The following is a 48,144-nucleotide window of genomic DNA, read 5'->3' on the forward strand; positions in this document are numbered from 1 at the left end:
ACATTATAAAACGTCATTAACATCTCCCGAAGGTTAAAAAAATACAAATTAAAATTTTAATGAAAAATTTTTCATTATTGACCATAAAAAAACTCCACCATTTAGGCGGAGTAGAAATATAAGAATTTATTTATCCTAAAATAATGACTGCAATTCCAACGACAAAACAATAAATTGAAAAGTAACCGAGTTTTCCCTTTTGCATAACATTAATGAACCACTTTAATGAAAAATAGGAAGCAACTAAAGATGCAATAAAGGCTAGTGTATAGGGAAGAAAGAGCTCTCCCATTCTTGGATCGTGAATTAAATCGGAAAGCGACAATATCATCCCTCTACACTAACAGGTATATAGAGAAAAAAGGAAAACTTAAGTGCTGTCTCACGTTTAGTTCCGAGGCCCATAGAAGATACGATGGTTGCACCTGATTAATAAAGTTAGCAGAAATACAATAAAATCAACATAAGACGTTTGATAATGAGCGTTAATTCATAAATAAGCGTTAATCCTTCCTGGATCAACGCAATCACCATTTAGCTATTTAGTTTGGCATTAATACTTACCTTCGTTAAGTTCACTAAGTACCTTATTTAGAAATTCCCTGGCTACTTTTTTTGTTTTAAAACCTCCTCGTACTAAGTAATTGAGTATGTTTATAAAAAATTATCCCCCCCTTCTCATAAAGCTTTTTATCTATGTTTTTTTGAAGCCGCCATAGTATGGTGGCTTCATAGATAAACAATTATCATTTCACATAGTATACAAGCGTTTCGAAGGCCCTTAAAGTGATAGAGGATTCAGCTTTAACCTCTTTATAATTGTGAACAATTAATTTACCGGTAGTGATTACTGACAATATTTCGTTATTATCAATTACAATTTCGTCTCTACTAAAGTTACACAACACAACAACCTTTTCATTCTCACTTCTTCGCTCATATGCAAAAATCTTTGGATGATCCTCAAATAATAGATTGAAGTCACCGGTTGTGATGACATCTAATTTCTTTCTAAGAGCGATTAAATGTTTATAATGATAAAAAATAGATTCTTTATCTTCTAAGGCTGCTTCTGCATTAATTTCTTTATAGCGTGGATTTACTTCAATCCATGGGGTTCCTTTCGTGAACCCGCTATGAACTTGTTCGCTCCACTGCATAGGAGTCCTGGCGTTGTCCCTTCCTTTTACATAAATTGATTTCATGATATCTTCCGTCGGAACTCCAAGAGAATGTTTTTCTCTGAACATATTTAATGTCTCGACGTCTTGATATTGTTCGATCGATTCAAACTCCACATTTGTCATCCCGATCTCTTCACCCTGATAAATATAAGGTGTCCCCTGCATCATGTGAAGGCAAGTCGCAAACATTTTGGCAGATTCCACTCGGTACTCTTGGTCATCACCAAACCGGGAAACAACCCTTGGCTGATCGTGGTTATTCCAATACAAGCTATTCCAACCTGTGCCATGTAATTCAGTCTGCCATTTTGTCAGATTCTTCTTTAAATGAACCAGATTCAAAGGTTTGAGATCCCATTTTTCAGTAGGACCACTATCTAAACCCATGTGTTCAAAGGTGAAAATCATGTTAATTTCCTTATTTTGAGGCTTTGTGTACATGACCGCATCTGCGGTACTCGCTCCCGGCATCTCCCCAACAGTCAAAATATCGTATTGAGATAGAACTTTTTCATTCATCTCTCTCAAGTATTTATGAATCTTTGGTCCATTTACGAAGTATGGACCTCCATCCCCATATATAGCACCTTCTTTAACCTCCCCATCTGGAAGACTAGGGACCTTAGAAATAAAGTTAATGACGTCCATACGAAAACCGTCTATGCCTTTATCAAGCCAAAATTTCATCATGGTGTAAATTTCATTCCTTAGAGCTGGATTTTCCCAGTTCAAATCAGGCTGTTTTTTTGAAAAAAGATGCAGATAATATTCATTTGTGTTTTCGTCATAATTCCAGGCCGGCCCACTAAAAATCGATCCCCAATTGTTCGGCTCTTTTCCGTTTCTTCCTGGCTTCCAAACATAATAGTCTCGATACGGATTATCCAGGCCTTTCTTCGATTCTACAAACCAGGAGTGTTCGTCAGAAGTATGATTCACTACTAAATCCATGATGATTTTCAATCCTCGCTGATGAGCAGCATCAAGAAGATGATCCAAATCCTCCATCGTTCCAAATTCCTTCATGATTTGGTAATAATCCCTTATGTCATAACCGTTATCGTCATTTGGAGAGTCATAGATAGGACTTAGCCAGATCACATCCACGCCAAGCTCCTTTAAGTAATCTAACTTTTGGATAATCCCCTGCAAATCCCCAATACCATCCCCATTGGAATCATAAAAACTTCTAGGATAGATTTGATATACAATACTTTTTTTCCACCATTGTTGGTCATTCTTTACCTTTTCCACTACAGTATCTCGACTTTCCATTTCTCCGGCTCCCTTACTTCAGATAAATTCTCAATCCTAACGTCTCCCGAGTAGCCATAAACCTTCATCCCTTTTACTTGGCTTTTCCATTGCTTATCTCCGCTTATATTTACATTAACACCCAAATAACCGTCATTCATTTCAGTTTGGAAATCTGTGATGGAATAATGACCATCTTTATAGCCAAGGGAACTTCCATCATCTTCATACAAACTGAACTTCCCTTTATCACCAGCATAAACTTCCATCTCAAGGATTTGATTTTCAGTTGTATTTTGAACATCTGATCCAATAGGAAGAATGGTTCCCTCTTTTATAAAGATTGGGAGCTTATCTAACGCTGCTTCTATTAGGACATACTTTCCACCTTGATAGGATTCTTTCGTCCAGTAATCATACCAAACTCCCCCAGGAAGATAGATGGACCGATGGGTCATGCCTGGTCGTAAAATAGGCGCGATCATGACATTGCTTCCCAAGAGGAACTGATCACTGATATTAAATGTAGTTTCATCCTCTGGATATTCCATCACAAGAGGACGAACGATTGGGACTCCCGTTTGGGATGACTCATGGAAAAGGGAATAGAGATAAGGGAGCCACTTATATCTCAGCTTGATGTATTTTTTTACTATTTCAGTTGTTTCTTCACCAAAAACCCATGGCTCCTGTCGAATACTGTCCTGTACACTATGATTTCTGAAATAAGGCATGAAAGTTCCGACCTGTGTCCACCTAATCAACAATTCGGGTGTACAGTCAGAAGAGAAACCGCCAACATCTGCTCCAGTAAAAGCAACCCCTGACATGCCAAGATTCATGATCATCGGCAGTGACATTTCAAGATGCTCCCAGTGGCTTCGGTTATCTCCCGTCCAGACGGTGGCATATCTTTGAATACCAGCATAACCAGCACGGGTCAAAACGAAAGGACGTTTATCGGGAAGTATCTCCGAAAGTCCTTCGACAGTTGCTTTGCTCATGTAGAGTCCGTAGGTGTTGTGCATCTCCAAATGCGGTTTCAGTTCTCCATCCACATCATGCATCACATCGAGATCCATGGTCTTACTTTCATTGAAGACAGACGGTTCGTTCATATCATTCCAAATTCCTTCAATGCCGAGATCGGTATAAAATTTATGCAAACTTCCCCACCATTTCCTAGCATCAGAATTCATGAAGTCAGGAAAAGCACTCGTTCCAGGCCAGACATCCCCATGATAAATCTGCCCATCAAGATACTTACAAAATAAGCCCTTCTTTACCCCTTCTGCGTACACAGGATACTGAACATCCTTTTTCACTCCTGGATCTACAATTGGCACAACCTTGATCCCGTTATTTAATAATGTAGAGATCAGGTTATCAGGTTGCGGAAAATGATCCTTATCAAAGGTAAATACTCGATAATCCCTCATATAATGGATGTCGAAAAATATACAATCCAATGGGATTCCTTCTTCTTTGAAACGATTAGCGACTGCCAGGACCTCTTCTTCTGATCGATAGCTATAGCGGGACTGGTGATATCCAATCGCCCATTTGGGAGGCAGACTCATCTTTCCTGTCAACTCGGTGTAAAGGGTGGTGATTTCCTTTAAATCCCCACCAATAAAAAGGTAGAAGTCGCTTTGGCCACCATTGGCACTCATCCTGAATTTATTTGAGTAGGTCTGGGTATCAAATTCTGTTTTAAATGTATTATCAAAGAAAAGTCCATAAGATCTCTGCTTGTTATGAACAGCAAAATATGGGATGGATTGATACAACTCAACCGTGTCCTTATTGTGCGGTGCATAAACGTCCGTATTCCACATTGACAGTTTCGAACCTCTCTTATTGAGGAAGCCAGTTTTTTCCCCAAATCCATAAAAGACATCATCAGTCTCCATCAGTGCATCAAAAAAGACTTCTCCACTGTTTTTATAAAAAGCTGACGGATTACCCGATTGGAAGATTGTTCTTTGGTTATTTGATATCTTTATTGTGAAAGGATCTTTGGTTACCTCAACTTTTACCGAATCACAGGTGATCATTAATTGGTCATTCGTTTCCTCAAACAATGCCTCATGAGGCACTTGCTTAAGTGACACAGCAATACTCGATGCCGACTCTACTTTTCCAAATGGATTTATTAAGATCCTAGGAATCTTTTTTTCTACAAAATAAATCAAAAACTCACCATGCTCATTAGTGCCTGTTAGCATATAATCTTTCCACGAGAAGGACTTGACTGAACCAACATGTAATTTAGGTTCGCTTTCGATTTTTTCCTGGGTTGGAAGGATAGCAAAACTAGTTGTATCTAACACATTCATACCTCCATGTACTCAAGCTTTTTTCTTTCCGTTTATAAAAACAGTTTTCCCTTCTGAGTTAGCTTCATCAGGAAGATAAACATCAAATTCTTCTGTTGGTCCACTTACTGAAATCTTCCACCTATCCGATTCTTCTATGACGTCAACACCCCATTGATTATTCAGGTGGTCATTGATTCTTTCGGATAATCCATCCTTTAAATAAATCCTTAATAAAGGTCTGACATAACTAGTAATATCATTGGAAACCCAAGAACCTAACTGAAGCGTTTGATCCACATTTGTTAAAATTACAGCCCCTTCTTTAACGTAAACAGGAATATGGTCAAGTGGTGAATCAATCAATTCATAGGCAGGACCGATAATTCTTTTTCCGCTCCAGAAATCAAACCAAGTTCCTTCAGGGAAATAAACTTTTCTTGAAGTTGCACCTTCTTCTGTTACAGGAGCAACCAATAAAGAAGATCCAAAGTAATATTGGTCGAATACTCCTTCACCTCGTTGATCTTCGGGGTTCTCCATAAATAAGGAGCGCATTAATGGAATACCTGTTTCACTAGTTTTTCTTGCTTCGTTCCAAATGTAAGGGAGCAAGTTCATTCGGACATTGGCATAAAATCTATATCCCTCAATTGCAATTTTTTGATTGGTCCTCTCCGCAATATTCCATGGAGTGCGATCCTGATTAAACTCGCCTTTGCTTTCAGCGTGATACTGCATAATTGGACAAAAGGCCGCCATAGCCGCAGATCGGACATACAATTCGGCAGTTGGAATATCACCATTGAATCCCGCTAAGTCCCAGCCCCAAAATGGAATTCCTGACATTCCGGAAGTGATACCTGCGGCCAAAGACCGCTTAAAAGCGTCAAAAGTCGATCTTTCATCCCCTGCCCAATGTGCTGGGAAGTTTTGAGCTCCCATATATCCGGCTCGACTAAAGGTCATTGCATTTCCACATTTAAAGTCATTAGCGAATTGGTAGTACGCCTCTATATAATCATTTGGATACAAATTACGCATTTCGTCGCCGGTTTTCCCATCAGCAAACAGTAATTCGTCTCCGAACACGAACTCCCCACCATCTGTTTTGAAGCCATCCACTCCAATTTCAAGTAAATACTTCCGTTTTTTAAACCACCATTCTTTGGCTTCTTGATTGGAAAAGTCCATCAACAGACTTTCCTTAAACCAGCCTTCAGGCATCCTATATGGAGATTCGTCTTCCTTTTTGACAACATATCCATTTTCCAGCATATATTTTTCATCCGCATCTTTTTGCGGATGTGTTTGCCTGTTCAAGTATTTTTTTATCGGAATTTGCCATAGCAACACTTTCAACCCATTATCATGCAGGTATTCAAATAATCCCTTCGGATCCGGCCATCGTCCCCATTCAGGAAACTCCATTTCGTTGTAAGTATGACTTTCTCCATTACCCTTCACCTCATATTGGGCATCATTGAACATGTAATAAGTGGCTTCATCACTCCACTGTTCGAGGACTAGAACAGTCGCTGGTATCTGATATGCGTTTGTTTTCTCAACTTCTGAACGGGTTAAACTGTCCCTGTCCCAGTTATTGCTCGACATCCAGGGTCCAAACGCCCAAACAGGTGGTAATACTGGTTTGCCAGTTTTCAAAGTGTAGGATTCAATCACTTCTTTTGGTTTTCCTAAGAATGCGGCAATCGAGGTGCTTTGTTCTTGTTCTGACATCCTTATTTTTATAGACATGGCATCCTTCAATGAGTGAGCGATGTCAAAATGGGTGTACCTGTTGGTATTAACCACCAAGCCATATCCCAGTGAACTGATGTAAAAAGGAACAGGCATATAAGTCCTTGTACCTTGGTCTCGATACTGATTATAAACATAGCAATCTAGGACATTCCCGCGCTGTTCAACAGCGTTATATCTCTCACCGAATCCATAAAAGCTTTCGTTCAACGGTGTATGCAAATTTAGCTTTAAGTCTCTGATAAACTTTTTTTCATCAGTCGTACATTCAATAAAAGAAAGGAAATCATGTGACTTTAAAAGTGTTTTGTTGGCATCTTTTATGCAAATAAAAAATGGATCTAACTGCAGGTCAACAGTAAATTCTTGGTTCATGGATCTAAGGATAAGAGCTTCACATTCTTCCTGAAGGGATTCTTGATTAATATTAGAACCAATATTGATATAAAAATGGTCTTCATTGAAGCCCAAATTGATCTGTAACGAAAAACCATCCTCCTCTTTCGCTAACAAGACTACTTCACTCTCAGCCTTTTCAAATAAGCGGAATTCATTTAGTACCCGACGTTTTAGAGGTGTGATTGGAAATCGCTCTGATTGCACCTTAAGGCCCTCGCCTTTATAAGCAGAGAAATGATAACTGAATTCCTCCTGCTTGGTCAGAGCCTCTATAGTTCCAGTCCATATGTACACTTTTTTATCATCAACATATTTCCTGGTTAACTCATTTGTCTTTACGATATCACCGCTTGCTGACTCTAGAGTTAATAAAACCGTATCTACTTCTCCTTCAGGCCATACTTGGCATGCTACTGTTATTGGCTCTTCGGTGGTCGGATAATGTGGACTTCGTTCTGTAAGTTGCGGTTCGTAAATGTTATGATTGCCAAAGGGCGTATGTACTATTTTGTACTCTTCTATTGAATCAACCTTATAGTGTTCTATCATTTCAATAATCACTTTTCCAAGCTCGGATTCCTCTGTCGACTCTTTTCCAATCAAGCTTTGTGCCAAATTTAAATAGGTATTCGCTTTTTCATAGTTGCCTTTTTCTAGAAAATATAATGACAAAAGCGCAGTTGCTGAAGAAGATTCTTTCTTACCTTCAATCGTTTTTAGTGCCCCTGTATTATTCACTAACTTCCTTTCGATTTGGCCAACTGCTTCTACCACAATTAAGTCCTCAGGAGAAAATAATCCATATGGCATAACTGCAGTAAGCATATCCAATGAAATTTGCCGTTCATTCACGGCATTGAGCAACATACCCCCAGAAAGTAGAGAGTCAAAGACAAAATCCCTGATTTCTGTGATTGTTTTTTGGAGTTCATATTGCTGGAGATTATTTTTAGATTGAATCAATGCCGCATATACCATTGCTATGTTCGAAATATGAATATCTTTTTTGCCGTCTCCCCAGATACGTTCAAAAGGTTTTTTCCAGTTATCCTGGAGAAACGTTAAGTAAGGTTGAACATTAACTTCTTTCAAGTTCTCACTATTTGTCTCTTTTAAATAGTTTTGCACATTCCATAGCCAGGTAGCAATAAGGTGTAAACTGTCCTTATCAAGTTGAGGTTTATGATTAAGAAGAATTCTTTCCGAGGATGGATAATCATTATTTAACTGGTATACATGAGCTTTAAGCAGCTTGCTGTACATTTCTTTTGAATCCATGTGTCTCTCCCCTTATGTTAGAAGAGAAGGATAGGAGGATGCCCCAATATCCTTCTCCAGATTTGATTACTTCAACTTCTCTAATTCTCCCTGCATTACTTTCAATGCTTCTTCAGGGCTTTTTTTACCATTCACCACATTTTCTAGTTCCTTTGTGATCAGGTCACTCATTTTACTCCAATCTTCAATTACTGGAGGTAAAACAAGCGTATCCAGTGCTTCAAAAATAACTTCCCTGCTTTCTGGAGGAGTTTGTTCCAGATAAGGCTTTAAGATTTCTTCATTCGTGATTGCTGGAAGTTCCCATGAACTTGCAATTCGAATTTCTGCGGCTTCGTCACTAGCGCTCATGAAGCGTGCAAATTTATAAGCAGCATTTTGAGCATCTGAGTCCTTTGAAACTGCTAATCCATTTGCGAAGAAGTGGTGTGCCTTTTGAGTATTACCTGCTTCAAGTGCAATATCCCATTTGAATGGTGCATCTTTAAAAGCGGATAGCATCCAGATTCCAGTGTGCAGGATCCCGATTTGACCGTTCTTAAACAAATCTTCTGGTGACTGGCCAGATAAATCTCCTACGGAAGGAGTAACTTTATATTTGTTTACCTTATCAACCATATATTGAAGAGCTTCTGCATTTTCAGGGCTATCGATGGTTACTTTTGATTTGTCTTCATTGAAGACAGATCCGCCATTTTGAGCAATCACCTTATAAAATTCATGGAACTGAATCGGTGCATAAGTTCCCCAAACCTTTTCATCCTTGTTCGTGATTTTCTGAGCTGCTGCCAATTCATCTTCCCATGTCCATTCAGCAGTTGGATAATCAACTTCCGCTTTATCAAACAAGTCTTTATTGTAGAAAGTAACAACGTTTGAGAAGCTTTCCACCATTCCATATTGTTTTCCTTCGTATTGATAAGCTTTATATGCTTCTTGATTTAATTTAGATGGATCAAAGTCTTTATCTTCTTCAATGTATTTAGACAAGTCCGCTAACGCTCCCTTTGAAGCATAACTAACGAAGTTTTCATAGTTAAGTTCGAATGCATCCGGTGCTTTTCCTCCTGCAATCATGGTTTGCAGCTTTGTGAAATAATCATCATAAGCAGCAATCTCATAATCTACTTTTACATTTGGATTTTGCTTTTCAAATGCACTGATCATATCCTGTAGGTCTTTTTCATGGTCAGTACCTGGTGAAAAGGTAAAGTAATTGATTGTTACCGTTTCATCTTGTTTGTTATCTCCAGAGCTTTTTTCCGAATCAGAACATCCTGCCAATACAGTAAAAGTAAGCATAAATAGTAGTACGATAGCCGAAACAAGCTTTTTCTGTGTCATCTCAATTCCCCCTTATTATTCTTTCATTCCACTCATTGTCATTCCTTGAATAAAGTACTTCTGCGCAAATAAATAGACTGCAAGTATTGGCAAAACACTAATGACTACGCCTGCCATCATCATGTTCCAATTCGTTTCCCACCTCCCTTGCAGAAGAGATAATCCTAGAGGCAAGGTAGCAAAACTTTTATCATTAATTACAATAAGTGGCCATAAGTAATTGTTCCAAGATTGCATGAATGAAAAAATGCCTAACGTCGCGAGTGTTGGTTTAGATAATGGCATGATTACTCGCCAGAATATTGAAAAATGGTTGGCACCATCCATGAATGCAGCCTCTTCAAGTTCTTTCGGAATCGACAAGAATGCCTGACGTAACAGAAAAGTTCCAAAAACACCAAACAATCCAGGAACGATCAATGCCTGATACGTATCAAGCCAGCCAAAGTTTTTCATTAAAATAAACTGTGGTATCATGGTGACCTGCGCTGGAACCATCATTGTTGCCAGGTAAAAAAGGAAGAGTTTATCCCTGCCCCAAAATTGCATCCTAGCAAACGCATATGCTGCCATAGAACTTAATAACAGCTGGCCAAAAGTTGTCAGAATCGCTACTAACAGTGAATTCCCCAAAAAGTGAAGCATAGGGAATGCTCCAGTCACATCCTTATAATTTTGGAAAGTTGCATGATCAGGGAAAAACTGTGGCGGAAAGACCATTGTGGCCCCCTGATTCTTTAATGAAGTAGAGATCATCCATAAAAAAGGCAGCAGCATCGCTATTGCACCTAAGATCAAAACGATGTACAGTAAACCTTTTTTAAATATCCTAAAGCTTGTAAGTTGATAATCTTTTTGAAGGACAGTTGAATGCTTTGTAACCGTATTCATTCCCATGTTCAATCCGCCCACCTTTTCTGTAGTTTCATCTGGATTAAAGTAATCACAAATATGACGATGAATAAAATCCATGACATTGCAGAAGCGTAGCCCATTTCGAAATACCGGAAAGCATGATTGTATATGTTTTGAACTAGAACATTTGTAGCTCCGCCAGGGCCTCCTTCAGTCATGATCATGACCTGGTCAAAAACCTGGAATGAGTTAATCAAAGAAATGATGGTTACAAAAAATGTCGTAGGTGTCAAAAGCGGAAGTGTGATATTCCAGAATTTCTTCCAGGAATTTGCCCCATCAATATCTGCTGCTTCGTAGTAGGAGGTTGAAATATTTTGCAAGCCGCCCAAGAAGAGTACCATAACAAATCCAATGTCTTTCCAGACACTTGTGATGATGATAGCTGGCATAGCTAAACTTTCATCTTGGAGCCAATTCAGCCCCTCAATACCAACAAATGATAAGAAATAATTTATTAATCCGTAACTCGGGTTAAACAGCCATTTCCAGACCAGAGATACGGCAACCCAGGAAGTCACTACTGGTAAAAAATATGCTGCTCTGAAGAATGTTCTTAATTTTACTTTTCGATTAAGCAGCAAAGCACATGCTAATCCGAAAATCATCACTAAGGGTAAATATCCAACAATAAAAGTTACCGTGTGGGTGAACGCTGCCCAAAATTCTTTGTCCACCATTAACTGTTTGTAATTATCAATACCCACAAATTCCATAGTGGATATTAGGTCCCAGTTCGTAAAGCTGATGGCTAATGATGACAAAAGTGGGAAAACGATAAAAGTAAAGAAACCGATTAAATTGGGCAAAAGGAACACAGCTACCCAAAAGGCTGTCTTTTTCTTTGTCATTCCAACCATGTTCTCACCTCAATTTAATATAGATTTAGATTCTTCATAGATTGGAGCCTGGAACAAATGAGTGATTGCAAGTAAGGCTGCCCCTTTTAGCCATGAATCATCTCCTAGTTCTGTTGGCCTGATTTCTGTTTGGATCTTTGCTGCAGAGAAAAAGTTCTTCCTTGCAATATCTACAGCGGTATCCAGGAATAAGTGTTTGTATTTCATCCCTTCTCCAATAAGCAAAATTGTATGGGGATTAAGTGCGTTAATTGCATTTAGTATTCCATACCCAAGATTCTCACCAAATGATTTCATCAGCTCGATTGCGAGAGCATCCCCATTTTCCGCCCCCTTGGAAACTTCTTCAAATGAAAAGTCTTCAATAATTGTTTCTGGATAGCTTTCTTTGATTTCACTGCCACGGTTTAATAGATAGAACTCAGACGCATACATTTCAAGACAACCCTTTTGTCCGCAATGACAAGGATATCCGCCAATCTTCATTACAGTATGGCCGAACTCACCAGCTCCCCCGGATTCTCCGTAATAAATTTTCTTATTGACCACGAGGGACATACCCAATCCGGCACCAACAGAGATACACAGGAAGTTTGACAGGTCTTTTCCTTCTCCGTACCATAATTCAGCCATTGTGTAAGCGTTGACATTTTTATCAATGAATACTGGAATATTGTTCAACTGCTCGCTTAACAATTGACATAAAGGTACGTTTTCCCAACCAAGCATTGATGATCTAACAATCGTCCCTTCTTGGCGGTTAATTAATCCAGAAGCAGCGATTCCTATACCCATTAGTTGCTCCATTGGCTTATCAGCATTTTGTAAAAGTTCCTTAATTTCACCAGCAATCATCGCTACAACATCCTGGATATTATCAAATCTGTTAAATTTCTTTTCTACTAAATTCAAAATGTCGGCATTTAAATTCGTTAAAGCAAATAATACTCTTTTTTCCTCGATCTTTACTCCAACTGTATACCCGTAATCCGCATTAAACTCCAGGAGTACTGGCCTTCTACCTCCAGTTGATGTAGCAACACCAACTTCCCTTACCAAATCAACAGACATTAGCCCATCAACAATATAAGTAATTGTCGATAAACTCATCTTCGTGATTTTAGAAACATCAGACCTACTGATTCTGCCTGATTTCCTTATTAAGTTAATTACTATGAAACGGTTCATTTCCTTGATTAGATCCTTACTTCCTTTTCTAAGTCCATTCATTTACTCCAACTCCAAAATTTATTAACTAAAGATTAACTTACTTTCTTCAATAAAGCAAGTAAGTTTTTTCGATATTTTTCGACAATTTAACTCATCTTTTAAAGTCATTAAAATAATTATTTCCGTCCATGGATATAAGTCCACCCAATTTTTCTCCAATGGAATATACTACATAAATTAAAGAACCAGGAAGGGGAATGACTAGTTGGAACAACTTATTGCACCATGGGATTTAGATGGCAGCTTAGGCGATTTATATGTTCCGCCATATATAGAAGAAATGGCTCAACAAGTCATCAATAAATACGATTTTAAAGTAAATAATATGGAAGTTATTACGACAAAGGCGGATAAGGGCGGGCTAATATGGAAAATCAATACCACCAAGGGGCCTAAAAGTTTAAAAATACTCCACCGAAGGCCTACTAGGAGTTTATTCAGCATAGGAGCTCAAGAGTATTTAGTAAATGTAAAAAAGGCAAGAATTCCGGTAATTGTAAAGACAAAGACAGGTGCAAACACGGTGGAAATGGGAGGGAAAATCTGGTTTGTCGCCGATTGGATTGAACCGCTTACTCCAGTATCTGCCGACCTGGAAGGAGCGAAGTTACTGAGTCATGCGATTGGAGAGTTCAACGAGCTTTCCAAAGGCTATGTTCCTCCTAGAGGGGCAGAAACTTCTTCCCGGTTATATCGTTGGCCTAAAGCTTATAAAAAAATTAGTAAAAAAATCAACTGGTTTAAACATGTTGCCAATTTATATTCCGAGCTGCCAGCCAGCAAAACCATTTTAAATTCGGCGGATATGTTTGATGAGCAAGCTAGAAAAGCATGGACCATGCTCGAGAAATCAAATTATCAATCCCTAGTTGCCAAAGGAAATAAAGAATGGGGATTAGTTCACCAGGATTACGGATGGTCAAATGGACAAATGGGCCCAGGTGGGATGTGGATTATCGACTTGGATGGGGTGGCATATGACTTGTCCATTCGGGATTTACGCAAACTCATTGGCGGCAGCATGGATGATTTAGGAAGATGGGATATTAATTGGGTTGTAGGAATGCTTGATGCATACAATGAAGCAAATCCGATTTCTGACGACTTACTTGAAATTTTATTAATCGATTTGTCGCTGCCTAATTTATATTATAAAAACGTAAAGGAGATATTGATTGATCCTGTCCTGTCTTTAAACAGCGAATTTGATTCTGTTGTTCAAAGGATTATTGAAATGGATCAAACAAAATGGCCGGTAATTGAACAAGTGCGTAAAGAATGGAGAGGGGGAAAACGGAAATGGAAGTCTTAATAGTTAGTACGGAAAAACTTCCAGTTCCGCCGGTAAAAGGAGGAGCAATTCAAACATATATCCATGGAACTTTGCCAGTTTTAAGAAAAAACCATTCGATCACCATAATTGGACGGGATGATGAAACATTACCTGATAAGGAAATAAAGGACGGGATTAAATATATAAGAGTTACAGGAGGATTACTAGAAACATACCAAGAAGGCGTAGTGAATTTTCTTAAAAACAATAAGTTTGACTTGATTCATATTTTCAATCGTCCTCGCCTTGTTTTACCAATACGGGAAGTGGCACCTCGTTCACGACTCGTTTTAAGTATGCACAATGATATGTTTAAGAGAGAAAAAATAGATCCTGAAGAAGCTCAGAAAGCAATCGATCAATTAGATAAGATCATAACCATCAGCAATTATATAGGAAAAGAAATAACAGACCTTTATCCTGATGCTAAACCTAAAATAAAAACAATTTATTCTGGTGTGGACTTGGATCGATTTGTTCCTGTTTATTCTGATAAAGGCAAGAAAATAAGGGCTTCCATGCGACGAGAACACAAGTTAGAATCAAAAAAGGTTATTTTATTTGCTGGGAGGCTTTCTGCAAACAAAGGGGCAGATATACTTCTGAGGGCTATGGAGCTCTTGGTTAAAAGGCACCCAAATGTGGCGTTGGTTCTTATGGGAGGCAAAGGTTTTAGTGATAACGGTATGAGTGATTACATTGCTTATATGAAAGCTATCGCGGACCGCCTAACCATTCCAGTCATAACAACTGGCTTTGTTCAGCCTGATCAAATTCAAAACTGGTTCATCGCTTCAGATATATTTGTTTGCCCTTCTCAATGGGAGGAACCGTTGGCACGAGTTCATTATGAGGCTATGGCAGCAGGATTGCCGATTGTTACTACTAACCGGGGAGGAAACTCTGAAGTCATAGAGGTTGGCAAAAACGGACTGATTGTCCAAAACCCAGAAGATCCTCAAGAATTTGCAAACCATTTATCAAAATTACTTTCAAATCCTGCTCTATGTAAAGAGATGGGACAATACGGAAGACGGATTGCAGAAAAAAATCATCACTGGGATCGAGTCATCAATGATATATCACAAGTTTGGAGTGAGATCGAGCATAAAATCAAGAATCACCTCGAAATAGGAAATCAATCGATAGTTAAAGTGGAAGATGAATATTCATCGCTGAGTGAGTTGGTAAGGTATTTATTAGGGGAAGAGTCCACTGAGAACGAGCCATCGATACCACGGATTGCTGATAAAGTTTCACAAGTTAAGAAAAAGCCAGTTCGAAAAAAACTACCATCAAAACCATGGTATAGCAGTGAAAAAGCAGCTATAAAGGCAAACAAAATTTCATTTTAACCTAAATGAAAACCACCCGTTGAGACGGGTGGTTTTCTCTGTATGGACACTCTGATTAGAAAAAACGGAATAGCTGCTGCCTAAATCCTTTTTCGTTATTAGGTAACAAGTCAGAGTAAACATGGATCAATCGGCTTGCCGTCTGCTTGAATTGAAAATTTGATTCGACTAATTTTCTTGCTTCCTTTGTAATTATTTCCACACTATCGGGATTCATCAAATAAAAATGGATTCCCTTTGCAAATTCGCTAACTTGATCGTACTTGTCAATTAAATAGCCTGTTTTTTTATGGGAAACCACCTCTGCATTTCCTCCCCTATTTGTAGTGATGACAGGTATTCCTGCTGCAAATGCTTCATAGTGAACTCTCGCTAATGGTTCTTGCCACTGTGAGGAGCAGACGAAAATATCACTCATCAAAAAAATGTTTGGGATTTCACTTGCTGCGATAAACTTTGTGAAAATAATTTTGTTGCCTAATGGTTCTGCTAATTTCTTTAAGTAGCGAATATAATGATTGATCCCATCATCGCTAAACCATTTCCCCCCAGCAATTACAAGAACCGCATCAGGATATTTTTTGGCGATAGCTTTAAATGCCGCTATGAGAAGATGAGGGCCTTTATTTTTGGTTAGCCTCCCAACAAATAAAATGACCTTCTTATCCTCGATATTATATTTTTTTCGATATTCCGTTCTGATCTCCTTGCCTTTCGAAGACCAAACAGGAGGATATTCCATTAAATTCACTCCAGAGTAGACTACTTTCACTTTGGATTCCGCTTCAGGAAAACGCTCCAAAACTGTTCGTTTTACATACTCGCTTACGGTAACAATCCTATCTACCAAGCTTATAATTTCTTTTCCTTGTTCCAAGGTTACTTTTTTTTCGGAAAGCATTTCGTTATGAAGTCCTAAAACGAATCGGCTTGTTGGAGTGGCTTTTTTATAAAGAGGGATGGTTAATGGCCGATTAAAAACATGAATAATGGGAAACTTCTTTTCAGCAAGTATTTTAGCAATATTCCTTTCGTAGTGCTGGGGAGGTACACGGATGTATTGCACACCGTTACGTGTTTCATTATCAGGGAGGGATGGATCAGAGACTGAAATAATCGTTAATTCATAGTTATCCTTGAGATACGGGGTGACACCATCGATCATCATTTGGATAGCTCCACCCTTTACAGCAGGTGAAGGAAGCTTTTCTGTGCAAATAAAAGCGAGCCTCATTCCCCCACCTCCTTATAGAGTGCTTGTATATCCTTTACTTCATTAATTAATCCTTCTTTTAAAGATACTTTTGGCTGGTAATGCAGAAGCTTCTCTGCTTTTGTGATATCAGCCCAAGTATGTCGCGGTTCCCCTCGAGTTTTCCCAATAAAGTCCATGGCCACTTTTTTGCCAGTCAGCTCTTCTAATACCTTGATCACTTCTAAAATGGATTTTCGTTCTTTTCCTCCTATATTAATTGTTTCACCGATGACATGGTCCCCATAAATAGCAGCAACCGTTCCTTCCACACAATCCCCAATATACGTAAAATCACGCGTTTGTTTGCCATCACCGTATATAGGGATGGGCTTACTCTTTAACATGTATTCAATGAACCGATGAAAAGCCATATCTGGCCGCTGTCTAGGTCCATAAACAGTAAAATACCGAAGGATCGTGATTGGAATGCCGTCGTTTTCACTGTAGACATTACATAAGTATTCTCCCGTTAGCTTTGTTACTCCATAAGGCGAAAGAGGAGAAAGAAAACTATTTTCCGAAACCATCCCACTCTTTTCTCCATAGACGGAAGAAGTAGAAGCATAGACTAGCTTCTTTATAGAAACATCCTTACAAGCTTCCAACAGCCGTTGGGTGACGAGAATATTAGATTCTGCATACAATGGAAAATTATTACCCCAGCTAGAGCGCACTCCTGGCATTCCGGCCAAATGACAAATCACATCATCTTTCGACATTACTTTTCCCCAGTCAATTTCCAATAAATTTTTATCAAGAAACGTAAAACGAGGATGATGCAGCAAATTTTTAAGATTTCTTCGTTTTACTTGTTTTAGAGCAGGGTCGATAAAACCGTCGATGCCGATCACCATATTCTGCTCATCCTTTAATAGCCTCTCACATAAATGGGATCCAATGAATCCAGCTGCTCCTGTAACGATAATCCTCATTATCTGGCCACCCCAATATAATGAAATTGATAACCGGCTACGTGATTTCGGTCAATAATATTCCGTCCATCCACTAAAATATTTCCCTTCATGAAGTCCTTTACCTTCTTCCAATCTACGCTTTTAAACTGGCTCCACTCGGTAGCGATGATTAAGGCGTCTGACTCTTTGACCGCTTCATACATATCTTCGTATACAGTAATCGCAGGATCGGATAACTGGACAATAGGATCAAATGCGTGAATCTCAGCCCCTTTTTCGAGTAATTTTTTGATCAATAGCAATGATCTTGATTCCCGAGTATCATCTGTTTCAGGCTTAAAAGCTAACCCCCAAACAGAAATCTTCTTCCCGTTGAGGTTCGTCAATTTATTCGTTAATTTTTCAAGGTACAAATTAATTTGAGAATCGTTTACATTTTGAACCGCCATTACTATTTCGGGAATAATGTCCTTTTGTTTCGCGGCATATTCTAAAGCACGGACATCTTTTGGAAAACAAGATCCACCGTATCCTAACCCTGCATGGAGGAAATAAGGACCAATTCTTTTATCTCTTCCTAATGCACTTGCAATATGGGAAATTTCCACATCATAGGCATCACAAATACGGGCCATTTCGTTCATAAATGATATCTTTGTTGCTAAAAAAGCGTTCGAGGCATATTTAATCATTTCAGCTCCCGTTAAAGAAGTAATAATATAAGGCGCATGTATTTTCGCATACAATTTTTTTATTGTTTCAATCGGCTTTTGCCTCTTTACCCCGACGACGATTTTGTCAGGATTCAACATATCAGCCAAAGCATTTCCTTCTCTTAGAAACTCTGGATTCGATACAATATCAAACATATTGGAGTCGATTCCTTTTTCCATTAAGGTTTGATGGATCCATTCATTTGTTCCTGGTATTACAGTACTTTTCGTGATAATTGTTTTATGAGAGTGAATCGACTGTCCGATTGAATCAATGACATCGTTAATCGCAGTCAGGTTTTGGCTTCCGTCTTCATTAGTAGGAGTGCCTACAGTGATATAAATGATTGGACATTCTTTAATCCCATAATGAATATCAGATAGGAAATGCAACCTACCTCTCTTTTTATTTCGATCGATTAGTGCCGATAAACCTGGTTCGTAAATGGGAACTTTCCCCTCGTTTAACTTCTCTATTTTTGTTCTGTCGTTATCAACACAGTAAACATCGTGACCCAAGTCCGATAAAACGGTACCTGTAGTTAATCCCACATATCCTGTACCAATGACACAAATTTTCATCCTTATCATCCTCTTGCCCTACATTCATTTCTTACTATCTTATTTACATTAGTACGAAACGTGAAGGTTGAATAAGGATGAAAGCAGAAAAAGTGTGGGGAACCTCCATCTTCACCCTTCATATTAGTTCATCAAGATGGTCCCTAAGATAATGATTGCGGTTTAAGATAAACTGCAAAATGAATTCTGGTTCTCTCTCAAATAATTCAATATCAGTCATTTTGTATGGATCGAATGCTATATGAGGTCGTAACTTGTTATAAAGATTTGTAATCATTGGTTCTATTTTTTTGACTGTGAAATACTCCTCTACTATTTCTTCGAGCAGAAGTCGGTATTGAATACGGAATTCCTTCACATCAAGAATCCTTGCAGTTAGCGTATTAAATCCTTCTATAGGAACTTGATTGTATTTCATTGCTTTCCCATTCCAATTTCTACCGAATGTTGCATCGTAATCCCAAGGGATGTTTTCGTACAATCCAGTTTGACCATGTCGATAAAGTGCATAATTTTGAATGAATCCATCATAGTTCTGTGTACAAACTGCCCCACAAAGCCAAGTCAAATATTTTTTTACATCCAGGTATTCCCCAATTTCTTCGCCAAAATCATTTCTCGGGATGGAGTTGATTTTTATTATCAGCCTTTCTAAATCTAAGTCATCCTCTTCCTTTCCTAATTTTCGAACATACCCTGAGGTTAGTGATTCTTTTGGCTCTCCTTTTGTGGTTAATAATGAAAAATTACTTTGTCGATTTGATGCATAATAAATAGGGCCATATGGCAGATGTCTCTTTTGCAGAAATACATCATCAACAGATTCAAGCTGTAAGTAGATTCCAGCAGGCTCTCCATTCATCTCGATTAAAACATGGTTGCAGTCAGGGGAAATGCTCCCAATCATCTTGAAAAAATCAAAAGATAACTTATTGCGTATGAAAGATGGATCACAAAATTCTGCGTTAAGATGCATTTCACGAGCTTCAAATTCTTCATTATATATCCCAAAATCAATTTTATAAGATTTTTTCTGGAACTTCCGTGTGTGATTTCCACGATAAGTAATACCTGCATCATGAGAAAGGTTATCGGCAACTAATTGGCAAGAAATAGGCTCTTCATGCCAAATATTCCTTTCTAAAAATGTCAGGTGCTCACGATCCATAATAATATTCAGTTTAGGTATCTCATCATGCATCTGAAATCATAGCCTCCCTTGCTTTTATCCTATGAAAAAAAGGGCGTACATGATAATGAATTCCATGTAAGTTTAGTACCAATAAATAAAGAACCACATAAAATACACTACCTTAACTATTAAGGACATTTATTGAAAAGGTGGTATTTACTTTTATGGGAAAAGAAGAAATGTCATGGCTTCTTAGAGGAGCAAGAGATTCAGGTCTTGATCGGTTCCTGATGAGAAACCCAGGATCGACTAAAAATCCTGAAGTTGAAGCTGAAGCTGGTTCTGGCTCAGGTTCTGGTTCTTGTTCTAGCTCCGGATCTGGTTCTGGTTCTGGATCCGGTTCAGGTTCCGGATCTGGTTCTGGTTCTGCTTTATAAAGCAATTTTTAGGGGTAGATAATCTTCAATAGAACAAAAACAGGAAACCTTTAACGGGTTTCCTGTTTCACTTAAGTTAATCGCTATTTTACATTTAATAGACCACTTTAAAAGTACGTTTCAAGAATTCTCTCGTTCTATCTTGCTGCGGATTATTGAAGATTTGTTCGGGACTTCCTTCCTCTGCAATAATCCCTTTGTCCATAAAAACGACACGATCTGATACTTCCTTCGCGAATTCCATCTCATGCGTTACAATCAGCATCGTAAGGCCGGACATCGCAAGTTCCTTCATTACTTTAAGGACTTCGCCAACCATTTCTGGGTCCAGTGCCGAAGTTGGTTCGTCAAACAGCAGGACGTCCGGTTCCATAGATAGGGCCCTGGCAATTGCTACCCGTTGTTTTTGGCCGCCGGATAGCTGCTTTGGCTTGGCATTAATATACTGATCCATGCCAACAATCTTCAAGTATTTCATTGCTACCTTTTCGGCTTCTTCCTTTGAACGGCCTAATACTTTGATTTGGCCAACTGTACAATTTTTCAAGACATTGTGATTCGTAAATAAATTAAATTGCTGGAATACCATTCCTAAATGTCTGCGATAGGTTGGAATATCATGCTTATCATCCAGAATATTCTCTCCGTTATAGATAATTTCTCCACCGCTTGGTTTTTCCAATAGATTAATGCAGCGAAGAAGAGTTGATTTTCCAGATCCCGAGGAGCCAATGATCGTCATGACTTCTCCTTTATTGACTGAGAAGCTGATGTCTTTGAGAACTTCATGAGTGCCAAAGGACTTGTTAAGATGCTGAATATCAATTACTGTTTCCACACTCTCTCCTCCTTCATTACTTCGCTGGTTGCATTTCTTCGCCACGAACCATTGTATAGTTATCTGGTCCTTCTAGTCTTCTTTCAAAGTAAAGTAAAATTCGCGTAACAGCGAAGGTCATGACAAAATAGATCACACATGCAACAAAAAATGATTCGAAATATCTGAAGTTGTTACCTGCGACTGATTTTGTTAAGAAATACAATTCTGAAACGGAGATTACATTTAGAACGGAAGTGTCTTTAATATTAATTACGAACTGGTTGCCAGTTGCCGGCAGGATATTGCGAACCACCTGCGGAAGGACAACATTCATCATCGTTTGAAGATGATTCATACCAATTGCCTGCGCAGCTTCAAACTGTCCTTTATCAACAGATACTATTCCACCGCGGACAATTTCTGCCATGTAAGCCCCTGTATTAATGGAAACAACAATAAGAGCGGCAGCCATTACCTCTATATTCACACCGAATGCTAACGCAGACCCATAATATATGACCATAGCCTGAACAATCATCGGAGTACCCCGAAAAAACTCAATATATACCGACAGTAAAAAGTTCACGAAAAGGAGAAACCATTTTTTCACTCCGTGCTCCGGAGCGGGGATTGTACGGATTACTCCAGCGATTAAACCAATAATAGCCCCCACAACTGTACCGATCAGGGAAATATAAAGGGTAACTCCGGCTCCGCGAAGGAACATTTGCCAGTTTTCTGAAACGATCTTAACGATCCACTCTAAACTCATTTTCCTTCTCCTTTCACCATAAAACCGACTGTATAGTAGTACAGCCGGTTTTATGGAATGTTATTCTGCTGCAGGTTGATTCTTAATAGCAGCATCCATTATTTCTGTACGCTCATCCTCTGAGATACCTTTTAAAATTTCGTTGATTTTGTCCGTTAACTCACTGCCTTTTTGAAGTCCAACAGCAATAGCAGTATCATCTTCTGAAGTTTTGAATCCATCTTCAAATTCCACCATCGCAAAGTTTTCGTTTGCAGCGGCAGCGCTGACAGCCTCCGGACGCTCCGAAACGTACCCATCGATGATTCCAGATTCAAGCGCAACCCTCATTGCCGGGAAGTTGTCCATCGCTGTCTCTTTGGACACTCCTTCCATTTGGTCGATTACGGAATAATGGAAGGTATTTAATTGAGCAGTAACTTTAGCACCTTTAAAATCCTGGATGGAAGCCGCATTTTCGTATTTTCCACCTTTTTTAACAACCATTACTAGATTCGATTTATAGTAGTTGTCCGAAAAATCAATTGTCTCTTTACGCTCTGCTGTTGGGGACATCCCTGCGATAATTGCGTCAATCTTGCCTGAAGTCAATGATGGAACTAGTCCGTCCCATTCCGTTTTAACGACAACTAATTCTTTTCCTAAACCATCAGCGATTTTCTTTGCGATTTCGACATCATACCCGCCTGCATACTCAGATGTTCCTGATATCTTCACTCCGCCATTTGAATTATCCTTCTGAGTCCAGTTGAATGGAGCATAACCAGCTTCAAGGCCTATCTTAAATGTATTGTCGTCAGATGAGCCTGATGCTGAATCGTTACCAGCACCACACCCTGCAAGTAAAATCATTGCTGAAAGCAGCAATGCCAAAAATAATGACCCCTTTTTTCTCATGTTCGTTCCTCCTTGGTTTAGTTAGAGCGTTTTACACACAACAAAAAGCGACCTGAGATAAACTCAGGTCGCATTATTGACAGATGCCCTAAAGTCCTCTCTTTTCCCAAAACGAGATAGCACAACTCAATAAACTGGGGAGTTCATTGAGACAGTCCTGCAGTTCTTAACTGCAGACCCAGCAAACAACAATGAGAATATTGCCCGCTTCGGCGACATTTCCTTCTCCATGGCATCAAAGCTTCTCAAACTCCGCCAAAGACTGTTAAATATCGCGCCTCTACCTCACTAGCAAAAGTGAGGTTAAATATTTAATTATAGTAACTAGGCTACAACAACCTTTCCGTTCTGTCAATCTAGTTCTTTTTGGAAAATCAAATAATCTATGTAACTTTCATTCAAAAAATGGGTAAAGCAGGTAGCTAAGAGGCTGCCTGCTTGGATAAATGTTCAAGGTTTATGCCGATACCTTGGAATGTACTGCCTCTGTTACGGGTGTGAACTCTCCTTCAGACTTAGAGATCACAACGGTTGCGACACCGTTGCCAATTAAGTTTGTAATAGCTCTGGCCTCTGACATGAAGCGGTCTACTCCGAGGATAAGCGCCATTCCTTCGACTGGTATGGATGGAAATACCGCAAGTGTCGCTGCAAGTGTCACGAAGCCGGAGCCTGTTACGCCTGCCGCCCCTTTTGAGGTAAGCATCAACACTCCTAGGAGGGTTATCTGCTGCCAGATGCTCAAGTCTACCCCATAGGCCTGAGCAATAAATAGTGCCGCCATCGAAAGGTAGATGGATGTTCCATCAAGGTTGAAGGAATAACCAGTTGGAAGCACAAGTCCTACAACGGGCTTGGAACAGCCATATTTCTCGAGTTTTTCCATCATTTTCGGCAAAGCTGCTTCCGATGATGATGTCCCAATGACGAGTAGAATTTCTTCTTTAATATACACAATGAATTTAAAGATATTAAACCCATGAAACTTTGCAATCGCTCCAAGGACAAGAAAAATAAAGATAGCCATTGTCAGGTAGACAGAACCCATCAATTTGCCTAGGAAAAAGAGGGAACCAATGCCAAATTCGCCGATTGTATAGGCCATGGCTCCAAAAGCTGCAAGTGGAGAGATCTTCATAATGATATTAACAATTCCGAAGAAGACATCGGCGATTCTTTCAAAAAACTCCAAAATTGGCTTCCCCTTTTTACCAATATGTGCCAGGGAAGTGCCGAATAGGATAGCAAGTAACAGCACTGGCAGAAGTTGGCCTCCGGTAAATGCACCTATGAAGCTATCTGGTACGATTGTTAGAATGAAATCCATGAATCCATGGCTAGTTTCCTCTGCTGCCTTTGTATATTGCGATACATCCCCTTCCCCTGCTTTCGCATCAATGCCATTTCCTGCTTTGATGACATTCGCAACGATTATTCCGATTGTGAGGGCAATAGTCGAAACAATTTCAAAATAAATTAGCGCCTTTCCCCCAATCTTGCCGACCTTTTTTAAGTCTCCCATTCCTGCAATTCCAATGACAATCGTCAGGAAAATAATTGGAGCAATAACCATTTTAACAAGTTTAATAAAAATGTCTGCAAGCACCTTCAACTGTGAACCGATATCAGGAAAAATAAAACCGATCATAATACCGAGAAAAATACCAATAATCACCTGTGCAGTAAGACTCTTAAAGTTAATCCTCAAGCCAATTCCCTCCCCTTTGAGAAATTTTGAAAACGATTACATTTTCTTGGAATATTAATATATTACAATTTTGTGAACACGGAATCTAGTTTAATAAACTTTAAAAACTGTTTTGTAATTAAAAAAAGAGAAAAAATAAAATAATCAGTTAGGTTCGCTTTCGCCAATTCCATCCTTTCTATACAATGAAAATTAGCAGCTAATAAAAGCAATGTGGGGGATTTCGCGTGCAAAGACAGCGGTTTCGGTTTAAATTAAGCATCATCATCATTTTCTTCGTTTGTTTAGTCGTTTTGATATCCCTGATGATTACCGACCTATTGATCAGCAATTCTGTTAGTAAAAACATAAGAAAAACCCAGGAAGAAAAGGCGTTAATTGTTGCGAGGACTGTCTCCAAGTCTAATATTGTCATTCATGCCTTAGAAGACAAGCAAGCCGCTCGTGCCGTCCAAGATTACACAAATGAAATCCAGTCAGCAACAGATGTTCTGTTCATCGTTATTATGGATATGAATGGAATTCGCCTGACTCATCCGAATGAGGAGATGATTGGCAAGTCATTTGTAGGCGGAGATGAAAAAGCCGCTCTAAAAGGAAAGGAATATGTCTCCGTTTCACGCGGAACTCTTGGACAATCAGTACGGGCTTTTACCCCCATATACAATGATAAAAATAAACAAATTGGCGCAGCGGCAGTTGGCATCTCGCTAAGCAGTCTGGAAACAGCCCTTGAAACCAGCCATAAGAACATTCTCATTGTCACCATTTTTGGTCTGTTAATTGGGATCATCGGGGCAATCATCTTGGCCAAATATATAAAGAAAATTCTCCTTGGTCTTGAACCTTTTGCTATTTCGAGGATTCTTGAGGAAAGAAGTACCATGCTGCAATCTGTACACGAAGGAATTATTGCTGTTGCATACATCTACCATTACATTGGTAAATAAATCAGCTTTGCAAATTTTAAAAAGAGCCGGTCTATCACAAAAACCGATCGGAATGAAAATTTATGACTATATGCCATCAACAAGACTGGATCATGTTTTAAAAACGGGACAGCCAGAATTGGATGAAGAACAAACGATTAACGGCGTTTCCATTTTAGTCAACCGGGTTCCACTTTTTGTGAATGGCGCGGTTGTCGGAGCAATTTCCACTTTCCGTGATAAAACAGAAGTAAACCAGTTAGCAGAACAGCTGACCGGTGTCAGAACGTATGCCGAAGCACTTCGGGCACAATCGCATGAGTTCCTGAATCGTCTTCATGTTATATCAGGCATGGTACAATTAAAATCGTACAATCAACTGGCCGCGTTTATCCGGACACTGGTTGATTACCGCAACCAGGAGTTCGGCAGCATTACTCAGCATCTCAAAGATCCTGCCCTCGCAGGCTTTATCATGGGAAAAATAAGTTATTCCCGAGAAGCCAAAGTGGACCTTTCGATAGAATGTACCAGCATTATTCCTGAGCCGGCAGAAAATAAGACGACTCATGAGTTGATTACGATCTTAGGGAATCTTCTCGACAATGCCATCGAGGCAATGACAGACAGCGAAGACAAAACAGTCGAAGTTCATTTGTCATACGAAGATAATTGGTTACTAATCGAAGTCTCTGATTCTGGCCCAGGTATCGCAAATGAACTGCAAAAAGAAGTTTTTAAAAAGGGATACTCGACAAAAGGGGAAAACCGAGGGTTTGGTCTGTATCTAGTTGAAAAAAGCATCGAAGCTCTCGGGGGCGAGTTAATTATTGATTCAAAGTTACGATTAGGGACGAATTTTTATGTAAAAATTCCATATAAAGCAAAAGAGGTGGGGAAATGATCAGGGTACTAATTGTCGACGATGATCCGATGGTCGCAGAATTAAACAAGCGTTATCTGCAAAAAGTGCATGGGTTTACTCTTGCTGGAATCGTCCATACAGTAAAGGACGCTAGAGAATTTCTTGAAACGGAAAGGGTTCACCTCATCCTGCTTGACGTTTATATGCCAAGTGCTACGGGAATCGATTTGCTCCGTTTTATAAGAAAAAAGAACATCTCAGTCGATGTCATCCTGATCACAGCGGCCACAGATAAAGAGAATATTCAAACTGCACTAAGGTACGGAGCACTGGATTACTTAATCAAGCCATTTGAGTTCGATCGATTCAACCAGGCCTTATTACAATATAAAGAAAAACACCATTTTTTTGAGAATCATCCTATGCTTAGACAGGAAGATATTGATGGACAAATCTTAAGCACCGAGCAAAAATTCGCAGCTTCATCAATAGAAAACCTGCCAAAAGGGTTAACAACCAGCACTTTGGAATCTATCCTAAAAGTGATTCAAAAGAAAGCGAACCAGCCTTTTTCGACCGATGATATTTCAGAAATCACCGTTATTTCACGAGTATCCGTCCGTAAATACCTGAAATTTTTAACGAACCTAGGCATCCTTGAAGAATCTTTAACCTACGGCGTCGGCCGCCCAGGCCATTTGTATAGATTAAAAGAACATAAGCTAAAGCAATTGAATAGATTTTTTTAAGAAAAGCTTTTGGTGCCTTGGTCAGCCTTTTATCAGTAGGCATTTCCTTTTCCACTAAAGCTGTTCCTTAAACAATCCGATTCGCTTTATTTCTTCCAGATGAATTTCGGATAGTCCTTCTAGGATTTCCATTCCTTTTTCTGTTACATCCACGAAAATACTTTAGAACTTTTTATTAGAAGCCCCCTGCATCAGCTGCAAGGGGCTCTTGTATTTTTATTCGATTAATCCTGCTGTTTTTAAATACTCCCTGGCGGTTTCTTCAGAAGATTTTCCTTCGACGTTCACCTGGTAATTCATTTTCCGCATTTCGTCGTCCGTGATTTTACCTGCGAGTCTATTGAGTGCCTTGACGACTTCCGGATATTTTTCTGCAGTTTCTGCTCTTAGCAGCGGAGCTCCCTGATATGGAGGGAATAGGTTTTTATCATCTTCCAGTACCACTAATTTATATCGCTTTAGTTCACTGTCAGTCGAATAAGCGTCCACGAGGTTGATTTCTCCGTTTTTTATCGCCCCATACCTTAGTTTCGGCTCCATTGTGGTCAAGTCTGGCAGATTTAGACCATAAAGTTTTCGAATTCCTTTGTAGCCATCTTCCCGATCGGAAAATTCAAGGGTAAAGCCCGCTTTAAGGGATGATTCCATCGACTTCAAATCAGAAATGGTCTTTAAATCATTTTCTTTCGCCAGTTGTTCTGGAACTGCTAAAGCATAAGTGTTATTGTATTCCATTGGCTTTAGCATCTCCATGTTGAATTCTTTTTTCATTCCTTCTTTTGCCTGCTTATATACTTCGTCACGGCTTGTACTATTGGCGGTTTCTTTTAAAAATTCCGAGATCGCTGTGCCGGTAAATTCAGGATAAATATCAATATCTCCATTTTGTAAAGCTGTGAAAACAAAAGATGTTTTCCCCAAACCGGTTTTAAGCTTTACGGGGTGATCCGTTTCTTCTTCGATTAAGATCTTGTACATATTAATCAGGATTTCCGGTTCTGCTCCGAGCTTTCCAGCGATGACTAGTTCGTCTTCCTTTTTCCCGCCAAGGAAGGGCAACGCCATTATGAGGATGACGGATAATGATATTGCGCCAATCATGATAAGCGCTTTTTTAAAAGAAGCTCTTTCGAACCTTCTAAGGACAAGGTCGAACAGGATGGCAAGCATGGCTGCAGGGATGGCACCAAAAAAAAGTAGCGCTGTATTATTCCGGTCGATTCCGAGCAGAATCAAGTCCCCTAACCCTCCGGCTCCAATCAGAGCTGCAATCGTTGCTGTTCCTACAATCAACACCATTGCGGTCCGGATACCTGCCATAATGACCGGCATTGCCAAAGGAAGTTCTACCTTCATCAACCGCCGCTTGCTGTTCATTCCCATCGCTCGAGCTGCTTCGATTAAGGCGGGATCTACTTCATTTATTCCTGTATAGGTATTTCGCAAGATCGGCAGCAGTGCGTATGCCACGAGCGCAATAATCGCCGGAACTTTGCCGATTCCAAAAAGCGGGATCAGCAAACCAAGCAGCGCTAAGGAAGGAATCGTTTGCAGCACTGCTGTTAACCCGATGATTCCTTCTGATATTCGCTTTCTTCTCGTTAAAAAAATCCCAAGAGGAATGGCGATTAAGACAGCAAAGAACAAGGCGATAAATGATATTTGGATATGTTCAAGCAAGGAACTGAACAGCTCATCTTTGCGATCTATGAATGTGGAAGTCCAGCTATTCATCTCGTACCTCCATCTGCCTTGCCAAAATCAAGATGATTCCCTGTCTGTCAATGGTGCCAATTATTTCAGCCATTTCTTTTACCGCCAGCTGTTCGTGCTCACCAAGCAAAGTCAGGATTTCGTTTAAACGTACCCGGGATGCAATGACGGGCAAGTTGTCCACGGCTTCATGATTTACCGGCTTGACAACTCCCTTGAGATCGATCATCCTTTCCTCAGCCTGGTCAATCCCGACGAACTCTCGAACAAAATCATTTGCAGGCTGTTGGATCAACTCTTGCGGAGTCCCTATCTGAACAATCTCTCCATTCCTCATCAGGCAAATTCTGTCACCAAGCTTCAATGCCTCGCTCATATCATGGGTAACAAACACAATTGTTTTCTTTATATTGTTTTGCAGCTGAATCAGGTCATCCTGGAGTTTTTCCCTGCTCAATGGGTCCAATGCGCTGAATGGTTCATCCATTAAAATAATCGGCGGACTTGCAGCAAGTGCCCGGGCAACTCCAATTCTTTGCTGCTGTCCTCCCGAAAGTTCATGCGGCAGCCTTTTACGATAAGTTTTTGGGTCCAGTCCGACCATTTCCAGCAATTCATTGATCCGCTCACTGATTTTTTTCTGTCCCCATTTCTTCATTTCCGGAACAACCGAAATATTTTCTTCGATTGTCATATGCGGAAACAACGCGATTTGCTGAAGCACATAGCCAATATCCCAGCGCAGCTCATGAATATCATAGTCACTAATCATCTGATCTTTGATTCTTATGAAGCCTTCCGTAAGCGGAATCAACCGATTGATCATTTTTAAAGTCGTCGTCTTTCCCGAACCGCTAGGTCCAATCAGGACTAGCAGTTCCCCTTCGTTGATTTGTAAAGTAAAATTCTTTACGGCATACGTTTCATCGTCATATTTCTTTGCGACATTAGCAAAGCTGATCACTTTTTCACCCCTAAATTATCTTGCCTCCAATTTTTATCCTAATGCTACGTCAAGGATCATCATAATCGCGAATCCAAACATCAGGCTTAATGATGCTAGATCGCTGTTGCCGTTTTCCTGGGATCCTGGGATTACTTCTTCTGCTACTACGAAAATCATCGCTCCGGCCGCAAAACTTAATGCATACGGGAGAAGAGGCTGGATAAATAGGACCGCGGCAGCTCCGGCCATTGCGGCAATTGGCTCGACCATACCAGAGAACTGGCCGTACATGAAGCTTCTCTTTCTAGACATACCTGTTTGCCGAAGTGGCATCGAAACTGCGACACCTTCCGGGAAGTTTTGGATACCGATCCCTATCGCTAGTGCGATCGCACCCATAAGTGACGCTGAAGGAAAGCTTGCAGCTGCTGCCCCGAAAGCCACACCAACAGCGAGTCCTTCAGGAATGTTGTGCAAAGTGATCGCCAACACCATCAAAGTGCTTCGTCTCTTCTTTTCAGGATGGATTCCTTCAGCTTTCTCCACTGATAAATTAGGATGCAAATGGGGCATCAATTTATCTACGACCATTAAGAACAATCCGCCTAAGAGAAATCCGGTTGCAGCTGGTACCCAGCTAGGCAGGCTCCCCCCCTCCCCCATCTCAATCGCTGGAGCAAGCAATGACCAGAAACTTGCAGCAATCATAACGCCTGCCGCAAGACCCATCATACTATCCAAAAACCTTTGATTAGGATTTTTCGTTGTAAACACAATAGCGGCTCCCAGCGCAGTCATTCCCCAGGTAAACAATGTCCCGATCAAAGCCTGGATTACTGGATGTAAGCCTATAAAATATTCAAGCATTCTTATAACCTCCTAAAGACTATCTAGCATCATTGTAACTTATAATAAAGTATTAGATCGAGGATAAAGTGATGTATGTTTTTATTCTGCTATGTTTGTTTTATCAAGACTACTACATTTTATCCATTATTCCAAACCAGCAGAGCCGGATCAATGGATTTTCATAAAAAAAAGGGATACGCTAATAAAATAGTTTATTTAATGGAAGGAAGTAAATCATGATTGCAAAAACTAGTGAAGATTTTAACGGATTAAAGGAAATTGGCAGGATTGTCGGCAAGATTCGGGATGAATTGGTGCAAAGGACCGTTCCCGGGATTACTACAAAGGAACTGGATGAGCTCGCGGCTGCGATGTTTGAGGAGAATGGAGCGATTTCTGCTCCGAAGGGCGAGTACGATTTCCCAGGTTATACTTGCATCAGTGTAAATGAAGAAGTTGCCCATGGGATTCCAGGGAACCGTGTCATTAAAGAAGGCGATCTTGTCAATATTGATGTTTCCGGATCAAAAAACAATTATTTTGCCGATACGGGAATTTCCATTGTCGTTGGAAAAGCGGACCCGATTTTAACAAAGATTTGTGAAACAGCTGTCGAAGCTTTTGAAGCTGGCTTAAAGAAGGCAAAACCAGGCTCAAAGAAAAGCGGACTTGGCAAGGCGGTTGTGGCGACTGCGCGGAAGAACGGACTTAAAGTGATAAAAAATCTTACCGGACATGGAATCGGCCGGACCATTCACGAGGCTCCCGACCATATTTACAATTACCATGAACCTTGGGATGACGAGCTCTTATTAGATGGAATGGTCATTGCTTTTGAACCGTTCATCTCCACTGCTGAGGAAGAAGTCTTCCAATACGAAGGTGATGAATGGACCTTTGTTACAGAAAACAGCTATGTCGCACAATGTGAACATACGATTATCCTTACTAAAAATGGACCACTTGTGATCACTAGATAAATATTTGATTGACTTGTGAAGTTTTAGAATATATAGTAATTTGTATTATTCTTCTTTTGGATTTATTCTTTGTGATCGTTCCTTTCTCTCTTTTTCTATTAAAGGATACACCTCCATCCTAACAGAAGAATGCACAGTTACCATCAAGAGGAGGCAATGGAATTGCAGCAAAAAATCTCGTTTTCAACCTATGCGCTTATTGGCACCATGCTATTTGGCATGTACTTTGGCGCTGGAAATTTAATTTTCCCGATTCAATTAGGCCAGCTTGCCGGCACCAATTTCTGGCCTGCGTTAATCGGGTTCCTCGTAACAGCGATTGGACTTCCCTTTTTAGGAATAGTAGCAATTGGAATTTCTGGGAGCAGCGGCTTGCGTGATTTTGCCAGCAGAGTTCACCCAGTTTTCGGCATTGCCTTTGCCACCGTTCTTTACTTAACCATTGGACCATTTTTTGCCATTCCACGGACTGCGACAGTTCCGTTTGTTGTCGGATTTGAGCCGTATATCGCTTCTGGCCAGGCTGATTTATGGCTAGGGATTTTTAGTTTCGTCTTTTTTGCCATTGTTTATTTCTTCTCGCTCCGTCCAGCAAAGGTGATGGATTACATCGGCAAATATTTGACCCCAGCGTTTCTCGTATTTCTATTTCTTTTAATCGGGTTTTCGATATTTAATCCAATGGGAGGGTATGGTCAACCTACCGGTGCGTACGAGAAGCTTGCCTTCATGACCGGTTTTAAAGAAGGGTATAATACGATGGACGCTCTGGCATCTTTGGCATTTGGGATTGTCGTCATACATGCGATTAAAAGACAAGGGATTACGGACAAAAAGGAAATTGCCAAAGCAACGATCAAATCAGGGATTTTCGCAATGTCGCTGATGATGTTGATCTACGGACTAATCACTTTTATGGGTGCATCAAGTGTGTCAGCTATTGGAACATTCGAAAATGGCGGCCAAATTTTTGCAGCAGTCGCCCAGCATTATTTTGGCTCTTTCGGTGCCGTCCTTCTTGCGATCATCATTGTGCTTGCCTGTTTAAAAACTAGCATTGGCCTTATCACAGCCTGCAGCGAATTCTTTCATGATGCGTTTCCGAAGATTTCTTACAAGATGTACGTGTTTTCACTTAGCTTCGTCTCTTTTGCAATAGCAAACTTTGGCTTAAACAATATTATCCAATTTGCTGTACCGGTTTTATTGTTCTTGTATCCTTTAGCAATCATTCTCATCCTATTGACGCTGTTATCCCCTCTATTCGGCAATAAGCAGAACGTTTACTCTGCCGCGATGGCGATGACCTTTCTTGTCAGCTTTTTTGATGGATACAGTGCATTAGCAGCAAATATTTCCGGTCTAAATATTCCGATCTTCCAATCCGTTAAAACGTTATTCATCGACTACCTCCCGTTATACGATATAGGTCTTGGCTGGATCCTTCCCGCCCTCATCGGAGCAGGGATCGGCTATCTTTCCCCGACACAATTGCCGGCGGGAACGTACCAAAAAGAACTGTAGGCTCCTCTGCAGTTCTTTTTTTCTTTTTTTAAAAATTGGCATTGCATCTTTTATCTGTTATGTAATATACTTTAATAAAATAAATTGTTATATAACAACATTCAGGAAGAGAGGAAGAATCATGAAAAAAACGGATGCAATTGCACGGAGGATTTTAGGTTGGAAGCTAAACAGATGGGATCGCTGGTTTGACTATGAGAAAGGTGTATTCATCAATGACTCTGAATTTAATCCAGAGCAGAGTCTGGTGCATGCAATGCTGATTGTTGAAAAGCTGGAAAAACTAGGGTACAGCTTTTCATCCAACGGAGTTTCTGATGCTGCATTCAATCAATATAAAGGCACAGGGAAAAACCTTCCAGAAGCGATTATAAACGCTGCCTATTCTATCATTGAAAATGACTCGGTCGTAGCGAGTGCCACACTATGGCGAAAACTATCATAATAATGGAAACTTACTTCTCGTCAGCTCGGATGAACGAAGGACAGATCACGCTTTTCTCACTCGAAACCTAATAAAAATTCCATCCATGGTTTCCCCCTATTTTTTCTGTGTCATTGGAAAATGACCAAAATCACAAGGGAGGAAACTTTTTTTCTGCTTTCCGGGAGAGTAAAATAGACTTGAAAGGAAGTGGACAAATGGCAATTTCAACAACAACCTCTAAACAATCTCCTTTGTCTCGTTACATCCCACCTAAAGGCATGTTTGAAACGTTTGAGGGAGAAGCTCCATATCTTGAGAAGGTAAAGGAATGGGGATTGAGCGCGAAGAAAGAGTTTTGGTACAAAGACAGATACCAGCATTGTCTTGTAAAGATAAAGGGGTATGAAGTTTTCGGTGAAACGGCTGAATACAATACGCTTGTCGTAGAATTTCCTGATGGGACTCTGACATGCATCCACCCGGCATATTTAAAGGAAATGCAATCCTCAAACTTTGGAAAGGAAATAATAGAACAGCCTGATAACGCGCCAAAAGCAGATACAGGAGGCATGGAACAGACAACCGTTTCTGAAACAGCAGAAATTGCCTCTGCACAAGCGTCGGCTAAACCGGAAAAAAACGTCAAGCCCGCAGCAAACAAGGAAATAAAAGCACAAAAAGAAACAGCCTCTAAATTGGTACTGCCAGAAGATAAAGTCCATTTTACAGCAAAGGTGAAGCAATTTGCCTTAAGCTGGAATCACTTTAATGAAGACAATGAGGAGGTTATTGTCTTCCAAGATGTTCGGATTGATCAGGAAGAACCAATTGAGATTGGACTTGCTTGGGGTTCACACAGCAAAACACTGAAAAAACTCGAACTCGTGCCCGGACAGGAACTTGAATTCCACGGCAAAATTGTGAAAAAGAGTCTCCCAAAAGGCAAGGACGTCGAAGATGAATCGATGCTGCTAGATGTTTCCGTTGGATACAAGATCAATAATCCATCAAAAATCGTTAAAAGATAACGGGAAACAATGAACATAGGACAACCAATACCAAAATTAATTTGCAATTATCGAAAATAACCGTCATGCTGAAAGAAAGTCATAATCCATAGGTGAGTAAAATGATTGAAATAAAAACTTCTGAAATAAGCGATGGCGAGTTTAATAGAGGCGTTTTTGCCACTCAAAATATTGCAAAGGGCGATCTGATCCACGAGGCTCCTGTTCTCTCGTATCCTAATGATCAGCATGTGCACATCGAGAAAACCGCGTTAGCCGATTATGCATTTGAGTACGGTATAAACCATTCAGCGATCTTGTTGGGTTACGGGATGCTGTTCAATCATTCCTATGAGCCAAATGCAATCTATGAAATCAATTTTGGCAAACATACTTTTGATTTTTATGCCTATCGGGATATTCGCGCAGGCGAAGAGATTGTCATTAACTATAATGGCGATGTCGATAATAACGATCCACTCTGGTTCAACGAATAGAAATAACAGATATGCTTCCTTTCAAAGATGCGGCTCCCATATGGAAGCCGCATCTTTTTTTATAAAAATTCTTATGCAGACTCCAGCTTAAAAACATTCCTTAAAGTATTCCATCACATTTCCCACAGCCGCTTCTGCCTGGTCGATGCATCCAGGTATCCCAACACCTTCATAAGAACCGCCAGCAAGAAAGATGCCTGGAAGCTCTTGTTTAAGCTCCGCTTTCACCTTTGCGATTCTTTCAAGATGGCCAACCGTATATTGCGGCATCGCTTTTCTCCACCTGGTCACAATAGTGAATTCTGGCTTTGCCTTAATATTCATCGTTTTATTCAAATCTCTTAATACCAATTCGGTTATTTGGTCATCTGTTAGATTGACCGCTTCCTGGTCATCCGGTTTGCCGACATAGCAGCGGAGAAGCGCCATATTGTCAGGTGATGTGCCCGGCCATTTTTTATGTGTCCACGTACAGGCAGTAATCCGAAAATCACTGTTTCTCGACACCAGGAATCCTGTTCCGTCGATATCCTTCTCGATCGCTGATTTTGGAAATGCCATCGCCACGTTTGCCACAGAATTGGCTGGCATATGTTTAAACGGTTCCATGAATGGATACGCCGACAACATGCGCTGGGCGTGGAAGTGATCTGTCGCAATCACTACACTATCTGCCGTTTCCACTTCCCCCTTCTCGAGATAGACTTGATAAGTCGATCCTGTCCTCTCAACCTTGTTCACCGCTTTTCCCTTCAAAACGGACCCTTTTTCGAGACGCCTTTCCACCTGGCGGACCAATTCCTCCAAACCAGTTGACAAGGAAATAAACATCCCTTTTTTCGATCCTGGCTTTTTGGCAGTTTTCGGAGGCTTCGGCATCGATTTGTTCAAACCAATCACTAGGCTGCGATACTTCTGTTCGATTTCATAGAAATTGGGGAACAAAGCCATCAGGCTCAGCTCGTCTATATCGCCTGCATAAATCCCGGACAACAAAGGATCTATCAGGTTTTCAACGACCTCATTTCCGAGCCGTCGCCGGAAAAATACGCCTAATGACTGATCGGCTGTCGGTTCCCCTTTTGGCAAAATAAAATCCCCTGCTGCTCGTAATTTGCCCAGAGGGGAAAATAACCCAGACAACGCAAACGGGGTGACTTTTGTGGGAATTCCCATGAACGATCCGTCAGGCATGGTGTGCAGCCTGCCCCTTGCGTAAATATAAGATCTCCCCGCCATATTCGAGATGATTTTATCCTGGAGACCTACTTCTTCAATCAACCTCAACGCACTTTTTTTTCGGGCAATGATTGAATCAGGACCTCTTTCAATGACAAAACCATCCCTCGTCTCAGTACGGATAACCCCGCCAAGACGGCCGCTAGCCTCGATCAATTTAACTTCGATCGGCAGCTCTTCTTCCCTTGCTTTCTTTTGGAGATAATACGCAGCAGTTAGCCCAGTAATTCCACCGCCTATGATGATAACCTTTTTTTGATCCATATTGCTCACCCGTCTTTTTGTACTAATTATCTAATATGTGAAAGTTTTAACATAAAAAAAGTATAGCACTAGAAACAGACAAGTTGATGGATGTTATTTTACTAAAATGTGAACGAGAGTACTGGAAAAAATCTCTGATAATTACCAGTTCGCGGAATTATCATTGTTTTTCGCGGAATCAAGTGCGAGTTTCGCGGAATTAATCGTCTTTATCACGGAATCAGGATGGCAGATCGCGGAATAAAGTCGCCAGTTCCGCGGTTATTCGATATTATGGATACTCTTCCTTGGTTTCTATATTGTTTCCAGGTAAAAATCGTTCGAACAATAATGTAGGTCAGTACTCCTAAAGTTACAAATATACTTGTAATCCGCCAAACCTGCAAATTTATTTCATTTTTCGAATCACCGCTCTAACCGGGCTCCCGTCTCCCTGTTCGAGCGGGAGCGGCAGGGCGGCGAGTTCGTAGTCACCCGGTTCAATCTGATCCAGTACAAGGCCTTCAAGAATATGGATTCCATGGTTGTTCAGTTCATGATGCGCATTGAGTTCTTTACTGTCCAGTGGATCGACCGATGGCAAATCGAGTCCGAGTAATTGTACTCCCTGCTCAGACAGATATGCAGCCAATTCCGGTTCGATATGAGGGATTGATTCCGGGAAAGCTGTTTTATCCTGCCATGCATCGGTTCTGATCAGCAGCCGCTTTACTCCGCTTAGATTAATGCCTTCAAGCTCTTTAAGCCCGATACTGGCTGGCTTATCCACATGGATTACAAGTGCAACTCCAATATAGAGTTGAAAGTCCAAATCAATGACCTTTTTCCCATCGCTTTCGAAATGAAAAGGGGCATCAATATGTGTGCCCGTATGAGTGCTCATCGTCACCTGCCCGACATTGACCGAACCGCTTTCTTCCATACCCCAGCTCACTTGGTATTCAAATGGCGTGTCGCCAGGCCAGACAGGAATTTTATCGTGTAAAACCTGCGAAATATCAATCCAGTTTTCCATACATTTTTCCTTCTTTCCTCTATAAAATAGTCTCCCGCTTAGGATTCACTTTCGTTCTCCATTCCTCAAGCGAAAGGGTAATCTCCTGTAGCAAAGTTAATACTTATAATTATAGTATTATTACAGTGTGATATAGACTTTTTTTATCACAGTTATGAACATTTTCTAAAACACTTCATAATTAGTTTGGGTAACACTATGCTTTTTATTATGGATAAATGGGTATATATTGGGGATAAGGAATAAAGGAAGGGGATCATCGGCTTTGAGACAATTTTTTTCGCTTCTGATTATCGGGGCGCTGGCCTACTTTTCATGGCCATACATTACTGAGAATAAAGATATTCAAACTAAAATAGAGAATTTAAAAGAAAACCAAGAACTTGCGTCTGTGCTTGAGAAGCTGAATAGCGGATTGAACCAACTGATCTGGCAGGTCAATGAGAAAAAAGAGGAATTAACGCAGGATGAAAAGATTTTGCCTAAAGTATCTAAACCAGAACTGGCAACACCTTCAGAGGTAACATTCACCATCCATAATATTAGAATTGGGGATAAAAAGGTCGAAGTTGAAAAACAGCTTGGCGCCCCGAAACGGATTTCCATGAATGAGTACGGTACAGAGTGGCATGCCTATCATGAAAATTTTCAGAACTTCACGATGGTTTCCTATAGCAAGGACGGAGTAGTGAATGCTCTGTATACTAATCAGGACCTGATTGCTGCTAAAAATGGCATCAAATATGGCGCTGCGAAAGAGACCGTTCGTCAGACACTTGGGGAACCACTCAAGGAAATCAGAAAAGGGCTTGTTTATTACCAGTTCCAGAATGATCAAGACTATGACGTTTACCATATTGATGACAGCTATGTGACTGTCTTTTATGATAAACACAGGAACAATACCGTAACAGCCATCCAGATGATCAGTGAAAAACTGGAGCAAAGTAAGGCAGGTTTTTATACGAAAGCGAGTGACGCGTTGAGAGCAGGTTTTGAATACCAGTTGTTTGATTTGACGAATGCTTCAAGGGTCGTTCATGGTTTAGGCATCCTTACTTGGGACGATCCAATTAAGGTTACGGCCCGCAAACACAGTGTCGATATGGCGGAGAACTCCTATTTCAGCCATACGAATCCTGCAGGCCAGTCGCCTTTTGACAGGATGGCTGAAGACGATATTGTCTTTTCCGTCGCCGGGGAAAACCTCGCATACGGCCAATTCAGCAGCATTTTCGCCCATGAAGGTTTGATGAACTCACTCGGGCACCGGGAGAATATCCTGAAGCCGGACTTCAAGTTGCTTGGTGTCGGCGTCGCCTTCGGACCAAAGCATGAACCTTATTTTACAGAGAACTTTTACAGTAAGAGGAAGTTTTAAGAAAGCTGACTGGGAAAAATTCGCTATATAAAGCTGCAATATCGGTTATTTCCGAGGATCAAGTCTAGTTTTCAATATAATTCTACCGCTTGTTCATGCTTGAATGATTTTATTGGCGGTTTTCACAATTATATTGGCGATTTCCGGATTTTATTGGCGATAATATTGTTTTATTGGCGAAAACCACTTACTTATTGGCGAAAAACTAATTTTTGGCGAATTGGAAATTCCGGGCTCTTTTTTCCATTTACCGAAAAACAAAAAACCACTGAATCGGCGCTCACTCCCGATTCGGCGGTTTTTTTCGCGATCGTTACTTCACTCGTGGGAAACCGAAACCTGACGCATAGTCATCGCCTGATGTTGCACCCGATCCACCTTGGATATCGTTCGCTTTTGCCCGATTCTGTAGCTCGGCGCGAAGCTGATTGTGACTCATGTTTGGATTTTCCGCCCAGATCTTCGCTGCCAATCCGGACACGTGCGGAGTTGCCATGGATGTTCCGCTAATGGTGTTATAGGAACCGTCGTACCAGGTTGATTCAATTGATCTTCCTGGTGCAGATACTTCCACATCCCGTTCCTGGATTAGATAATCCCCATCAGTAGCGGGATTTCCGCGGGAGGAGAAGTCAGCGACACGGTATGTACCGTTTTCCTGAACATCTTCAAGTGCTGCGACTGCAACTGCGTTTGTCAATGCGCCCGGGTATCCAATAGTATCCGCATTCGGACCGCTGTTTCCAGCTGCTGCAACAACCAGAACCCCTTTTCCATAGGCATAATCCACTGCATCCGCAATCATTGTACTCTTGCTGCTCGAACCAAGAGACATCGAGAGCACGACATGCGAGTTCGTACGGGCAGCTTCATCTGCAACATGCTGGATGGCGGCGGCGATATCATCAGAATAACCGGATCCTTGATCGTTTAGCACTTTATAGGCCCAAAGATCAGCTTCAGGAGCTACCCCATAAATTCCATTTCCTGATCCTCCATCTGCCAGTACCGTTCCGGCTACATGAGTACCATGGCCGTTTTTATCCGTACAAGTCCCATTTACCAACGGGGATCTTCGGTTCGTAAAATCCTTGCATTGCTCATCGCTGCCAGCCAAATCGGCATGGTTTACGTTGACTCCCGTATCGAGTACGGCTACTTTAACCCCGCTGCCACCGGACGTTGCCTGTAGATTGCTATCATTGTAGATTGCTTCCATTCCCCAAGGTGTGCGGTCGGAAGGTGCAGCCTGAGCACCTGATCCTGGCTTCGCTTCCAGCTGAACCTGAGAAACTGGTTCTACTTTTAGATTCTTATTTTTTAATAGTGCTAGATATTGCGGAGCATTTACCGTCGTGGTAAAACCGGTTTCTCCAAAATCCCATCTAATTCCATATTGGTCTTTCACCTTAGCCTTTTCCGCTGATGGACCATGAACCAAAATTCGATAGGAGTCCTGCGTCTCTGGTGTCTGTCCAAATACCCCAGCTGCGAACATAGATAGTCCCATTGTCATGCTTAATAGTGCGGCTCCGATTGCTTTTTTTCCTTTCATCCAACCACTCCTCGGCATTGATATGGTATTACAATTTTTATTATATTTTAAATTTTTAGATAACTACAATATGCTAAATGAATCATTTTGAATTTTTAAGAATAAGGTCCATTGCTGTGTGAAAAAAATGTCATATGCACAAAGAATCATTTTTAAAATTTCCCAATATCGTTTTGGATTTTAAAATGAAAAAAAACCTCTAAAAGAGGTTTTTTTGAAAATTAATATGTCTGAATTTGATAGTCTGCTTTTGTTTTATTAAGCCAGTTTGGATATTCTGCTTGGATTTTTTGGTCGTATAAGGATGCTTTGATTTCTTCCATATGGTCTTCAAATACCGCCGGTTTTGCTGCTTTTTTATCGGCAACTTTGATGATATGGTAGCCAAAGTCCGTTTTTACCGGGGCACTGACTTCTCCCACTTTCATCGCAAAGGCTGCATCCTCAAATTCCTTCGCCATCTCGCCCTTTCCGAAATAGCCCAGGTCTCCACCTTTATCCGCATTGCTTGCATCCGTTGAATATTCTTTGGCTAATGCAGCAAAGTCTTTACCGCTGTCCAGTTCTTTCTTGACTTTCTGGGCCGTTGCCTCATCCTCGACTAAAATATGGCTTGCTTTTACCTGTTCCTTTTGGTCAAAATTAGCTTTATTTTCCGCAAAATATGTTTTCATTTCTTCTTCCGTTACCTTGATGGAAGGTTTGATCATTTTTTCAGCGAGCAAATACGTTTGGATATCCGCCCTGATTTTGTCGATTGATACTTTATTCTGCTCAAGTGCCGCTGCAAACGCATCTTCCCCACCATAGGATTCCTGGAGCTTTGTCAGCTCTTCATCTATTTCATTTCCGGTTACTGTTACCTTTTGCTTGTCAGCTTCCATTTCAATCACTTTATTGGTGATCATCGAGTCCAATGTATCTGCGCCATACAACTCTGTTAATTTTGTGTTCAGTTCATCCTTGGTAATTTTTTCCCCATTGACGCTCGCTGCTGTTTCTGTTTTTGAAAAAGCTGTCGCAAAGATCAGGATAATTCCTAAGGTAATTACAGCAGAAATCAGCATTAATTTGTTTTTTTTCATAAAAGCAATCATTATTTCCCTCCATTATTAGATGCTTGAAGCAGTCAGCACAACCTTTAAAGTTTGCTGCTTGCCGTCACGGTAAATTTTCACTTGAGCACTGTCACCCTTTTTCAGCTTCGTATACATATATTTTCTTAGATCACTGGCACTTTTTACTGGTACATCATTAATGCCGACAATAAGATCCTGTTCCTGAAGGCCCGCTTTGGCTGCTGCAGAATTTGGGTCAACGCTTGTCACCATCGTGCCGGAGTTGACATTGGCGGGCAGATTTTCGAGATACATTTCAGGAATTTGCTCCAAATCAGCAAGGCTAACACCTAAATAAGGACGTTCAACTTTGCCTTTTTCGATAAGTTGGTTGACGATTGGCAAAGCTTCCTGGCTCGGAATGGCAAAGCCGAGGCCTTCCACCCCATTCTGCGAAATTTTTAAGCTATTGATTCCAATCACTTTTCCATCTGTATTGATCAATGCGCCGCCACTGTTCCCCGGATTGATGGCTGCGTCGGTCTGGATAACGGTCATTACCCATTCACCGGCTGAAGTCGGAACGGAGATCGACCGGTCAACCGCGCTTACGATTCCTTGAGTAACAGTCCGCGATAAGTCCAGTCCGAGTGGATTTCCAATAGCCAGAACCTGATCACCAGGCCTTAAGGCGGAAGAATCGCCAAATTCGAGGGCATTCACTGCCTTGTTGTCCTCGATTTTAATCACTGCCAAATCAGTTAACGCATCAGCTCCAACAACTTGCGCCTCAACCTTTTCGCCATTGTACAAGGAAACTTCTACTTTGGTTGCTCCTTCAATTACATGGTTATTGGTGACAATGAAGGCATCCTTGCCCGTCTTTTTAAAAATAACCCCAGAACCAGACCCAGTTTCGACATTTCCCTGAGTGCGGGAAAAAGGATTGTTTTGCTGCTGGATATTGCTGATGCCTACAATCGATTTAGAAGAATTTTCAATGATGTCCGCAATGGAACCTGTACTTTTTGCAGAGGTTGGGGTCGCTACAACATTCGAACTGCTTTCTGCCGCTGTCTGTGGCTGAACATTTTGCCCAGCATCCATTTCAGTAAAATTCACAGCCGCAAGTGTTATGGCCGAACCAACTACTCCAGCCATGACAGATGATAAAATGCTTTTCATTTTATTAGACTTTTTGGCCGGTTCCGATCCGTTGTACCGGGATTGCTGCTCGTTCGTTTGCTCCAAGTTCTGATTTCGGGTTTGCTGTTCTTTGTCCGGTTCCCACTCTTTGTTCCGGGATTCCTGCTCGTTTACCGGTTCTGTTTCATGGTTCCGGGATTCCTGCTCGAATTCATTCATGGTATTTCCTCCTCCATTTTTTATCTTGTTTTCATCTTAACCAGAAAATATGAACAAATTATTAACAAATTGAGGCAAGGATTTTAAATGTTTAAAAACATTTTCTCGTCGTTCCCGCAGAAAAAAGCTGCAGACAACGTTGTCTGCAGCTTTTTTTAAAGAGATTAGCGATCCATATCCCTCAGCAAATTTGCCATTTCGATTGCAGACATTGCTGCATCCCAGCCTTTATTGCCTGCTTTTGTGCCGGCTCGTTCGATAGCCTGTTCGATTGTGTCGGTTGTCAGGACACCAAAGATGACAGGAATCCCTGTGTTCATAGCGGCGGCTGACACGCCTTTTGCCGTTTCATTGGAAACATAGTCAAAATGCGGAGTGGAGCCACGAATGACGGTTCCTAACGTGATGACTGCATCATATTTATTGCTCTTTGCCATTTTTTGCGCCACCAATGGAATTTCAAAAGCACCAGGAACCCAGGCAACCTCGACATCCTTTTCATTGACGCCGTGTCTTTTTAAAGCATCCTGTGCCCCGCCCAAAAGCTTTGAGGTGATGAATTCATTGAAACGTCCGACAACGATGCCGATCTTAAGACCTGCTCCGACTAAATTGCCTTCAAATGTTTTGTTCATATTTGAATCCCCCTATTAAAATTTAAGTAAATGACCAAGTTTGCTGTGTTTTGTTTTTAAGTAGTTTTCGTTTTCTTTCCTTGTTGGCATCTGGATGGGCACTCGGTCGACTACTTCTAGTCCATAACCCTTTAACCCTCTGATTTTTCTTGGATTGTTCGTGAGTAGCTTCATTTGCTTGATGCCAAGGTCTTTTAATATCTGTGCTCCAATCCCATATTCGCGAAGATCAGCACCAAAGCCGAGTTTTTCATTGGCCTCTACCGTATCGTAGCCCTCTTCCTGCAGCTTATATGCCCTCAGCTTGTTCAGCAAGCCGATGCCCCTGCCTTCTTGGCGCAAATACAAAAGCACACCGCGTCCCTCTTCATTAATCTGAGTAAGTGCAGCATGCAGCTGGGGACCGCAGTCACAGCGATAGGAACCAAATACGTCTCCGGTAAGGCATTCTGAGTGAACCCTAACCAATACCGGCTCATCTGGATCAATATCACCTTTCACAAGGGCAATATGCTCCTTGTCATCCACAACGTTCGAATACCCGATAGCCTTGAATATCCCGAATTCCGTCGGAAGATTGATTTCCACCTCGCGCTGAATCAGCTTGTCTTTACGATTGCGGTATTGGATAAGATCCTTGATGGTGATCATTTTCAAATCGAATTGGTCGGCAATCTTGCGGAGCTGCGGCACTCGTGCCATCGTGCCGTCTTCATTCATGATTTCGCAAATTACGCCGGCCGGCTTGGCTCCGCACATTTTCGCCAGATCGACCGCCGCCTCCGTATGGCCAGCACGCCTTAAGATGCCACCCTTTTTGGCAACAAGCGGAAATACATGGCCTGGACGTTTGAAATCAGCTGCCTTTGACTCTGGATCAAGCATACTAAGCACAGTGGCTGAGCGCTCAAACGCAGAAATACCTGTCGTGGAAAACTTATGGTCAACACTAACCGTAAACGCGGTACCATGAGGATCCGTATTGTGCGACACCATCGGCATCAGGCCAAGCTTTTGTGCCAGTTCTGTTTCAATTGGAACACAGATCAGCCCCCGGCCATGCGTCGCCATAAAGTTAATGACATCAGGTGTTGCTTTTTCAGCAAGCGCAATAAAATCTCCTTCATTCTCCCGGTCCTCATCATCGCAAACGATGACGACATTGCCTTGCATTAGTTCATATATCGCCTCTTCAATTGGATCAAACATTTTCATCATCCTCACATAAACCCGTTATCCTCTAAAAATCGGGCTGTAATCTTGCTTTCTCTTTTTGGAGCTGCTGCGAGCTGATCACTCAAGAAGTGCCCCACATACTTGCCAATCATGTCACATTCAATATTGACGATATCGCCTTTATCCTTAAAGCCTAGTACCGTGTCAGCAAGGGTCAACGGGATCAGTGACAAGGTCAAACTGTCTTCTGATATTCCAAAAACGGTTAGGCTTGTTCCATCAACAGCGACGGAGCCTTTTAGGATGACATATTTCAGCAAATCCGGTTCCACCTGGATTTCATAATACACTGCATTTTCAACTTGGGTCTTTCCTTTGATGATCCCGACGCCATCCACGTGTCCGGCGACAAAGTGACCGCCGAAGCGGCCTCCCGCTGCCATCGCCCTTTCCAGATTTACCTTTGAACCCCGCCTGGCGGTTTTCAGGCTCGAGGCTTTTACTGTCTCAGGCATCACATCTACGGTAAACCTATTTTCTGTATAAGAGGTGACCGTCAGGCATACCCCGTTCACTGCAATACTGTCACCAACTTGTACATCTGTCAGTACTTTTTTTGCGTCGATTGTCAGCATAAACGATTCTCCGCTGTACTGGATATTGGCAATTGTCCCAATTTCCTCAATAATTCCTGTAAACATATGAAAACCTCCCTCTAGATCGGCTCAGCAATAATCCTGATATCCTCGCCGATTTGTTTTACATCGGTAATTTTCAAGGGAACTGTTTCTTCCAGACGAACGATGCCTTCGCCTCCGTAGGCTGTCGGAGCATTTCTGCCACCAATCAGCTTAGGGGCAATATAAGTAATCACCTGCTGAAAGGCCTTCTCTTTTAAAAAACTGCCATGGACTTCGGCACCGCCTTCCACAAACAGAGAAGTGATCCCGCGTTCCCCCAATTTTTTCAGCATTTCGTTTATTTCGACTTTCGCAGTTTCTAGCTTGATGATTTTGATGCCTTGGTCTTCGAATTGTTTTGCCCTTTCAGGTTTGGCACCAGCAGCTGTGACGATGATCGTCTCAGCTGCGTGATCACGAATTACCTCTGATTCCATTGGTGTTCTCAAAGTCGAATCCAAAATCACCCGAACGGGATTTTTTCCGCCAGTTTCCAGCCTTGTTGTCAGGCTTGGATTATCTTTGATAACGGTGTTGACACCTACAAGAATAGCATCCTGTGTATGGCGAAAGTGATGAACATCCTTTCGCGCTTCCTCACCTGTGATCCATTTACTCTCTCCCGACACTGTCGCAATTTTGCCATCAAGGCTCGTGGCAGACTTCAAGGTTACAAATGGGAGTCCCGTACTTATGTAATGAAAAAATACGTTATTCAGGGCTATGGCTTCCTCCGCTAATAACCCAACCTCCACTTCTATGCCAGCCTCCCGCATTTTGGTAATTCCTGCACCAGCAACGAGGGGGTTTGGATCAACCGAAGCCACAAATACCTTTTTGATGCCCGACTTTATGACAAGGTTCGAACAGGGCGGCGTCTTCCCAACATGGCTGCACGGCTCAAGAGTCACGTAAAGAGTTGCTCCCTTCGCTTTCTCCCCTGCCATTGTAATAGCGTGAACCTCGGCATGTGGCTCACCTGCCCGCAAATGGGCGCCCAAACCTATGATTCCCCCGTCTTTTACGAGCACAGCGCCAACCTGGGGATTTGGGGAGGTTTGTCCTTCCGCTGCTTTTGCAAGATTGATCGCAAGGGCCATATAATCTTGATGCTTCATCTTTTTCCCTCCTCGTTAAAAGAAAAAACCCCGAAACAATAGGCTTCGGGGTCCTTAAAAAGACAATATCAAACAAGAGGATATAAAAGGGGATAATCGTCCCTTTTGCTATCCTTGTTTTTTCCCTTCTCCCATCCAGACTGTAACTGTCGGCTCTGGAGTTTCACCAGATCCACCGTTTAATAAATGTTAACCGGGTCACGGACTAAGAAGCAAATGCTTCATCACCGCCGGTTGGGAATTTCACCCGACCCCGAAGGAATATTCAATTAGCATCATTATACAGAATATGCTCTGGAAAGCACAACAAACTAGCTTCTTATTTTTTCATCAGTTTCTCAATCGTCGTCAGCAGTTCATCAATCACTTCATTGTCACCTTCCTGAATCCGTTCAACGATGCATGATTTCATATGCCCTTCAAGCAGCAGCTTTGCTACGCTGTTCAATGCCGCCTGAGTTGCAGAAATTTGCGTGATCACATCATCACAATACGTATCTCTTTCAATCAACCCTTTAATACCGCGAATTTGTCCTTCTATCCGATTCAATCTATTAACGAGATTTTTCTTCGTTTTTTCAGAGTGATGGCTTTTTCGCACTGAGGCGCAGCAGCTGTCCCCACAGTCAGTTGAGTGTACGTTGGGCTCTAAACTGTCCATCTAAAAACCCCCCTTTTGTATATTTTATCATACCCCCTTATCGTACCCCTCATAAAAGCCTGTATTAAACCACAAAATTACATCCTATTGCATGGTGCTAAATAGGCTAGACAATGACTAAAGCTTCTTCCGGAAAAAGTAATTGGATATCTTTAATACTTCTCAATACTGCATCATGTACATTTTCCCGTTTCCCACAATTGCTACATAATAGTGTTTTTCGAGTAACGATCGTATTGATGCTATGACAATGAGAACATGTTATTCCCTTTTTCAATTTGTTGAAACTATATTCAGGCAGCCGTGAGTATGGTGAATCTTGGGTATGCAGGGAATGCAGCCGTTCCGCTAGGTTTATGTGGGTATCTTTTATTGGAGCAAATTGTTTTTGCAGATTTATTTTTAAGAAGTCTTGGAATCTGGTTTGGAAAGATAATTGGTAAATTACGCGGTGCTTGATAGAGGGCAAAGTGGGGGTTCACGAAGACTAGTGTTGATTCAATTTTTATGTTGTATCCAAGGTCTCGGACCATCCTTCGCAGGAGAGATTCTGCTCGTTCCATTAGTATGAGCGGATTGCTTATTTCCACTCCATTGTGGGTGTACCATCTATCGCCTTCAATAAAATAATCTCCCTCAAAGTTTTTCACTTCGAACATGTGAATAATCTTTGACAAGAATAGGGAATCGATTTGGAACTTGGTATTTCTATGTTCCAAAAGCAAATCATTCAAAACCAGGAAGCCATTTTCTACCTCCTCCATCCAATGATCAAAAATCACTTCGCCTTCATATCCTTTTTCCAAATAAAGATAGTTACTATGTTCTTTCGGAGTCAGGCTCATTCTGGAATTCAGCATTCTCAGAATCTGTAGTTCCAACGATTCCACACGGGTTTTCACTATCAAAAAACATTCCTCCATTCATATTGTATTGCAATTAATTAGTATGTTTTATTCGAATATTTAACAAGCTTTTTCTACTATATAAATGGAATTAAAGGATTTTAGGAATATTTGTCCAATTATTATAGGTAAATAAAACCTATGG

Annotated in this window: 42 protein-coding genes, 1 pseudogene and 2 riboswitches; of the genes and pseudogenes, 12 read left to right on the forward strand and 31 right to left on the reverse strand. The window is 41.0% G+C overall.

The window, feature by feature from the left end; translation table 11 throughout:
* Positions 1 to 130 precede the first annotated feature (130 nt).
* From UB32_RS16995 to UB32_RS17030, 9 genes and pseudogenes are all read right to left on the reverse strand, one after another.
* Positions 131 to 429 (reverse strand): annotated as a pseudogene (locus UB32_RS16995) (undecaprenyl-diphosphate phosphatase); the annotation flags it as partial.
* A gap of 124 nt (positions 430 to 553) precedes the next feature.
* Entirely contained in the window at positions 554 to 658 is a 105-nt protein-coding gene (locus UB32_RS20905) for an Arm DNA-binding domain-containing protein (RefSeq protein ID WP_431305984.1), read from the reverse strand.
* An 88-nt stretch (positions 659 to 746) separates the two neighbouring features.
* Positions 747 to 2,459, reverse strand: a complete 1,713-nt coding sequence (locus UB32_RS17000) for a glycoside hydrolase family 13 protein (RefSeq protein ID WP_044395989.1) — start codon at positions 2,457 to 2,459, stop codon at positions 747 to 749.
* On the reverse strand, positions 2,438 to 4,771 hold the full coding sequence (locus tag UB32_RS17005; protein ID WP_241768538.1) for a glycoside hydrolase family 31 protein: 2,334 nt from the start codon (positions 4,769 to 4,771) through the stop codon (positions 2,438 to 2,440). The genes UB32_RS17000 and UB32_RS17005 overlap by 22 nt, the downstream gene beginning before the upstream one ends.
* An 18-nt stretch (positions 4,772 to 4,789) precedes the next feature.
* Entirely contained in the window at positions 4,790 to 8,194 is a 3,405-nt protein-coding gene (locus UB32_RS17010; protein ID WP_052807094.1) for a TIM-barrel domain-containing protein, read from the reverse strand.
* A 66-nt stretch (positions 8,195 to 8,260) separates the two neighbouring features.
* Positions 8,261 to 9,538, reverse strand: coding sequence for an ABC transporter substrate-binding protein (locus tag UB32_RS17015; RefSeq protein ID WP_044395994.1), 1,278 nt, complete (start codon positions 9,536 to 9,538; stop codon positions 8,261 to 8,263).
* 15 nt (positions 9,539 to 9,553) lie between these two features.
* Positions 9,554 to 10,429 (reverse strand): carbohydrate ABC transporter permease, encoded by an 876-nt coding sequence (locus tag UB32_RS17020; RefSeq protein ID WP_044396070.1) that lies wholly within the window; start codon positions 10,427 to 10,429, stop codon positions 9,554 to 9,556.
* A gap of 8 nt (positions 10,430 to 10,437) precedes the next feature.
* Complete coding sequence (locus UB32_RS17025; RefSeq protein ID WP_044395996.1) at positions 10,438 to 11,313, reverse strand: carbohydrate ABC transporter permease; 876 nt, start codon at positions 11,311 to 11,313, stop codon at positions 10,438 to 10,440.
* Positions 11,314 to 11,322: 9 nt separating this feature from the next.
* Complete coding sequence (locus UB32_RS17030; RefSeq protein WP_044395998.1) at positions 11,323 to 12,543, reverse strand: ROK family protein; 1,221 nt, start codon at positions 12,541 to 12,543, stop codon at positions 11,323 to 11,325.
* 205 nt (positions 12,544 to 12,748) lie between these two features.
* On the opposite strand from UB32_RS17030, the gene UB32_RS17035 reads away from it, so the two are divergent.
* Both UB32_RS17035 and UB32_RS17040 read left to right on the forward strand, forming a co-directional pair.
* Positions 12,749 to 13,855, forward strand: coding sequence for a CotS family spore coat protein (locus tag UB32_RS17035; protein ID WP_044396001.1), 1,107 nt, complete (start codon positions 12,749 to 12,751; stop codon positions 13,853 to 13,855).
* Positions 13,843 to 15,231 (forward strand): glycosyltransferase family 4 protein, encoded by a 1,389-nt coding sequence (locus tag UB32_RS17040; protein WP_044396003.1) that lies wholly within the window; start codon positions 13,843 to 13,845, stop codon positions 15,229 to 15,231. The genes UB32_RS17035 and UB32_RS17040 overlap by 13 nt, the downstream gene beginning before the upstream one ends.
* 55 nt (positions 15,232 to 15,286) lie before the next feature.
* Here UB32_RS17040 and UB32_RS17045 read toward each other — a convergent pair whose 3' ends face one another.
* The 4 genes from UB32_RS17045 to UB32_RS17060 form a co-directional block, all read right to left on the reverse strand.
* Positions 15,287 to 16,465: a glycosyltransferase family 4 protein gene (locus UB32_RS17045; RefSeq protein WP_044396005.1), complete on the reverse strand. Its 1,179-nt coding sequence runs from the start codon at positions 16,463 to 16,465 to the stop codon at positions 15,287 to 15,289.
* Positions 16,462 to 17,418, reverse strand: coding sequence for an NAD-dependent epimerase/dehydratase family protein (locus tag UB32_RS17050; protein WP_044396007.1), 957 nt, complete (start codon positions 17,416 to 17,418; stop codon positions 16,462 to 16,464). Before UB32_RS17050 ends, UB32_RS17045 begins: the two co-directional genes overlap by 4 nt.
* Positions 17,418 to 18,695 (reverse strand): UDP-glucose dehydrogenase family protein, encoded by a 1,278-nt coding sequence (locus tag UB32_RS17055; RefSeq protein WP_044396009.1) that lies wholly within the window; start codon positions 18,693 to 18,695, stop codon positions 17,418 to 17,420. Before UB32_RS17055 ends, UB32_RS17050 begins: the two co-directional genes overlap by 1 nt.
* A 118-nt stretch (positions 18,696 to 18,813) precedes the next feature.
* Positions 18,814 to 19,896 carry a CotH kinase family protein gene (locus UB32_RS17060; RefSeq protein WP_044396013.1) on the reverse strand — a complete coding sequence of 361 codons (1,083 nt, stop codon included), beginning with the start codon at positions 19,894 to 19,896 and terminating at the stop codon, positions 18,814 to 18,816.
* A gap of 155 nt (positions 19,897 to 20,051) precedes the next feature.
* Between UB32_RS17060 and UB32_RS20245 the strand changes: the two genes are divergently transcribed.
* Positions 20,052 to 20,264 carry a hypothetical protein gene (locus tag UB32_RS20245; RefSeq protein WP_044396015.1) on the forward strand — a complete coding sequence of 71 codons (213 nt, stop codon included), beginning with the start codon at positions 20,052 to 20,054 and terminating at the stop codon, positions 20,262 to 20,264.
* 94 nt (positions 20,265 to 20,358) lie between these two features.
* Here the strand turns inward: UB32_RS20245 and UB32_RS17070 are convergent, their stop codons facing one another.
* From UB32_RS17070 to UB32_RS17085, 4 genes are all read right to left on the reverse strand, one after another.
* The gene (locus tag UB32_RS17070) at positions 20,359 to 21,102 is read right to left on the reverse strand and encodes an amino acid ABC transporter ATP-binding protein (protein WP_044396017.1); all 744 of its coding nucleotides are present in this window, start codon (positions 21,100 to 21,102) and stop codon (positions 20,359 to 20,361) included.
* A 16-nt stretch (positions 21,103 to 21,118) separates the two neighbouring features.
* Positions 21,119 to 21,856, reverse strand: coding sequence for an amino acid ABC transporter permease (locus tag UB32_RS17075; RefSeq protein ID WP_044396020.1), 738 nt, complete (start codon positions 21,854 to 21,856; stop codon positions 21,119 to 21,121).
* A gap of 60 nt (positions 21,857 to 21,916) precedes the next feature.
* The gene (locus UB32_RS17080) at positions 21,917 to 22,753 is read right to left on the reverse strand and encodes a transporter substrate-binding domain-containing protein (RefSeq protein ID WP_044396022.1); all 837 of its coding nucleotides are present in this window, start codon (positions 22,751 to 22,753) and stop codon (positions 21,917 to 21,919) included.
* 109 nt (positions 22,754 to 22,862) lie between these two features.
* A riboswitch (Lysine riboswitch) is annotated at positions 22,863 to 23,044 on the reverse strand.
* A 166-nt stretch (positions 23,045 to 23,210) separates the two neighbouring features.
* On the reverse strand, positions 23,211 to 24,461 hold the full coding sequence (locus UB32_RS17085) for a dicarboxylate/amino acid:cation symporter (RefSeq protein ID WP_044396024.1): 1,251 nt from the start codon (positions 24,459 to 24,461) through the stop codon (positions 23,211 to 23,213).
* 227 nt (positions 24,462 to 24,688) lie between these two features.
* Between UB32_RS17085 and UB32_RS20810 the strand changes: the two genes are divergently transcribed.
* From UB32_RS20810 to UB32_RS17095, 3 genes are read left to right on the forward strand one after another with little or no spacing between them, the layout of a single operon-like run.
* A complete protein-coding gene (locus UB32_RS20810; protein WP_347230924.1) occupies positions 24,689 to 25,411 on the forward strand; it encodes a hypothetical protein in 723 nt (240 codons plus the stop codon).
* Positions 25,329 to 26,294, forward strand: coding sequence for an ATP-binding protein (locus UB32_RS20815; protein ID WP_347230925.1), 966 nt, complete (start codon positions 25,329 to 25,331; stop codon positions 26,292 to 26,294). Before UB32_RS20810 ends, UB32_RS20815 begins: the two co-directional genes overlap by 83 nt.
* Entirely contained in the window at positions 26,291 to 27,004 is a 714-nt protein-coding gene (locus UB32_RS17095) for a response regulator (RefSeq protein ID WP_044396026.1), read from the forward strand. The genes UB32_RS20815 and UB32_RS17095 overlap by 4 nt, the downstream gene beginning before the upstream one ends.
* Before the next feature lie 216 nt (positions 27,005 to 27,220).
* On the opposite strand, the gene opuFB is transcribed toward UB32_RS17095, so the two are convergent.
* The 3 genes from opuFB to UB32_RS17110 are packed head-to-tail and all read right to left on the reverse strand — an operon-like array spanning position 27,221 to position 30,530.
* Complete coding sequence (gene opuFB, locus UB32_RS17100) at positions 27,221 to 28,738, reverse strand: osmoprotectant update ABC transporter permease/substrate-binding subunit OpuFB (protein WP_044396028.1); 1,518 nt, start codon at positions 28,736 to 28,738, stop codon at positions 27,221 to 27,223.
* The gene (locus UB32_RS17105; protein ID WP_044396030.1) at positions 28,731 to 29,681 is read right to left on the reverse strand and encodes an ABC transporter ATP-binding protein; all 951 of its coding nucleotides are present in this window, start codon (positions 29,679 to 29,681) and stop codon (positions 28,731 to 28,733) included. The genes opuFB and UB32_RS17105 overlap by 8 nt, the downstream gene beginning before the upstream one ends.
* 33 nt (positions 29,682 to 29,714) lie before the next feature.
* Entirely contained in the window at positions 29,715 to 30,530 is an 816-nt protein-coding gene (locus UB32_RS17110; protein WP_044396032.1) for a ZIP family metal transporter, read from the reverse strand.
* A 218-nt stretch (positions 30,531 to 30,748) separates the two neighbouring features.
* On the opposite strand from UB32_RS17110, the gene map reads away from it, so the two are divergent.
* From map to UB32_RS17135, 5 genes are all read left to right on the forward strand, one after another.
* On the forward strand, positions 30,749 to 31,492 hold the full coding sequence (gene map, locus UB32_RS17115; protein ID WP_044396034.1) for a type I methionyl aminopeptidase: 744 nt from the start codon (positions 30,749 to 30,751) through the stop codon (positions 31,490 to 31,492).
* A 162-nt stretch (positions 31,493 to 31,654) separates the two neighbouring features.
* Positions 31,655 to 33,016, forward strand: a complete 1,362-nt coding sequence (gene brnQ / locus UB32_RS17120) for a branched-chain amino acid transport system II carrier protein (RefSeq protein WP_044396036.1) — start codon at positions 31,655 to 31,657, stop codon at positions 33,014 to 33,016.
* Between the two features lie 121 nt (positions 33,017 to 33,137).
* Positions 33,138 to 33,461: a BC1872 family protein gene (locus tag UB32_RS17125; RefSeq protein WP_044396038.1), complete on the forward strand. Its 324-nt coding sequence runs from the start codon at positions 33,138 to 33,140 to the stop codon at positions 33,459 to 33,461.
* Between the two features lie 197 nt (positions 33,462 to 33,658).
* Positions 33,659 to 34,471, forward strand: coding sequence for a hypothetical protein (locus tag UB32_RS17130; RefSeq protein ID WP_044396041.1), 813 nt, complete (start codon positions 33,659 to 33,661; stop codon positions 34,469 to 34,471).
* A gap of 101 nt (positions 34,472 to 34,572) precedes the next feature.
* On the forward strand, positions 34,573 to 34,947 hold the full coding sequence (locus UB32_RS17135) for an SET domain-containing protein (protein ID WP_044396045.1): 375 nt from the start codon (positions 34,573 to 34,575) through the stop codon (positions 34,945 to 34,947).
* Positions 34,948 to 35,034: 87 nt separating this feature from the next.
* On the opposite strand, the gene hemY is transcribed toward UB32_RS17135, so the two are convergent.
* Entirely contained in the window at positions 35,035 to 36,450 is a 1,416-nt protein-coding gene (gene hemY / locus UB32_RS17140; protein ID WP_044396047.1) for a protoporphyrinogen oxidase, read from the reverse strand.
* Positions 36,451 to 36,838: 388 nt separating this feature from the next.
* On the reverse strand, positions 36,839 to 37,465 hold the full coding sequence (gene kynB, locus UB32_RS17145) for an arylformamidase (protein WP_044396049.1): 627 nt from the start codon (positions 37,463 to 37,465) through the stop codon (positions 36,839 to 36,841).
* A 265-nt stretch (positions 37,466 to 37,730) separates the two neighbouring features.
* Here kynB and UB32_RS17150 point away from each other — a divergent pair, with 265 nt between their 5' ends.
* Entirely contained in the window at positions 37,731 to 38,846 is a 1,116-nt protein-coding gene (locus tag UB32_RS17150) for a CAP domain-containing protein (RefSeq protein ID WP_044396052.1), read from the forward strand.
* 313 nt (positions 38,847 to 39,159) lie between these two features.
* On the opposite strand, the gene UB32_RS17155 is transcribed toward UB32_RS17150, so the two are convergent.
* The 9 genes from UB32_RS17155 to UB32_RS17195 all read right to left on the reverse strand — a co-directional run bounded on the left by UB32_RS17155 (position 39,160) and on the right by UB32_RS17195 (position 47,996).
* Positions 39,160 to 40,401 (reverse strand): S8 family peptidase, encoded by a 1,242-nt coding sequence (locus UB32_RS17155; protein WP_044396054.1) that lies wholly within the window; start codon positions 40,399 to 40,401, stop codon positions 39,160 to 39,162.
* A gap of 221 nt (positions 40,402 to 40,622) precedes the next feature.
* Positions 40,623 to 41,498 carry a peptidylprolyl isomerase gene (locus UB32_RS17160; protein ID WP_052807095.1) on the reverse strand — a complete coding sequence of 292 codons (876 nt, stop codon included), beginning with the start codon at positions 41,496 to 41,498 and terminating at the stop codon, positions 40,623 to 40,625.
* Between the two features lie 15 nt (positions 41,499 to 41,513).
* On the reverse strand, positions 41,514 to 42,824 hold the full coding sequence (locus UB32_RS17165) for a S1C family serine protease (RefSeq protein ID WP_052807096.1): 1,311 nt from the start codon (positions 42,822 to 42,824) through the stop codon (positions 41,514 to 41,516).
* Positions 42,825 to 42,988: 164 nt separating this feature from the next.
* Positions 42,989 to 43,459 carry a 6,7-dimethyl-8-ribityllumazine synthase gene (ribH, locus tag UB32_RS17170; RefSeq protein ID WP_044396056.1) on the reverse strand — a complete coding sequence of 157 codons (471 nt, stop codon included), beginning with the start codon at positions 43,457 to 43,459 and terminating at the stop codon, positions 42,989 to 42,991.
* 15 nt (positions 43,460 to 43,474) lie between these two features.
* On the reverse strand, positions 43,475 to 44,668 hold the full coding sequence (locus UB32_RS17175; protein ID WP_044396059.1) for a bifunctional 3,4-dihydroxy-2-butanone-4-phosphate synthase/GTP cyclohydrolase II: 1,194 nt from the start codon (positions 44,666 to 44,668) through the stop codon (positions 43,475 to 43,477).
* 11 nt (positions 44,669 to 44,679) lie between these two features.
* The gene (gene ribE / locus UB32_RS17180) at positions 44,680 to 45,336 is read right to left on the reverse strand and encodes a riboflavin synthase (RefSeq protein ID WP_044396062.1); all 657 of its coding nucleotides are present in this window, start codon (positions 45,334 to 45,336) and stop codon (positions 44,680 to 44,682) included.
* 14 nt (positions 45,337 to 45,350) lie between these two features.
* On the reverse strand, positions 45,351 to 46,433 hold the full coding sequence (gene ribD, locus UB32_RS17185) for a bifunctional diaminohydroxyphosphoribosylaminopyrimidine deaminase/5-amino-6-(5-phosphoribosylamino)uracil reductase RibD (RefSeq protein ID WP_044396064.1): 1,083 nt from the start codon (positions 46,431 to 46,433) through the stop codon (positions 45,351 to 45,353).
* A gap of 119 nt (positions 46,434 to 46,552) precedes the next feature.
* Positions 46,553 to 46,698: riboswitch (FMN riboswitch) on the reverse strand.
* Positions 46,699 to 46,752: 54 nt separating this feature from the next.
* Positions 46,753 to 47,094, reverse strand: a complete 342-nt coding sequence (locus UB32_RS17190) for a metal-sensitive transcriptional regulator (RefSeq protein ID WP_044396066.1) — start codon at positions 47,092 to 47,094, stop codon at positions 46,753 to 46,755.
* Positions 47,095 to 47,387: 293 nt separating this feature from the next.
* The gene (locus UB32_RS17195) at positions 47,388 to 47,996 is read right to left on the reverse strand and encodes a nuclease-related domain-containing protein (protein WP_241768539.1); all 609 of its coding nucleotides are present in this window, start codon (positions 47,994 to 47,996) and stop codon (positions 47,388 to 47,390) included.
* Between the last annotated feature and the right edge of the window lie 148 nt (positions 47,997 to 48,144).

This window comes from Mesobacillus subterraneus, from assembly GCF_000934845.1.
In the GTDB taxonomy this organism is placed as follows: domain Bacteria; phylum Bacillota; class Bacilli; order Bacillales; family Cytobacillaceae; genus Mesobacillus; species Mesobacillus stamsii.

Bases quoted from the DNA above. Each gene is read 5' to 3' on its own strand.
- UB32_RS17135 (WP_044396045.1), top strand. From the start codon at position 34,573: ATGATTGAAATAAAAACTTCTGAAATAAGCGATGGCGAGTTTAATAGA.
- UB32_RS17000 (WP_044395989.1), bottom strand. From the start codon at position 2,459: ATGGAAAGTCGAGATACTGTAGTGGAAAAGGTAAAGAATGACCAACAA.
- ribE (WP_044396062.1), bottom strand. From the start codon at position 45,336: ATGTTTACAGGAATTATTGAGGAAATTGGGACAATTGCCAATATCCAG.
- UB32_RS17030 (WP_044395998.1), bottom strand. From the start codon at position 12,543: ATGAATGGACTTAGAAAAGGAAGTAAGGATCTAATCAAGGAAATGAAC.
- UB32_RS17190 (WP_044396066.1), bottom strand. From the start codon at position 47,094: ATGGACAGTTTAGAGCCCAACGTACACTCAACTGACTGTGGGGACAGC.
- UB32_RS17160 (WP_052807095.1), bottom strand. From the start codon at position 41,498: ATGATTGCTTTTATGAAAAAAAACAAATTAATGCTGATTTCTGCTGTA.
- map (WP_044396034.1), top strand. From the start codon at position 30,749: ATGATTGCAAAAACTAGTGAAGATTTTAACGGATTAAAGGAAATTGGC.
- UB32_RS17050 (WP_044396007.1), bottom strand. From the start codon at position 17,418: ATGAGGATTATCGTTACAGGAGCAGCTGGATTCATTGGATCCCATTTA.
- UB32_RS17075 (WP_044396020.1), bottom strand. From the start codon at position 21,856: ATGAGTTTAGAGTGGATCGTTAAGATCGTTTCAGAAAACTGGCAAATG.
- UB32_RS17025 (WP_044395996.1), bottom strand. From the start codon at position 11,313: ATGGTTGGAATGACAAAGAAAAAGACAGCCTTTTGGGTAGCTGTGTTC.
- UB32_RS17010 (WP_052807094.1), bottom strand. From the start codon at position 8,194: ATGGATTCAAAAGAAATGTACAGCAAGCTGCTTAAAGCTCATGTATAC.
- UB32_RS17165 (WP_052807096.1), bottom strand. From the start codon at position 42,824: ATGAATGAATTCGAGCAGGAATCCCGGAACCATGAAACAGAACCGGTA.
- UB32_RS17060 (WP_044396013.1), bottom strand. From the start codon at position 19,896: ATGCATGATGAGATACCTAAACTGAATATTATTATGGATCGTGAGCAC.
- ribH (WP_044396056.1), bottom strand. From the start codon at position 43,459: ATGAACAAAACATTTGAAGGCAATTTAGTCGGAGCAGGTCTTAAGATC.
- UB32_RS17155 (WP_044396054.1), bottom strand. From the start codon at position 40,401: ATGAAAGGAAAAAAAGCAATCGGAGCCGCACTATTAAGCATGACAATG.
- UB32_RS17045 (WP_044396005.1), bottom strand. From the start codon at position 16,465: ATGAGGCTCGCTTTTATTTGCACAGAAAAGCTTCCTTCACCTGCTGTA.
- UB32_RS17125 (WP_044396038.1), top strand. From the start codon at position 33,138: ATGAAAAAAACGGATGCAATTGCACGGAGGATTTTAGGTTGGAAGCTA.
- UB32_RS17095 (WP_044396026.1), top strand. From the start codon at position 26,291: ATGATCAGGGTACTAATTGTCGACGATGATCCGATGGTCGCAGAATTA.
- UB32_RS17040 (WP_044396003.1), top strand. From the start codon at position 13,843: ATGGAAGTCTTAATAGTTAGTACGGAAAAACTTCCAGTTCCGCCGGTA.
- UB32_RS17175 (WP_044396059.1), bottom strand. From the start codon at position 44,668: ATGTTTGATCCAATTGAAGAGGCGATATATGAACTAATGCAAGGCAAT.
- UB32_RS17080 (WP_044396022.1), bottom strand. From the start codon at position 22,753: ATGAGAAAAAAGGGGTCATTATTTTTGGCATTGCTGCTTTCAGCAATG.
- hemY (WP_044396047.1), bottom strand. From the start codon at position 36,450: ATGGATCAAAAAAAGGTTATCATCATAGGCGGTGGAATTACTGGGCTA.
- UB32_RS17015 (WP_044395994.1), bottom strand. From the start codon at position 9,538: ATGACACAGAAAAAGCTTGTTTCGGCTATCGTACTACTATTTATGCTT.
- UB32_RS17130 (WP_044396041.1), top strand. From the start codon at position 33,659: ATGGCAATTTCAACAACAACCTCTAAACAATCTCCTTTGTCTCGTTAC.
- UB32_RS17055 (WP_044396009.1), bottom strand. From the start codon at position 18,695: ATGAAAATTTGTGTCATTGGTACAGGATATGTGGGATTAACTACAGGT.
- kynB (WP_044396049.1), bottom strand. From the start codon at position 37,465: ATGGAAAACTGGATTGATATTTCGCAGGTTTTACACGATAAAATTCCT.
- UB32_RS20245 (WP_044396015.1), top strand. From the start codon at position 20,052: ATGGGAAAAGAAGAAATGTCATGGCTTCTTAGAGGAGCAAGAGATTCA.
- ribD (WP_044396064.1), bottom strand. From the start codon at position 46,433: ATGAAGCATCAAGATTATATGGCCCTTGCGATCAATCTTGCAAAAGCA.
- UB32_RS17020 (WP_044396070.1), bottom strand. From the start codon at position 10,429: ATGAATACGGTTACAAAGCATTCAACTGTCCTTCAAAAAGATTATCAA.
- opuFB (WP_044396028.1), bottom strand. From the start codon at position 28,738: ATGAATAGCTGGACTTCCACATTCATAGATCGCAAAGATGAGCTGTTC.
- UB32_RS17110 (WP_044396032.1), bottom strand. From the start codon at position 30,530: ATGCTTGAATATTTTATAGGCTTACATCCAGTAATCCAGGCTTTGATC.